We start from the raw sequence: 49957 nt of genomic DNA, 5'->3' as shown, positions 1-49957 counted from the left end.
TTCATAGTGTTTCGGTGGTTATAGCGTGAGGGAAACGCCCGGTTACATTCCGAACCCGGAAGCTAAGCCTTACAGCGCCGATGGTACTGCAGGGGGGACCCTGTGGGAGAGTAGGACGCCGCCGAACAAATTTTGAGAAAAGGCCCACACCTTACGGTGTGGGCCTTTTCGCGTTTTAGGACGGCTTCACCAGGCCTGTGTCGTACGCCAGGATTACCGCCTGAATTCGGTCCCGTGAGCCCGTCTTCGCGAGGATGCGGCCCACATGGGTCTTCACCGTCGACTCGGCCAGATGGAGGCGGGTGGCTATCTCCGTGTTGGTCCAGCCCTGGCCGATCACCGTGAGGATTTCGCGTTCGCGGTCGGTGAGGGCGGTCAGGCGGGGGTCCAGGGTTGTGGGTTCCGGGCCGCCGGACGGGTTTTGCGTCGGCAGATGGTGGGCGTATGCGTCGAGGAGGCGGCGGGTCAGGCTGGGGGCCACCACCGCGTCGCCCGTGGCCACCGCGCGGATGCCGGAGAGGAGTTCCTCCGGCTGGGCGTCCTTGACGAGGAAGCCGGAGGCGCCTGCGCGGAGGCCGGCGTAGGCGTACTCGTCGAGGTCGAACGTGGTGAGGATCAGGACCCGCGTGCGGTCGCCGGCGGTGGTGATGCGGCGGGTGGCCTCGATGCCGTCCAGGCCGGGCATGCGGACGTCCATCAGGACCACGTCGGGGGTCAGCTCCGCGGTCATGCGGACTGCCTCGCTGCCGTTGGCGGCTTCGCCCAGGACCGTCAGGTCGTCCTGGCTCTCCAGGAGCATTCGGAAGCCGAAGCGCTGGAGGGGCTGGTCGTCGGCTATGAGGACGGTGGTCACTGCTGGGTTTCCTCCGGGAGGTGCAGGTGGACGCGCCAGCCCTGTTCGGGGTGGGGGCGTGGGCCGGCCTCAAGTGTGCCGCCGTACAGGGCCGTTCGCTCGCGCATTCCGGGGAGGCCGCGGCCGCCCGTGGACTGTGCGGCGCCGGGGGCGGGGCCGCCACTGCCGGTGTCGGTGACTGTCGCGGTGACGGCGCCCCTCTCCTCGTAGAAGAGCTCTATGGCCGCCGTGGTGCCGGGGCCGGTGTGTTTGAGCGTGTTGGTGAGGGCCTCCTGGAGGACGCGGTAGACCGTGAGCTGGCGGCCCGGGGGGAGGGTGGGGGTGCCGTGGGTGGTGGTGGTGACGGGGAGGCCTGCGGCGCGTACGCCGTTGATGAGCTGGTCGAGGTCGGTGAGCGTGGGTTGGGGGGTCAGGTCGGGGTGGGGTTCGTGGGAGTGGTTCTCCTCGCGTAGGACGTCGAGCAGTCGGCGTAGTTCGCCGAGGGCCTGGCGGCTGGTGGTGCCTATGGCTTGCAGGGCCTGGGCGGCGCGTTCCGGGGACTTGGCGGCCGCGTACTGGCCGCCGTCGGCCAAGCCGGTGATGACGGAGAGGTTGTGGCCGATGATGTCGTGCATCTCTCGGGCGATGCGGGCGCGTTCGGCCGCTGCGGCGAGCTGGGCCTGCTGGTCGCGTTCGATCTCCAGGCGTCGGGCGCGGTCCTCGAGGGCCTCGGTGTGCTCGCGGCGGGTGCGGACGGTGATGCCGATGGCTGCCGCCACGGCGATGGACATCAGCACGGGCACGATGTCGCGGTCCGGGCTGCCCTGCGGGTGGCGGGCGGCCAGCACGGCGACGGGTGTGGTGATCAGGGCCGTCGCCCACCACAGATTGCGTGAGGGGCGGCGCAGGGCGATGTGGAAGACGACGAGCAGTTGGAGCAGGAACGCTTGAAGGGCGGCGCCGGTCCAGGCGTTGACGAGGGCGAAGGGGGCGATGGCGAGGAGTGCGGCGCGGGGGTGGGTGCGGCGCCGGAGGAGGGGGACGGAGAGGCCGAGGCTCAGGGTGAGGATCAGCCAACCGGGGTTGTCGCGGTCGCGGGCCACGTTGAGCCAGCCGCCGCCGGAGTAGTCGATCAGGGCCGCCGTCACCCAGAAGCCGGTGAGGTGCAGGTCCCAGACGAGCGGGTGGCGGTGGTCGAAGGCGCGTATGCGGCGGCTGATGCGCTGGACGTGCTGGGTGAGGGGTTCCGTCGTCGCTCGCTCTTCCGGCACATGGTTCACGTGGTCCATCGTGCGGGTTGTGGGATCGGCCAGGACAGGACCGTGGGCAGTATTCCGGGTGAGGGATGTCGTACCCGGGTACTACGGTGGCCGTCATGAGCACCATGAACCCTGGGGCCTACGTCATCCGGTCCATACGTGCCGACGAGTGGCCCGCCGCGAAGGAGCTGCGGCTTGCCGCGCTGCGGGATCCGGTCGCGCCGATCGCCTATCTGACGACCTATGAGGAGGCCGTGGCCCAGCCCGACTCCTTCTGGCAGGAGCGGGCCGCGGGGGCCTGCGAGGGTGCCGAGAAGGCGCAGACCATCATCGCCGAAGGGCCGGACGGGCGGTGGGTCGGGACGCTGACCGTGCTCGTCGAGGAGCCGGGGACGAACGACTGGGCGGGGCTTCCGGTGGAGCGGAAGCAGGGGCATGTCGTCGCTGTGTTCGTGCGGCCCGAGGAGCGGGGGAACGGGCTGACCGAGGTCCTGTTCGACGCCGCCCTGGAGTGGGCATGGGCGCGGGGTGCGGAGCGGGTGCGGCTCATCGTGCACGAGGAGAACGGGCGGGCGCTGCGGTTCTACAGGAAGGTGGGGTTCGTGCCGAGCGGAGTGACCGTGCCGCTCGGCGAGGATTCGGGGGAGTCCGAGTTGGAGTTCGTCCTCGAACGCGCTTAGAGGCTGTCCAGGGGCTGCCGATGGCGGCTCCCGGACAGCCTCAGGTCACTTCCTGCCCTGTGCCAGCCCCGCCTGCGCGAAGCCACTCAATGCCTGTGCGGCCTCCGTCGCGTCCGACGTGACCTGACTGATCGTCCCGAGTGCCGCCACGAAGCCGATCAACTGCGGTTCCAGCACCGCTGAGCCGGCTGCGGCGCCGCCGGCCAGTGCCGCGGTGGTCAGCGCGGCGATGCCGTAGAGACTGGCCAGGGCCAGGATGGCGACGAGGCCGGCGGCGCCGTAGGCGAAGAGGCGCATGGTGTCGTCGTCGAAGGTGCGCTCGTACTTCGTCCATACCGGGAGCAGCTCGGGGAGGAGCTGGGGGCCACGGCGTTCGGTGTACCAGCGCTGGACGATCTGTTGGGCGTCGCGAAGGAGCTCCGGGGGGACCTTGTACTGCTGCAGTTCCTCCAGGGAGATCGTGTGGATGTGGTACAGGACCAGGCCGTCCTCGCCGGTGCCGGACGGGTCGGCGAAGGTCGGTTCGAAGCAGATCCAGTCGTAGCGCAGTGGGCGGGTCACGTCGTTGCCGAAGGGCCCCTTGACCTGGTTTCCCTTCATGTCCTTGACCTTCACGCTCGGCACCGGAAGGGGGCAGACGCGGAGGGAAGGGCGGAAGGGGGAGGCGGCCACCTCGATGCCCCGGGTGGCTGCCGTGTAGCGGCCCTGGAGGGCGCGCGCCAGGATCTCCGCCATCGCGGGCGGCACGACCTGGGTGCGTAACTGGGCGATCTTCTCCTGGAGTTCCTTGCGGGTCGGGGCGAGCTGGCCCTCGGTGCTGACCTCGACCAGTTCGATGCGGGCGGGGTCGGTCGAGCCGGTGATCCCGCACATGTCGGGTTTGCGGAAGCCCTTGATGAACCCGATCGCGTTTTCCAGCATGCGCTCGGTGAGCTTGCCGCTCTCCCGGGCCTTGCGGAAGGTTTCCATCTGGCGGAGCGTCGAGGCGTTCACGAAGTCCGTCCGCATGTACTTGAGGATCGCCGCCACCTCGGGCGAGAACCGCTCGGCGTCGTACGACCAGAAGAGATAGTCCAGCTGCCAGGTGACCGCGCAGCCGAGCGCCGGCTTGTACTGCGCGGGGAACCACTGGCCGAACTGGTAGCGGATGAACAGCTCGGCGGCCGTGTACTCGAAGGCCGACTTCTTACCGGGGCGCACCGGCCACCCGCTGCACGGCAGCTGACCCAGATCGCGCCGGATGCCGGCCGGGCCGAGGAAGGGGGAGGAGGATCCCATGTCCGTCCTGCCTCACTCGGGGTCGTGCATGACGATGCCGATGTCGACGCCGCTGGTCGGCGTGTACTGGTACCACTCGTTGACCAGTACCCCGCGCAGCTTGTCGTCCGCGATGGGGCCGCCGCCCGGATTTGCCGCCGGGATCCCCGGATACGTCCGCAGCGCGTACGCCCGTAGTTCCTGGGCGATCGTCATGTACGGGTGATCGGGTGGGAGTTCGTCGCTGAAGGCGCCGTTCTCCATGAGGGCGGCGAAGGACTCCTCGTAACCGGGCCGGATGGTCAGCACCACCCGCGCCGCCCCCGACCGCAGGAACGACTGCCGGGTCGGGTCGGGGTGGTTCATGGAGCGGACGGAGTCCCAGTTCTCCTTGGGGTCCCAGAAGTACGGGTAGAGGAAGTAGAGGACGTTCTCCCACTCGATGGCCTGGTGCAGGAACTTGACGACCTCGCCGTAGTGGAGGGCGAGTTTCCACTCCTTCAGTTTGTCGGCCTCGGCGCCCGGGAGGCCGCTGGGTTCGCCGATCTCCAGGAGGTCCCCGGCGGGGGTCGGGCGGTACAGGTCGTGGACGTCCGACGGCATCAGGTCGAAGCCGGGCCCGAACAGCCAGCCCAGCACCACCCGCATGATCTCCTCGTGCTCCTCCTGGCGCAGGGTGAGCGTGTCCGTCCCCGACAGCGTCGCGTACAGCGCGGTCCGCTCCTCCTCCAGACGCCGGCGATGGGCGTTGTACATGGTCAGCGCCGCCTCGCGCAGCTTCTCCCAGCAGGCCAGCTGCCAGGCGTACTTGTGTTCGTCGGTGCGGTTGACCGTGAACCGCAGGGTCAGCGAGAGCTGGTCGATCAGCCGGGAGGTGAAGAGGAAGTTCTGTTTGCCGCGCATGCCGTTGAAGGCGGGCGCCGTCAGGTCCTCGTCCAGGAAGGCGACTCCGTCGCGGGCGAGATTGCCGGTGAAGCCGAGCAGCATGAACATCCGGCCGCTTTTGTTGAAGTTGCCGAGCTCCGCGAGGATGTGCGTCTTGCTGACCGCGTAGCCGTCGGGGATCTCGAAGTCGACCACCGCGGTGTGGACGCCGTCGTTGTCGCCGAACTCGTAGTGCTGCGGGGTGGTGCGTACCTCCTGCTGGAGGTCCGGCTCCGGCTCCAGGATGACGTGGTACTGCGTTTGGAGCTGCTTGCGCTTCTCCTCGGTGATGTTCTCCGGGTCCAGGTCGAAGACGAACGACTTGGCCAGTTCTGTGTCGATGCGGCGCAGCCGGGTGTACGTGCGCCGGAAGCCGGCGCCGACGTCAGGGAGGACCAGGTCGTATGTCATCCGCAGGCCGTAACGGTAGAGCTGTACCCGCCACTTGCGTATCAGCGAGTAGTAGTCGACGCGCATCGCCTGGGTCGCGCTCGGGTTGGTGAGCGTCCGGGTCGAGGTCTCCTCCTTGCCGACCACCGACACCGTGGAGATCGTCACCTTGTGTTCCTTCTTCGCCCGCAGGGAGGCCTTCTGGGTCAGCTCCATGCTGTGGTTGGAGCTTTCCCGGCGGGTCGTCGACTCGTTCTCCTCGTGTTTGAAGCTCGAGTCGGTGGAGAACGTGACGAAGCCGTAGCTGCCGGACACATGGGCGCTGAGGTCGAGGGCGTTGGCGACCTTGGTCTGAGACTCGGCCGACTGGCTGAGCTCGGTCTTTTCCGTGACGCCCTTCTCGCTGTAGCTCTCCAGTTCGTCCTTCACCACCGATTCGAAGGTGTCGGTGATCGTCGACCATTCCTTGTGTACGACGTTCACCGTCTCCTTGGGGGAGAGGGGAATGGTGGAGAGTAACTCGCCGCGCTCCGTGCCGGCCGGGGTCATGTCGATGCGTTCGAGGTGGAGTCGGCCGACGGGGGTGATGGCGACGCGTTTGGCGAAGTCCACGGCGGCCTGTTCGGCGAAGGCGGCTCTCGTGAGCGCCGTCGCCGCCCTGGATTCGGTCTCCGCGGGTGTTTCGGTGGGCGCCGCCGCTGTGAGGGTGGCCGCGAAGCCGGTCGGCGCGGGGGAGCGGAGTTGTTCCGCCGCGTCCTTGCGTAACTCGGCCAGGGCGGTGGCCAGTTGGACGAGGTCGGGCGTGGGGACGGGGCCCAGCCGGGCAGGGAGCGGGGTGGTGGACGGTGTGAGGGCGTCCAGTACGCCCGCGGGGGCGGTGCCGCGCTCGCGCAGCTCGTCCGCTTCCGGCTGGGCGATCTCCAGCGACCGTACGAAGGCCGCCTTCTCGGGGCCCCGCATCAGCTCCTGGCTGTCGGTGCCGCCGCCTGTGCGCTGGGGGATGGCCACGGGCGAGTAGGTCGCCTTGTACATGCCCCGTCTGGCGTGCGGGAGTTCTTCGGTGGTGGGCGGGGGTGGGTGAGGTACGGGTACCGGGAGCCCGGGCGGATTGGGCGGAGCGGGCGGTGTGGGCGGATTGGGTGGTGTGGGCATGTGGCGCTCCCCTCGATCCGGCTGAGGGCTTCGCGCAGTTGCCGGCCCCCCTTCACCGGTTCCCTGTGGTGCTGCTGTGGAATCGGGGCGCGCTAGGGCACAAGGAGCGTTCAGGGGTCGCGTGTTGTGTCATGCCCAGCGCGCTCGGCGAGGGGCGGAGGGGTGCGACTACACCGGGAGTGCGACTACACCGGGAGTTCGTCGTGCGGCCAGCGGGAGCGGGCCTGTTCGCGGGACCGGAGCAGGGCCAGGGTCGGCATGCCCCGGTCCGCTCCGGTGGCCAGCAGCTCCGGCAGCTGGGGAAGCGGAGCCACGGCGGCGACGTCGTCCAGGACGAGCGTCAGTGGTGGGTCGAGGCGACCGGAGGATGACCGTTCGGCCATGCGCCGGCCGCGCTCGACCACGCTTGCGGCGAGGGCCGTCAGGAGTGGCATGGCGCCCGGGTTGGCTCGGGGGTCCTCGATGGATTCACCCACCACATAAAGCGTGCCCGCTTCATGGACGAAGGAATCCAAGGTGAGGGCATCAGTTCGGTTTGGAGTGCAGGACTCTCGGATGTTGACCGTGGAGAGCGCGGAGAGTGCGCGGGTCGTCAACTCCTGAGCCATGTCCCGGCGTTCGGGGTGGGCTGTGAGGGCGGCTTCGAGTTCGCCTGCCGAGCCCGGGGCCGCCTTCGGGTTCGTACGGAGGGTTCGTACGGCGTCCTGGATCTGGGTGCCCTGGGACCAGCGGTGGACGTGGCGGATGGTGCGGCCGTCGATGGCCGCGGCGTGGAGGTAGCTGCGCAGTAGCGTTTCGGCGGTGTCGCTGACCGCTTGGTCCAGGCGAGAGGTGGGGCGGACCGGGGTCAGGAGTGCGGTGGCTCTTGAGGCCGCGGTTTGTTTGTCCTCGCAGCCTGTGGTGGGGGACCAGTGGATGCGGGCCGGGGTGTCGCAGAGGTGGGTGGGGTCGTAGAGGAGGACTGGGCCGAGTTTTGAGCGGGCGTCCTTTGTGTCCTGCCAGAGGGCCTCGTTCGAGGTGACTACGAGGGTGGGGCCTTCCGCGTCGAGTACTGCCTGGGTCGCGGTTGATTGGCGGCTTTCCCTCGTGGCTACGACAAGCCTTTCCCACGCACCCACCCGTTCGCCGGGCCCAGACGCGTGGAGGTCGGCCCCGGTCCCCGCCGGTTCGCTGAGTCCCCCGGGCGTGGTGACCGTCGTCGGTCGAGCGGCATCAGAATGCCCAGTTGGCTCCAGCTGCGGCTCCGTTCGGGGCGCCGGTACATCATGTGATGCCGGTACCGGTGCCGGTGCCGCCGCCTGTGCCGGTGCCGGTGTCTCCGCCGGCCCCTGCCCCTCCCCGACGCCCGTCTTCCCCACACTCCGCCCCGCCCTGACCGCCCTCCACCGGGCCACCGTCCCCATCACGAACACGGTCAGCACGATCAGGACCATCAGCTGGCCGATGAACAGCCCCCAGAACAGGCCGTACCCGGACAGCTGACCCTCCGGCGTCTGAGGCCATGCGCCCGGGATGTCGTGTGGCTGGGCGATCAGGGCGCGCATGGCCAGGGGCGTGCGGGTGAAGGTGACGCCGGAGGGCCAGGAGCCGTGGGCGAGCAGGGCCGCGAGGCCCGTGGCCGTCCAGACCAGCAGGGTCATGCCGAGGAGGAAGGCGAGTATGCCGATGAGCAGGCCGTCGGGGATGCCTCCCTGGCCGTCCCGGTGGTCCCGGTGCTCCCGGTGTGCTCGGCGGTCGTCCGGTCTCACACTGCCCCCTTAGCCCTACGCCACCGTCGATTCGGAGTCGCCGAGGTGCTGCTCCACGAAGGCCGCCGCCCGTTCCTCCGCCTCCAGCTCGGCGGCGCGCAGGGCGTCGTCGGTCAGCTCGCGGTCGGCGGACGACTCGGTCATCGCGCGGTCGGTGAAGACCAGGGGGCGTTCCGTCTCCGTGATCAGGTGTTTGACGACCTGGACGTTGCCGTTGACGTCCCACACCGCGATGCCGGGGGTGAGGCTGGGGATGATCTCCACCGCCCAGCGCGGCAGGCCCAGCACGCGGCCCGTCGCTCTCGCCTCGTCCGCCTTCTGGGCGTAGATCGTCCTGGTGGACGCCATCTTCAGGATCGCGGCCGCCTCCTTCGCCGCCGCGCCGTCCACGACGTCGGACAGGTGGTGGACCACGGCGACGAAGGACAGTCCCAGGCGTCGGCCGAACTTCAGCAGGCGCTGGAAGAGCTGGGCCACGAAGGGGCTGTTGATGATGTGCCAGGCCTCCTCGACCAGGAAGATGCGCTTCTTCCGGTCGGGGCGGATCCAGGTGTGCTCCAGCCAAACACCGACGATCGCCATCAGGATCGGCATGGCGATGGAGTTGCGGTCGATGTGGGACAAATCGAACACAATGAGCGGCGCGTCGAGGTCGATGCCGACCGTCGTCGGACCGTCGAACATGCCGCGCAGGTCACCGTCGACCAGACGGTCCAGCACCAGCGCCACGTCCAAGCCCCACGCCCGTACGTCGTCTATGGCGACGTTCATCGCCTCCGCCGACTCCGGCTCGGGGTGCCGTAGCTGCTCGACGATGTCGGTCAGGACCGGCTGGCGCTCGACGACGGTCTCGTTGACGTAGGCGTGCGCGACCTTCAGCGCGAAGCCCGAGCGCTCGTCGAGGCCGTGGCCCATCGCGACCTCGATGATGGTCCGGAGCAGGGCGAGCTGGCCCGTCGTCGTGATCGCGGGGTCGAGCGGGTTGAGGCGGATCCCCATGTCCAGGGCCGCCATCGGGTCCAGGCGGATGGGAGTTATCCCCAGCTCCTGCGCGATGAGGTTCCACTCGCCGACGCCGTCCTCGCCCTGGGCGTCGAGGACGACGACCTGGCGGTCGCGGAAGCGCAGCTGGCGTAGGACGTACGTCTTCTCCAGGGCCGACTTGCCGTTGCCGGACTCGCCGAGGACCAGCCAGTGCGGGGCGGGGAGCTGCTGGCCGTACAGCTGGAAGGGGTCGTAGATGTAGCCCTTGCCGGAATACACCTCGCGGCCGATGATCACCCCCGAGTCACCCAGACCCGGCGCGGCGGTGGGGAGGTAGACGGCCTGGGCCTGGCCCGTCGACGTGCGCACCGGCAGCCGGGTCGTCTCGACCTTCCCGAAGAGGAAGGACGTGAAGGCGTCGGTGAGGACGGACAGCGGGTCCCGCATCAGGTCCTACCTCCGAATGCCGGTGGCGAAGGGGAGCGTGTTGACGAATGCCCGGTGATGCTCGCGGTCGCACCACTCCAGCTTCAGATACGACTTTCCGGCCGACGCCCGGATGGTCCGCTTGTCGCGGGCCAGGGCCTCGGGGGAGCGGGAGGAGACGGTGATGTAGCCGACCAGGTTGACGCCGGCGGCACCGCTCGCGAGGTCTTCTCCTCGCTGGTCGAGGCGGTTGTGGGCGGCGATGTCGCGGGGGTCGACGGTCCGGTTCATCTTGGCGGCGCGGCTGGCCTCCGCCTCGTCGTTCGTCTTCTCGGTCAGCATGCGTTCGATGGCTACCTCGGTGGGTTCGAGATCCATCGTCACAGCGACCGTTCGGATGACGTCCGGGGTGTGGACCAGCAGCGGCGCCAGGAAGTTGACGCCGACCGGGGTCATCGGCCACTCCTTCACCCAGGCGGTGGCGTGGCACCAGGGCGCGCGCGTGGAGGACTCCCGGGTCTTGGCCTGCAAGAACGTCGGCTCCATGGCGTCCAGCTCGGCCGGCCAGGCGTTGCGCTTCGTCATCGCCTGGATGTGGTCGATCGGGTGGTCCGGGTCGTACATGGAGTGGATGAGAGAGGCCAGACGGCCCTGACCGAGGGGCTGCCGGACGCGGATGTCGGCCTCCTGGAGGCGCGAGCAGATGTCCGTCAGCTCGCGCGCCATGACGACCGCCAGGCCCGCGTCCCGGTCGACCTTGCCGCCGTGCGGGCGGGCCGCGCGGGCCATCGCCTGGGCCTCGGCGGCCAGTTCGCGGTTGAAGTGCATGCAGGCGACGAGATAGGCGCGGTGCTGCTCGCTGCTCGTCGACACCATCGACTGGAGTTGGTCGTACGACTGCTGCAGCCAGCCGAGGGCCCGGTCGTCGCCTCGTACGGCGACGTCCTTGGCGTGGGCGTCCGGGTCGGCGGGAAGGGTGCGGGCGAGCATCTGCAGGCGCGTCACGAAGCCGTCGCCGTTCGCCACATGCTTGAGGAGGGTGCCGAAGCGGTCGACGAGGGCTTCCTGGTCCTCGGAGTCGCGCAGGCCCACGCCGGGCCCCTCGATCTCGATCGCGGCCGTGACCGTGCGGCGGTCGGCGTGGAGCAGTACGGCGATCTCGTCCGGCCCGAAGGGGGCGGCCAGCCAGGTGATGCGGCCGATGCCGGGCGGCGGACCGATCTCGACCTCCCGCCCGTCGAGGTGGGTGCCGGCCTCGACGGCGCCGGAGCGGTAGGTCGTGCCCTGGCGGAGGGTGCGCTTGTAGCTGCGGTTGATCTCGTACCACTTGTAGAAGGTCCGGTGCTTGTACGGCACGTAGACCGCGGCCAGCGCGATCAGCGGGAAGCCCATCAGCAGGACGATGCGCAGGGACAGGACGGGGACGAGGAGTCCGCACATCATGCCGAGGAACGCGCCCCCGATGATCAGCGCGATCTCTCCGGTCTCGCGGTTGCGGCCGACGATCGCGTTCGGCCGGGCGCGGCCGATCAGATATGTACGGCGGGGCGTGACCGCGTGGGACACGTGGGACTCGGTCGTCAACGCCCGTCACCTCCTGAACGGTTGCTGCTGCTGTTACGGGTGTTGCTGGCGTGGGGGGTGTTCACCGGGCTGCTCGAACGGGGCGCAGGTGCGGCGGAGGGGACAGATCCGCCGCCTGAGTTCGAGGAGCGCGTGCTGTGCGCGGCGACGCCGCCGGAGACGGCGTTTCCGGGGCGGGCTCCGCCGGAGGACTGGCCGCCGCCGTTGTTGTCCGCGCGGGAGCTGTGCGTCTTGATGCCCTGGGCGACGAGGGTCGCCGGGGAGCTGATGACCGCGGCGGCCTTGCCCTCGGCGCCGCTCATGATGCGGTTGTTGCGGGAGCCGGCGATCTCGTCGCCGAAGCCCGGGACGAAGCGGTAGATCATCGCGCTCGCGAAGATGGCGAGCAGGATGATGGCCAGGCCGGAGACGACGGCCGAGAAGGCGTCCGGGCCGTCGTCGGCGGACAGGGCGCCGGCCAGGCCGAGCACTATGACGATGACCGGCTTGACCAGGATGACGGCGATCATGATGCCCGCCCAGCGGCGGACGTGGCCCCACAGGTTCTTGTCGACCAGGCCCGCGTAGACGACGGTGCCGAGGAGGGCGCCGACGTAGAGCAGGGCGGCGCGGATGACGAGCTCCAGCCAGAGGATGCCGGCGGCGAGGATGGAGACCAGGGACACCACGATCAGCATGATCGGGCCGCCGCCGATGTTCTCGCCCTTCTCCAGGGCGCCGGCGAACGTGCCGAAGAAGGTGTCCGTCTGGTCGCCCGTCGCCTTCGCGAGGACGTCCGAGACGCCGTCCGTGGCCGATACGACCGTGTAGAGGATCAGCGGCGTGAACGCGGACGCGAGGACGGTGAGCCAGAGGAAGCCGATCGCCTCGGAGATGGCGGTGGTGAGGGGGACGCCTCGGACGGCTCGCTTGGCCACTGCCAGGAGCCACAGGAGGAGCGTGAGGATCGTCGATGCCGCGAAGACGACCGCGTACTGCTGGAGGAACTTCTGGTTCGTGAAGTCGACGTTCGCGGTCTCCTTCACGGCCTCGCTGAGCTGCTTGACGGTCCAGCCGGCGGCGTCGGCGCAGCCCTTGGCGAGGGAGGAGAGGGGGTCGAGGGTGGCGGTGGGGTCGGTCAGGGACGGGGTTTTGCTGGTGCCGCCGGTGCCGCCGGTGTCCTTTTCGCAGTAGTCCTTGGCGGGGCCGACGATGAGGTCGCAGTTGTCGCCCGACGGGGTCGGTGACGGTGTGGGCGCGGCGACGGCACGTGTGGCCAGCAGTACGACTGTGGTCTGTACGGCAGTGAAGGCGGCGGCGACCCTGAGTACGCGGCGCGGGCTATCGGGCATACGTGAACCCTCCGTACTCCTCGACGGCCTTGGCCATCTCATCGGCGCTGGATGCCCGGTTGTCCCCGGGGACGGGTGCGGGGCCGTCCTTCTGGGAGAAGCTCTCGACCTTCCAGTCACTGTTTGCCCAGCGAAGCTGGAGCGTCATGGTGAACCAGTCGCTGCTGGCCGGATTGGTCGAGCTCTCCCCGGCCATGCCGAACACGCCGGTGCACCACACCTCGACGGTCGCGGCGGAGTCCGAGTAGCTCGTGACCTTGGTGCCGATGGGCACGGTGCGCGAGACGTAGGTGTTGCCCGCCGTCGCGTTGCCGTTCTCGTCCAGCCCGATGCTGCTCAGGAACTCCTTGGAGTACGCCTTGTCGAACTTGGCCGCGAGCTCCGCCTGCTTGTCGACGACGAAGACCTGCTGGACGATCTCGGCCCGCCGGGCCGGCTGGAGGATGTCGGCCGACACCAGCGCCACCGCATAGTTGGTCGCCGCACTCTGCACCCCCACCTCATCCTGCGCGAACCCCGCCGGAATCCCCCCGGCCTTGCCCTCCACCGGGCGTGAGCCGCTTGCTGCCGTGGTTGAGGATTTCGGCTGGTTTTCGTCCCCGCCTGCTGAATCGGAGTCGTCGCCTCCACGGTTCGCGAAGGCGATCGCGGCGATGAGGAGGACGACCACGCCGACCACGGTGACCAGGCTCCGGGACGACGAGCGGCCGCCTCGCCGCGCGCCCCCGTACAGGTCACCGCCGCTCTCGGGCAGCCGGGTCCGGGTCTGACCGGTGCCTGCGTAACCGCCGGAGGTCTCCCGTTCGTCTCCGAGAGTCATGCCGCGTACGCCCCCTCGACGTCGGACGAAAACACGTAGGAGTACGACGGTAGCCGTGCTGGTGCCCGCGTGGGCGCGGTGTGGTGACTCGACATCAGGGAAACGCAACCTCAGCCGGTGGGCACGACGGGTGGGTGGGGGACTAGGGGGACCGGGCGTGCCCGGAGCGGACGGAGGGGATGGGGACGGCTATACCGCCATGCCGTACACGATGGTGAACAGTGTGCCCAGTGAGCCGATGATGAAGACGCCCGTCAGACCGGCGATGATCAGCCCCTTGCCCTGCTCGGCGCTGAACGTGTCGCGCAGTGCCGTGGCGCCGATGCGCTGTTTGGCCGCGCCCCAGATGGCGATGCCGAGACAGAGCAGGATGGCCACCGCCATCACGACCTCGATCATCACCTTGGCCTCGTTACCCAGGCTGCCGAAGGGGCCCCAGTCCGGAGCGATCCCGCCGATGATGGTGTTGATGTCGCCCTTGTCGGCCGCAAACAGCATGTAAGTCACCGCCCCTGTTGGGTAGTTCCGCGGTCCCCTGCGGTGCGCAGAGGTCAGGCCTCATTCTCGCCGACAATGGCGCCGTCGTATGTCGACTTGGAGTCATTGATGGGCGGGATTCGTACGAATACCTCGTACGGTCACTCTGTGTATCACGGCAGGTCACCCCGGGCAATGAGGCCTGAGCGGAACCTGTCGTGTGGTTCCGTCGTTAGCCATCCTCACGCCGGTGGCCGTTTCTGACGGCCGGTCGGGTGAGGGGTCGTGCCCGTGTTCTGCGGGTGAAGGCTATCCCGGCATGGCGAACGGGCCACGGCGGGGTGCCGTGGCCCGTTGCTGTCAGGGCTGGTGACGGAGGGTCAGCCGGTGAAGGCGTCCAGGCCCTGCGGGGTGCCCCAGCCGGTGGGGCCGTCGTAGCCGGAGCGGGCGGTGCAGAAGTACGACGTGGAGCAGGTGCCGTTGTTGCCGGAGGTGACGTCGTTGAGGGCGGAGGTGCCCGCGGCGGCGTACGGGAACTGTGCCGGGTAGGAGCCGCTGGACGGGGTGCCCGCGAGGGCGTAGACGCCCGCGATGATCGGGGCGGAGGCGCTCGTGCCGCCGAAGGTGTACCAGCCGGCCGTGACGCCGTAGGAGTCGTAGACCGAGACGCCGGTCGCCGGGTCCGCGACGGCCGAGACGTCCGCGATCATGCGCTTGCCGCAGCCGCTGTCGGTCTGCCAGCTCGGCTTCGTGTCGTACGAGGAGCAGCCGGAGCCGGTCCCTTCGGTGCTGCTGGTCTTCCAGACGGACTCCGTCCAGCCGCGCGAGGTGGAGGAGCTGGACAGCTTCGTGCCGCCCACGGCGGTGACGTACCGGGACGCGGCCGGGTACTCGGCGCCGTAGGCCGAGTCGCCGGCGCTGACGGTGATGGCGACGCCCGGGTGGTTGAAGTACGCGGAGTCGTACGAGGCGTCGGAGGAGGACTCCGAGCCGCCGTAGCTGTTGGAGACGTACTTGGCACCCAGCTTGACCGCCTCGTTCACTGCGGTGCCCAGATCCTCCATGGAGGCGGAGGACGCCTCGACCAGCAGGATGTTGCAGTTCGGGCAGGTGGCGCTCGCCATGTCGACGTCGAGGGAGATCTCCTGGCCCCAGCCGCTGTCGGCGGAGGGGAGGGAGGTCGTGGAACCGGTCTGGCCGACCTTCTTGAAGCAGCCGTTGGCGGTGGTGCAGGCGGAGAGGCCGTACTGCGATCGGTACTTGGCGAGGTCGGCCTCGGCGTTCGGGTCGTCGTACGCGTCGACGATCGCGATGGTCTCGCCGTCGCCGTTGGAGGCGGCGGCGGACGTCAGGCCGTAGGCGTCCTGGAGGTCGGACGGGCCGTAGCCGGAGGGGGTGGTGGCGTCACCGGCCTTGGGGGTGGTGCCGCTCTTGGCCGCCCGCTGCTTCTCGAAGGCGGTGGTGCCGCCGGTTACGCGGACCGAGTTGCAGGCCAGGTCGCCCTTGTGCTTGGGCGTGGCGCACGGGGTGGCGGTCCAGGTGACCTTCGTGGTGGCGGAGGAGGTGGCGGGGGTCTGCGGGGTGGCGGTCGCGTGGGTCGCGGTGGCGAGCCCTGCGAGGAGCAGTGCGGCGGTGGTTGCGGCCGCAGTGGCGGCTGTGGAAGTGATGCGGCGCCATCTGCCGGGGGTGGTCGGTGAGTTGAGGGTCGTCGTACGCAACGTACAGCCTCCGGTGAGTGGGGGAAGAGGCCTGCGGGTGGGGGTCCACCGGTGTGGTTCCCGGTGGGGGCGGCGGCCCGCCGACGACTGTCGCTTGTTGAGTACGTGACAACAAGATGAGTTTCGCAATCCTGACTTCCGTATTGCTCAGGGGAGTTGGGGATTGCTGATCAATGGCGTGGGGATGGGTGGGCGATGGCCTTGGCTTGACCGGGGCCGGGGGGTGGGGTGCTGCGGGGGTCAGTTCTCGATGACGTTCGTGGTGATCAGGCGGAGCAGCTGCTTGGCCAGGGCGTCCTGTTCGGGGGTCAGGCCCATGGCGTCGCCGATGGCGAGCGGGACGGTGGCCGCGCGGTCGCGGAGTCCGGCGCCGGCCTCGGTGAGGCGGATGGCGACCGAGCGCTCGTCGTCGGGGCGGCGCTCGCGGTGCAGCAGGCCGCCCGCTTCGAGGCGCTTGAGCAGCGGGGAGAGGGTGCTGGACTCCAGCTGGAGGGCCGCGCCCAGGTCGCGTACGGAGATCGAGTCCTGCTCCCAGAGGACGAGCATGACCAGGTACTGGGGGTAGGTCAGGCCGAGTTCGTCGAGGAGGGGGCGGTAGCGCGCGGTGACGGCGCGGGAGGCGGCGTAGAGGGCGAAGCAGAGCTGGTCGTCCAGGAGGAGGGAGCCTTCGGGGGCCGCTTCGGGGGCCGCTTCGGAGGCTGGTTCGAGGGCTGGGCTCATGGCGGGCTCCTGGTGCGGGGTGCGGGGTGCGGGGTGCGGGGTGCGGGGTGGAGGGTGGAGGGTGCGGTGTTCGGGGTGCTGGATGACTGCTGGGTTGCCCCCGACTCTATCGAGAGCCAATCCATCGAGCACTAATCAGTTGCACACGACTTAATAGCGCGCTACTTTCATGGTGTGCCGCCGAACCCGGCGATCCAGCCGGCAGAGCCTGCCCGTGTGCGTGGGGCGTGCGGCACCCGATCCGAGGAGATCGCCATGACCGAGTCCAACCGCCCCGTACTGGAGCCCGCCGCACAGGCCTTCGCCGAGGCGACCGCGAACCCGCCGTACCTGTTCGACCTCGGGCCGGCGGAGGGGCGCAAGGTCGTCGACGAGGTGCAGTCCGGCGAGATCGCCAAGCCCGCCGTCGACGAGGAGTGGGTCACCGTGGCCGGCGGGCCGACCGGTGAGGTCAAGGTCCGTGTCGTGCGCCCGGCCGGGGCGACCGGGGTGCTTCCGGTGATCATCTACATCCACGGCGCCGGCTGGGTCTTCGGCAACGCCCACACCCACGACCGCCTTGTGCGCGAGCTGGCCGTCGGTACCGGTGCCGCGGTCGTCTTCCCCGAGTACGACCTCTCGCCCGAGGCGCGCTATCCGGTCGCCATCGAGCAGAACTACGCCGTCGCGCGGTGGGTCGTCAGCGAGGGGGCGGGCAACAATCTGGACGCCGGGCGGATCGCGGTGGCCGGTGACTCGGTGGGCGGCAACATGAGCGCCGCGCTCACCTTGATGGCCAAGCAGCGCGGGGATGTTCCGCTGGTTCAGCAGGTGCTCTTCTATCCGGTCACCGACGCTGCCTTCGACACCGGCTCGTACCGGCAGTTCGCCGAGGGGTACTTCCTGCGGCTGGATGCGATGCAGTGGTTCTGGGATCAGTACACGACCGATGAGGCCGAGCGGGCGCAGGTGACCGCGTCGCCGCTGCGGGCCTCCGTCGAGCAGCTTCAGGGGCTTCCGCCGGCGCTGGTCATCACGGCCGAGGCCGATGTGCTGCGGGATGAGGGGGAGGCGTATGCGAACAAGTTGCGGGAGGCGGGGGTGCCGGTGACCGCGGTGCGGTATCAGGGGGTCATTCACGACTTCGTGATGCTGAACGCGCTGCGGGAGACTCGGGGTGCGGAGGCTGCTATTGGGCAGGCGATCAGTGTTCTGCGCGGTGCGTTCGGGGTTTGAGCATCATCGCCATTGGGGCTGCGGTTGTCTGGCGGCTGCGGGTCCGTTGTGGCTGGTCGCGCAGTTCCCCGCGCCCCTGATGGCGTTGCTGCTGGCAGCGCTGAAAAGGGACTGTCAGCGGGGCTTCAGGCCGTGCAGCAAGTGGTGGACCAGGCCCTCCACACCGGGCAAGGCCGCATCCGGGGTCAGCCAGCCGGCCGCGATGAAGCCGGCCATGCCGTGGAGGGCGGCGCCCGTGACGAGGTTGAGTTCCTCGGGGTCGCCCTCGATGATCTCGCCTCGTTTCTGGGCGTCCGCGAGGACCCGTTCGAGGCTGCCGACCGTGCGCTCGACGGCGGCGGCCATCTGCTCCGAGGCGTCCGGGTCGTGCTTGCGGGCGTACATGAGCTCCAGGAGCTCGGCGTTGTCGATGGCGAAGGTGAGATAGGCCCGGGCCAGGGCGGTGAGCCGGGGTTCCAGCGGGAGCGCCGGGTCCTCGGCGGCGTCCAGGGCCTGGGCCAGCCGCTCGTACCCCGCCAGCGCCAGGGCGTTGAGCAGCGCCTGCTTGTCCTTGAAGTGCCGGCCCGGGGCGGCGTGACTGACGCCGACCTCGCGGGCCAGTTCGCGGAGCGAGAGGGAGCCGACGCCCTTTTCGCGCAGGGTGCGTTCCGCGGCGGCGAGCAGGGCGGAGCGCAGGTCTCCGTGGTGGTAGGGGCGACTCTCGGGCATGCGCACCATCGTAGCTTGATGTTGGCGGCGCCATCATTGTTGACGTCGTCACCATTGTTGTCATTGACAGCATTGTTGGCGACGCCTACATTCGAGGGCATGGCTGACAAGACGAAGAAGCAGACGTGGGACGCGAACCGCCTCCCCGACCTCGCCGGCCGCACGGCCGTCGTCACCGGTGCCAACAGCGGCATCGGCCTCACCGCGGCCGACGCGCTGGCCCGGGCCGGCGCGCACGTCGTGTTCGCCGTACGCGACCTGGAACGGGGGCGGGCAGCGGCGGCGACGGTGAACGGCAGCACGGAGGTGCGGCGCCTGGATCTGGCGGATCTGTCGTCCGTGCGGGAGTTCGCGGACGGCTGGCAGGGGCGGCCGCTGGACCTGCTGATCAACAACGCCGGCGTGATGATGCTGCCGCAGCAGCGGACGGCGGACGGCTTCGAGATGCAGTTCGGTACGAACCATCTGGGCCACTTCGCGCTGACGAACCTGTTGCTGCCCTACGTCACCGACCGGGTCGTGACGTTGTCGTCCGGTGCCCACCGCTGGTTCGGCGCGAGGATCCGCTTCGAGGACCTGAACTGGGCGTCCGGCTACGACCCGAACCGCGCGTACGCCCAGTCGAAGCTGGCGAACCTGCTCTTCACCCTGGAACTCCAGCGCCGCCTCGCGGAGTCCGGCTCCCCGGTCCGCGCCCTGGCGGCCCACCCCGGCTACGCCGCGACCAATCTCCAGAGTCACGCGGGGAGTCCGGTGATGCGTGGGTTCATGAAGATCGGCAACAGGCTCTTCGCCCAGGACGACAGGGCGGGGGCGCTGCCTACGTTGTACGCCGCCACTCAGGACCTCCCCGGTGCGAGCTACGTCGGCCCCGACGGGCTGGGCGAGATGCGGGGTGCGCCGACGCTGGTGGGGCGGACGGCGGCCGCGAGTGACGCGGGGGTGGCGCGGCGGTTGTGGACGGTGTCGGAGGAGCTGACGGGGGTTGGCTGGCCGGCGGAGCGGGTGGGGCCGGTGGCGGCCGAGCGGTAGTGCACGCGCCCGACCGCCACGCTCACTTCGCCTGACGCCACGCGCACTTCGCCCGGCGCCGCGCTTGGTTCCCCCGGGTCACGACTCCGGCTGGGTCACGGTCAGCGCCCACCGGATGTTGTCCGCCGAAGCGTCGACGGCCACCTGGAAGGAACCGGCACGCACCACGCCGGGGTCCATGCTCACCGAGCCCACGCCGGCCTCTCCGGCCGGGCAGTCGACCGAGAACGCGGCGACCTCGGTGCCCTGCGACTGCATGGTCACCCGCACATCGCCACCGCCCTCGCACGCCACGGTGAGCACGGTCGGCAGACTCTCCCAAACGCCCGCCGACACGACACCGCCGTCCCCCGTCCACTCCTGCACCCACACCAGGCCCTCCGGCCCGGGATGGGGAAGCAGCACATCGCCCGACGCGGCAGCGGGCACCGCCCCCAGGCCGGTCAGCCCGCAGGCCGCCAGTGCGGTCATGGCGAGGGCTCGACTGGTCCGTCTCGTGGTTGTTCTCATGGTTGTTCCCCCTGGTGTTGATCGGTCGTGTGCGTTGATCGGTCGTGGCGCCACAGTCTGCCGTGGCGGATGACCTTGCGCCTGAGTTTTCGTACTCAGGGGTAGGTAGGGGGCAGGGGCGTAGGGCATTCTCGGAGGTGATCGTTCTATGACTCCGCTGCCGAGCCTGCTCGCCGTCTTCGCCCACCCGGACGACGAGTCCCTGTCCTCGGGCGGAGTCCTCGCCCGGCACGCCGCCGCGGGCGCTCGCACCGCGGTCGTGACGGCGACCTGGACCCCGGACACCGGGCGCGGCGCCGAACTCGCCGAGGCGCTGCGGATCCTCGGCGCCGGTGAGCCGCGGATGCTCGGCTACGCCGACGCCAAGGTGCCGCACTCCGCCCCCGGCAGCCCGCGGTTGCTCGATGCGCCACTGGACGAGGCGGTGGGTCGGCTGGTCGCTCATATACGGCAGTTCCGCCCGCAGATCGTTGTCACCCACGACGCCTACGGCGGCGTAACCGGCCATCCCGACCATGTGCACACCCACCGCGTGACCACGCTCGCGTTCCAGGCGTCCGGCCTCGAGCGCCGCTACCCGGACGCCGGTTCCCCCTGGCAGCCCAGCGCCCTCTACCTGGCCACGCACCCGCACTCGGCCCTCGGGGCGTTGAGCGAACTGGCCCGTGCGGGCAAGGCGATGAACACGGTGCCCGACGAGCGGGTCACCGCGACCGTCGATGTGAGCGCGTGGCTGGAGCAGAAGTGGGCCGCCGTACTGGCCCATCGCAGCGAAGTGGAGCGAGGGGCGGCGCCGGGCCTGCTCGCCGGGTTTGCGCGGGACGTGCGGGAGCGGTTCCTGTCCACCGAGTGGTACATCCGGCAGGACGCGGTGCCGTCCGTGTCGGCCCAGACGGAACTGACCCCTTGAGCGCCTGCGGCGCTGAGCGCTACTCGGCCGCCAGTGTCTCCCGCATGGCCTTCGCCGTGGTGGTCGGGTCGTAGTCCGCTGCGACGCCCTCGACCAGGATGATGTCGCCCTCGATGTGCCGGGCGCGCAGGGGCGCGATCTCCTGGTAGGCGGGAGAGTCCCACCACGTCCGCGCCTCGGCGATTCCGGGGAAGCCGATCATCACGACAGCCCCGGGCCAGCTGCCCTCCTTGGTCTCGTGCGGCGTGGCGTGCACCAGGAAGCGGCCGCCGTACGGCTCGAAGGTGGCGGTGATGCGCTCGATGTACTCGGCGACCTCCGGGTGCGGGGTGGCGTTGCGGAGGTGGGCGATGGCGTAGGCGGGCATGGCGTCCTTCCGGTCGGTCGGGCTTCCTGTGCGCGCGTTGTGCTCACGTTGCTCACGAGCGTGGCACGAGGGCTCGACGGCATCGATTACCTGCCGGGTAATGCGGCGCCGACTCGTGGCGAAAAGGCCTCGGGTGCGGGGCCGGGTCTGTTGAGGGGCGGGGCGCTGTGGGTACAACCTCTGTGCGCGCTGGGCCGTCGGGCGCTTTCTCCTGCTCGAACGCGGCCCGTCCCTGGGCTGGGAGCCGTTCTCCAGTACGGGCTTGTGGCATGCGGTTGGGAGGAGGCGGTGTTGGCTGAGGAGAATGCCTCGATTGCGTGGCAGAAGAGTAGTTACAGCGCGGACGGTAGCGGCGGCAACTGCTGTGAGGTCGCCCTTCTCGAGGCTGAGGTCCGGGTACGCGACGCGAAACTCCCCGAGCGAGCGGTCCTCCGTTTCTCCTTGTCTGCCTGGCGGGTCGCGGTAGCGTACTTCGGCAGGACGCCGTCCGCCGGAGGCAGCCATGAACAGTTGTGATCCAGCCGATCGAGGCGTGCACCCTCAGTGCGGCCGGGGTGAGTTGGCGAGCTACTGCGTGGTGACGGGGCTGGTCGCCGCGGCGGCCGGTGCGGGGGCGTCGCTGCTGGGCGGGGACCTCGTCGTCCGGTTCGTGGTGTGGGCGCTGGTCCTGCTTCTGGTGGCAGCGGTCGCCGGCTGGTGGTGGGCACGGGCGCCCGTTACCGCTCATCGGTGGACGGTGGGTCTTTTGGTGCGTCCGGCAGTGAAGGCCGTACCGCCTCGAACGCCTTTGCGAAAGTCCTGACCAGTAGTACGGCCGCACTGAAACTGCCCACCACGCATGCCTCGGGCGGGATGCCCATGCGGACACCCGCGTACGCCACCAGGGTCAGGGTGGCCGAGGAGAACACGGCCAGGGCGGTCAGGTTGCGCAGCACCCGTATCAGGTCGTCCGTGTGCGCCCTTCTGCGGCGTATGGCGTCGTCCGTGTCGTCGTGACGCAGGCGCCGCAGGCGTGCGCAGGCCTCGTCGCTGGTGATGCCCTGCGCGGTGAGAGGACCGGGCACCGACAGCTCGCGGGCAGGCGCCCGTTTCACCGGCCGGGTGGTCGTGCCGGAGGAGCGGCCGACGTCCGAACGCCGGTCCTTTCGCCTCCGTTTCTCGTTCGCCATGGCCTGTGTGCCCCCGTCGGTGCCTGGTCGTCGGATTCAGGAACGGTTCAATTGGCCGAGCAGTTCGTCCAGGAGAGCGACCGACGCGTCCTGGCTCAGCGCCTTGTCGGTCAGGTCCTCGAAGCACTCCTGGTAGCGGGCGACCATCTCGCGGTTGTCCCGGTTGGTGAGGACGCCGCCGGGGCCGGCCAGGTACAGGACGTCCTCGTCGTCGCGGTAGCCGAAGAGGACGAAACTGTCCTCCAGGCTGTCGTGAGCGCCGGCGCTGAGTGGCAGGACCTGGAGCTTGATTCTCTGAGTGCCCGTCAACTGCCTGATGTGACTGAGCTGGTTGCGCATGACGCCGGGGCCTCCGACGAGCCGGCGCAGCGCGGACTCGTCGACGATCATGGTCACGGCCGGGGCCCCGTCCGCGAAGACGCGTTCCTGCCGGGCCGTCCTGAGGTCGATACGGCGCTGGACCTCGGTGGCGGCGGGCGACGCGGCGAAGAGGGCGCTCATGTAGTCCGTGGTCTGGAGCAGGCCGGACACCAGGGTGGGGTGGTATGCGCGGATGGAGTCCGCCGCGCTCTCGTAGCCCAGGAACTGCGCGAAGGGGGGCGCGATGATGTCGTTGTACTCCGACCACCATGACTGGCCCTTGCTGCCTCGCGCCGCCTGCTCCAGCTCCGCGACGAGTGCCTCGTCGGTGACCTCGTACAGACGGAGCATCGCCTGGAGGTCGGTGACGGACAGGCTCACGGTGCCCGCCTCGATTCGGATCACCTTTGACAGTGACCAGTCAAGGCGGTCGGCGGCATCGCGTTGTGTCAGGCCCGTCTTGTCGCGCGCGGCCTTCAGTGCGAGGCGCAGTTTTCGCCGGTTCAGGCTTGGGTCGGAGGCGGTGGGCATGGGACTCCTTCTGGGGCGCGCTGACCGCGCCTCAGTGCTGCCTGCCACGCGACCAGCTGTTGTCGGGCATGGTCGGGCGCAGCGGTCCGCGCCCGACCCTAACCCTATGAGCAGTCTCGGGTGGGTAGCACTTGGCCACATTCGAATGGGGTACACCCAAACGGGTACACTCCGATCGAACAGCGTCAGAGTGAAAGTTCCCGAAAAGCCATATGTCGAATCGACCGCTGGGCACTCGCCACCTGCAGTGTGATGAACGTCACATGGGCGTCGGGTTCTCGTTGATCCCCTCGACGAAGTGGTCGAACTCTCCCGCCTGTACGCCCAGTACGAAGGCGTCCCACTTGCGGCGGTTGGTGGTGACCACGTTGTCCGGGGCGCTGGTCTCGCGGATGTAGACGGGGGCGTTGCCGTCGCCGTCGTCGCCCTCGCCGAAGGCGATCTCGATCCAGGGGCCCGGGCCGGTGGCGTCGGGTGGGGCCGCGCGCTCCCAGGTGAGGTTCGGGGGGATTTCAGCCACGGGGGGATTCCTTTTAGGTTGTGGGCTCTGCCCGACGGGCTGGACGTATATGAAGTGTCCTCCTTCTGGTCGTCGATCCACGCAAGGTGGGCTAAGTCGCTTCGGCGTACGGCGTTTGACGCTTCTCTCACCTTCGTGGGCCACAGTGGCCCGCGATGAAGCGCACCTCCCGCATCTCCCGCCTGTACCTGTACGCCGCCGGCCTCCTCCTCGCCCTCACCTCCGCCTCCGTCGCGGCCGCTGACGCGGGTGCCGGTCCCTTCGGTGTGACCGCGGTCGCCGTGGCGACGGGGCAGAGTGCTCGGGTCGGTGCGCTGTTCGCGGCCGGTGATCGTGCCCACCTCCGCGGCAGCCACTTCTGCACCGCGTCCGTCGTGCGCAGTCCCCACCACGACCTCATCGTCACCGCCGCCCACTGCCTGGCCGGACGCACGGACGCACTCGTCTTCGTGCCCGGGTACCGGGACGGCGAGGCGCCGTACGGGGTGTGGCAGGTCGGGCGGCGGTTTCTGCCCGACGGGTGGGCTCAGGGGCAGGACGAGGACGAGGACAGTGATGTGGCGTTCGCGGTGGTGGGGCGCCGGGAGGAGAAGGGGGTCGAGGACGTCGTCGGCGGCAATCGGTTCGTCACCGGTACGGCCACCGGGGCCACGGCAGTGACCGTCACCGGTTACCCCAACTCACGCGAAGCACCGGTCAGTTGCAGCGACAAGCCGCGTCTGCACAGCCGTATGCAACAACGCATCGCCTGCCCCGGCTTCAGCGGGGGGACCAGTGGGAGTCCGTGGGTCAACGGAGACGGGGAGGTCGTGGGCGTGCTCGGCGGGCATGAGGGGGGCGGGGCCACGGCTGATGTGTCGTACAGCGTCGTCCTCGGGGCTCAGGCGGCCGCGCTGTACCGGCAGAGCGCCGGTTGCACCGCCGTCCACGTGGGAAGCTCCTAAACTGGCGCGGGCGGACTCCCGGCGGGCGAGGGGCGGTTGACGGTGCGTAAGGCATGGATCGTGGCGGGTGCCGCTGTCGCGGCGGGGCTCAGCTTCGTGATGCTGCTCGTCGTCGGGGTCTACATCGTCGCCGGGAACCTCGCGGGCGGGGTGGGCGGCGGGGCCAAGACCCTTGCCAAGGGGGCTGTTCCGGCCGCGTATCAGGCGCTCGTGCAGAAGTGGGGCAATATGTGCTCCGCCATCAATCCCGCGTTGCTCGCCGCCCAGCTGTACCAGGAGAGCGGGTTCAACCCGAAGGCCCAGAGCCCGGCGGCCGCGCAGGGCATCGCGCAGTTCATCCCGGGGACGTGGGCCACGCACGGCGTCGACGGCGACGGTGACGGCGACCGCGACGTATGGGATCCGAACGACGCGATTCCGTCGGCCGCGTCGTACGACTGCAAGCTCGCCTCGTATGTGAAGGACGTACCCGGCGACCAGACGAAGAACATGCTCGCGTCCTACAACGCCGGGGCCTACGCGGTCATCAAGTACGGGGGTGTGCCGCCGTACAAGGAGACCCAGAACTACGTGAAGACGATCACGACTCTGGAGGAGAGCTTCGCCGCGCCCGTCAGCCGGGTGGATCCGAGCAAGCAGGCCGCCGGCGCCATCTACTACGCCCAGAAGAAACTCGGCACGCTCTACCTCTGGGGCGGTGACGGTACCGCTGAGGACGGTGGGCGGTTCGACTGTTCGGGGTTGACCAAGGCCGCGTACGAGAGCGTGGGGATCACGTTGCCGCGGGTCGCCAATGATCAGTACAACGCTGGGCCGCATCCGGCCAGGGACGAGTTGTTGCCCGGGGATCTGGTGTTCTTCTCGGACGACCTCACCAACTCCCGGGCCATCCGGCATGTCGGGATTTATGTCGGTGGCGGATACATGATTGACGCGCCGAGAACGGGTGCTGTGATCCGGTTCGACCCGATCGACACCCCCGACTACTTCGGGGCCACGCGGGTGACCGAAGATGGCGCGAAAGCGCTGCCCACGGCGGTGTAGACGGAGCGTGAACCCACCCCCTGAGCTGCAGCGATGGGTATCTCTTCGATAACGTCTGCGTGATCATTCAGTGGAGTGTGGAACGTATCAACGGGGGCCGTGCGTTCCTGGTGTAGTAGCCGGATCACAACCACGGGGGTGGGCGGAGCGGCGTACGCAAGATGCGCCGGAGAGACGACGAAGGGGCCGCAGCATCATGGCTGGACTCGCAGAATCCGGGTCGAACCCCGACGTCGAGCTGCTCTACGACATCAATGGCCTGGCCAAGGACGCGCCGCGCTGGTTCGACCGGGTCATGGAGTACGTCGGTGAGTACGGGCTGCTGCTCGCCCTGATCCTGCTCGCGGTGTGGTGCTGGTGGTCCGTGCGGCGGCGGGGCGCGGAGGACGCCGCCTCGTCCGTGGCCGCGCTCGTGTGGGCGCCGCTGGCTGCGGCGATCGCGGTGCTCGTGAATGTGCCCATACGGGGGTTCGTCGAGCGGCCTCGGCCGTTCAACGATCACCAAGGGCTCGAAGTCCTGGTGTCCGGCAAGACCGACTACTCGTTCGTGAGTGACCACGCGACGATCGCCATGGCCCTGGGGGTCGGATTGTTCGTCGCGAACCGGAAGTTCGGGCTGGTCGGGATCGGGCTCGCGCTCCTCGAAGGGTTCTGCCGGGTCTACATGGGCGTGCACTATCCGACCGATGTCGTCGGTGGGTTCGCGCTCGGTACGGCTGTCGCGCTGTTGCTGTCGCCGCTCGCCATGGCGCTGTTGACGCCCGTGATGTCCGCGATCGAGCGGTCGCCGAGGGGTGGGTGGCTGATCAGGTCGCGGGGGTTGTCCCGGGCGGGTGGGCAGGAGGCGTTGATTCCGGGGGCTCGGAAGGAGTCGGCGGGGGCTGAGGAGCGGGACCTCGCCGCCTAGGGCCTGGGCCCGGGCCTTTCGGAGTTCCTGGTTTCTCGTTCCCTGTTCCTCGTCCTCGTTCCTCGTTCCTTGTTCCTTGCGCTTGTAGCGGCTACAGCGCCTGCGGGTACGTGAAGAAACCCTGCGGGTCGTACTGCTTCTTCAGCCTCGTCAGGCGCGTTGCCGCGTCCCCGTAGTACGCCTTGCGCCAGTCCCTCAGGGTCGGGTCGGTGTAGTTCTGGTACGCGGCGCCCGAGGCGTACGGCCGCATCGCGTCGTGGGCCGACTTCAGCCAGGCCTGGGCCGTGGTGCCCGTCGTGCCGGCGCGCCAGGAGGCGATGTACTGGGCCAGCATGCGCGAGCGGCGGTGCACGAAGGCCGTCGCCGTGGGGGAGACGCGGTTGACGGCCCCGCCGAGGGCCGTGAGGGCGATGCTGCCGGAGCCGCCGCGGACCGACTGCATCTGCTTCAGCAGGGTCTGGATGCCCGCGGAGGAGAGGGAGCGGTCGAAGAAGTCCGACTTCGCCGTGTACGTCTCGCGGCCCAGGGCGCCCTGGGGGGAGCGGCCCGGGGTGGAGCCGGGGAGGTGGCACATCGCGTCCGTCTCGAAGGACGAGCAGCCGGCGTACAGCTCCATCGACTCCTCGTACGAGCGGCGCCTGAGGGCGACGTTGCTCGCGGGGCCGGGGCCGCCGGGGCGGTCGGCCAGGCGGTCCACCGCGTTCTGGAGTTCGCGGTAGGTGCCGAGGGAGAACGCGGCGACGGAGATGGTCGGGGTGCCGCCCGCGTGGTTCGAGATGCTCAGGGCCGACCAGATCTCGTCGGGCTGGGTCGGGCCCCACTCCTGCCAGGCCTTGATCAGCGCGGTCGCCTTCGACCAGGGCCAGGTCATGTATGCCGTTACGGCCTGGGGGGCGGGGTGGGTCTTGAAGTGCAGTTCCGTCACGACGCCGAAGTTGCCGTTGCCGGCGCCGCGCAGGGCCCAGAAGAGGTCCTTGTTGGTGGTGGCGTTGGCGGTGAGCTGCTTGCCGTCGGCGGTTATCAGGGTGGCCTGGGTGAGGCTGTCGCAGGTCAGGCCGTAGGCGCGGGAGGTGACGCCGTGGCCGCCGCCGAGGGTGAGGCCGGAGACGCCGACGGTGGGGCAGGAGCCGGCGGGGATGGTGACGCCCTTTGCGGCGAGGGCTCGGTAGACGTCGATGAGCTTGGAGCCGGCGCCGACGACCGCGGTGTTGCCCGAGGCTCGGATGCGGTTGAGCTTGGAGACGTCGATGATCAGGCGGTTGTTGCCGGAGGACCAGCCGGCGTAGGAGTGGCCGCCGTTGCGGATGGCTACGTGGAGGTTGTGGGCTCGGGCGTAGGCGAGGGTGGTGCGGATGTCGTCGGGGTGGGCGACGTAGGCGACTGCGGCGGGCTTCAGGGCGTCGAAGCGGGTGTTGTAGAGCTGGTGGGCCGATTTCCAGTCGGCGTCGCCCGGGCGGATGAGGGGGCCGTCGAGGTCTTGGGCGAGGGCGGTCCAGTTGGCGGGGGCGGTGGAGGATCGAGTGGCGGTGGTTTCTGTGCGGGTGGCTGTGCCTGTGCCTGTGCCTGCGCCCGCGTCTGTGTCTGCGTTGCCCTTGCAGGCGGTTGCTGCCAGGGCGGTGAGGGCTGCCGCGCCGCTGCCGATGAAGGTACGTCGTTCCATGTCGCCTCCTGGGAGTTACGTGGAACGAGACGGGGTGGTGGGGGGCGGGGTTCCATGGTGCGGGTGGTCGTTCGTGTGCGGGGCTGGGGATTCTCGCCCCCGCCGCCCCTACCCGTCCCGTCCTTGAAGGGGCTCCGCCCCTTCGACCCCGCCAGGGGGCGTAGCCCCCTGGACCCCCATCGGCCCTGAACGGGCCTCGTCCTCAAACGCCGGACGGGCTGGATGATGCCGGCCGGCGCCGGGAAGTAGCCGCCGCCGCAGTGAGGCAGAGCCCCCCGCGGGTGGGTGGGGGCTAGGGATGGCGGAGCTCGTCCTCAAACGCCGGACGGGCTGAAATGCACGGGCCGGCGCCGGGAAGTGACCGCTGCCGCAGTGAGGCAGAGCCCTCAGCGGGTGGGTGGGGGATCGGGATGGCCGTGCTCGTCCTCGAACACCGGACGGGCTGAAATGCCGGGACCGGCACCAGGAAATGACCGCCGCCGCCGCGAGGCAGAGCCCCTAGAGGGCGGGTGGGGGATCGGGATGGCAGAGCTCGTCCTCGAACGCCGGACGGGCTGGATGAGGCCGACCGGCGCACCATGAGGCGAAGCCCCGGCGTCTACAAGAACGCCAGATGCACAACCCCGAACGCCGCCGCTGCCACCGCCGCCGCTGCCGGCATGGTGATGAACCAACCCAGGACGATGTTCTTGGCCACGCCCCACCGCACGGCGTTCACCCGCTTTGTGGCGCCGACGCCCATGATCGCGGAGGTGATGACGTGGGTCGTGGAGATGGGGGCCTTGAAAAGGAAGGCTGTGGTGAACATGATCGACGCGCCGGTCGTCTCCGCGGCGAAGCCCTGTGGGGGGTCGAGTTCGATGATCTTGCGGCCGAGGGTGCGCATGATGCGCCAGCCGCCGGCGTAGGTGCCGAGGGACAGCATCACGGCGCACACGATCTTGACCCAGACCGGGATGGGGTCGCCGTAGTCCTCGACGTCGGCGATGACCAGGGCCATGACGACGATGCCCATCGTCTTCTGGGCGTCCTGAAGGCCGTGCCCGAGTGCCATGCCGGCGGCCGAGACCGTCTGGGCTATACGGAAGCCGCGCTTGGCCTTGTGCGGATTGGCGCGGCGGAAGATCCACATGATGGCCGTCATGACCAAGTAGCCGGCGCACAGGCCGACGATCGGTGAGACGAACATCGGGATGACGATCTTCTCCAGTACGCCGTGCCAGTACACCGTTGTTCCGCCGGCCAGCGCCGCTCCCACCATGCCGCCGAACAGGGCGTGGGAGGAGGACGACGGCAGGCCGAAGTACCAGGTGACGAGGTTCCAGGTGATCGCGCCCACCAGGGCGGCGAAGAGAATGCCCATTCCCTTCGAGCCCTCGGGTGTCTGAATCAGGCCCTCACTGACCGTCTTGGCCACGCCCGAACCCAGAAAGGCACCGCCGAGATTCATCACCGCGGCCATCGCCAGCGCGGCCCGCGGTGTCAGCGCGCGCGTCGACACGGAGGTGGCGATCGCGTTCGCGGAGTCGTGGAAGCCGTTGGTGTACGTGAAGAAGAGCGCGACTCCGATGGTCGCGACCAGCGCAAAGGTGTCCATGGGTGGGTCTCAGGACTCCTTGACGGCGATGGTCTCCACCGTGTTCGCCACATGCTCGAAGGCGTCCGCCGCTTCCTCCAGGACGTCGACGATCTGCTTGAGCTTCAGGACCTCGATCGCGTCGTACTTGCCGTTGAAGAGGTGGGCCAGGAGCTTGCGGTGTATCTGGTCGGCCTGGTTCTCGAGGCGGTTGACCTCGATCCAGTACTCGGTGAGGTTGTCCATCGTGCGCAGGTTCGGCATCGCCTCGGCCGTCAGCTCGGCCGCGCGCGACAGCACCTCGATCTGCTGCTCGACGCCCTTGGGCAGTTCCTCGACGTTATAGAGGACGACCAGGTCGACGGCCTCCTCCATGAAGTCCATGATGTCGTCGAGGCACGACGCGAGGTTGTAGATGTCCTCGCGGTCGAACGGCGTGATGAACGAGGAGTTCAGCTGGTGGAAGATCGCGTGTGTGGCGTCGTCACCTGCGTGTTCTGCGGCCCGCATACGCTCTGCGATCTCGGCCCGGCCGGCGGTGTCCGCCCCGAGCAGTTCCATCAGGAGCTTCGAGCCCGTGACGATGTTGTCCGCGGATGCGGCGAACATGTCGTAGAAGCTCGTCTCCCGGGGGGTCAGACGAAATCGCACGTGGGGTCCTCAAGAAGCATCGGTTTCGGTCAGGCTGATGCTAGGCGCATCATCCGGCCACGGCTATTGGGCCGTCCCCCAGTGTCGCCCATCAGACACAGTGGTCGGGACGGGGGCTGCCCAGTGGTCCAGTCCAACGGCCGTTCGCGGCGTCGGCCACAGGCCCTATACCCAGCAAAGTTCGGTACGATATACCCAGTAGGGGTATATGAAGCGGTTTACGTCTGGAGGGCGCGATGACGACCACCGAGGCCGGCGCGGGTGCGACCTCCGAGGCGGAGGGCACAGCCGCCGCCGTCGTGACGGACCACGATCGCGGCATCCATGGCTACCACAAGCAGAAGGACGAGCACCTCAAGCGCCTGCGCCGGATCGAGGGGCAGATCCGTGGGCTGCAGCGGATGGTCGACGAGGACGTCTACTGCATCGACATACTCACGCAGGTGTCCGCCTCCACCAAGGCCCTGCAGTCCTTCGCCCTGCAACTGCTGGAGGAGCACCTCCGCCACTGCGTCGCCGACGCGGCCCTCAAGGGCGGTGCGGAGATCGACGCCAAGGTAGAAGAGGCGACGAAGGCGATCGGGCGGCTGCTGCGGACCTGAGGCCGAGGGCGGTCGGGGCCTGAGGCCGACGGTTGGGGGCCTGGGAGTGGCTGAGAATGGTCACTCGTGGGAGGCGTCCCGTTCCTCCGCGACTCTCAGCACCTCGTCGATGCTCTCCAGGCTGAGCCGGTCCTCGCGGGCGGTCGACGCCGCGATGATCAGCTCTCCGCACAGCTCGATCTCGGCGAGGGCGATGTGGTCCTGAACTGCCGTACCGCCGACCGGAGCCACGTGCATCACCTCTTCTCTGCCGTTACCGACTTCCTAGAGTAGGGAGCGGCCTACACGCCGCGCATGGCACGGACGGGCTAGTTCTTGACGTCCGTCACGCACGTATGCGCCGCCCCTCACTCCTCGGCGATCTTGCCCGCGTAGATGTCGTCGTCGTCCGGCAGCCGTACGTCGGCGGGGGTCCCGAAGTCGTACAGCAAGGTCGTCGAGGCCACGGCGACGGCGTTGTTCTGCTGTCCGTTGACGAAGCTGAACCGGTGCCTGACCTTGCGGATCCGGCCGGAGTCGTCGAGGTAGACGTCGAACGGCACCTGATCCGTGGCGAACCCTTTCGCCGCTGCCGCCAGGGGCTCCTTGTTTCCCTCGGACGCGTCCTGAGCGGCAATCCCCAGGTCAGCCGTCCCCCGGTAATGCCGTACCGGCGTACCGGCGATCTCGTCCTCGCCCACATACGTCGCCGTCCGCGCCCCACGCAGCACCTCGGCGGCGGCGAACGGGTCGGTGGCCCCGCCGGTGACGAGGTTGCCGTCGGAGAGGGACCGGGTGTCGACGCGCACCCATTTGTCGGCGGGTACGCCGGCGCCGCGGTTCTTCATGAACAGGGCGCCGGGAGCGAGGAGTTCCATGATCGGCCGGTGGTCGGGGGTGCCGGCGGGATCCTGCGGCAGCAGGACCTTCAGCTGCCCGATCTGCTTGCGGAAGTCGTACACGCCCTCGCCGCGGATGGTGACGCGGGTGCCGCCGGTGGCCATCTCCATGGAGGTGCGGGCCTTGGAGCTCCGGGCGCCGACGAGCGCGTCGGCGGCGCTCCGCACGGTTTGCACGGCCTCGCCCTCGCGCGCGTCCTCGGCGGCGGCGCCGAGCTCCGCGCACCCGCTGCCCGCCAGACAGACACACAGGACCCCAGCCGCAACGCCCGCCCCGCGCCTCCGCTTGTGCTGCTGCCGCTCCGTCATCGCCTGCCTACCCCCAGCCGGTACGTCCGTCACGGGCCCCTCGTCGTTCCGGTTAACGACGGGTAGGTGCCCTCGTCACGCACGCGGGGGCGTGGCGCTTATTTGCCTTGGGTAACGTTGTCGGTGTGGCGCAGAAGGACGGACCGACCTCTTCCCCAAATCCCGGCGACCCCTTGGCCCACCGAACGACAACGGTGGAGAAGGGCCCTTTCTGCACAGCCCAGTGCAGCTGCGGCTGGCGGGGGCCGGCGAGACGCGCGCGGAGCCTGGCGCGCACGGACGCGGAAGGGCATGTGAGGGGGTAGGGCATCTGCGGGGGTAGGGCATGTGCCCTCCGCCACGGACATGTGCCTTCCATACACAGATACGGGCCCGCCCCCCGGGAGCCAGGGGGCGGGCCCTTTATCTGCCTCGCGGTGGCACCGCCATGCAGCACCGCGAGGGGTTTGTGTCGCCGGGGGTCGGATCAGCCGAAGCGGCCGGAGATGTAGTCCTCCGTGGCCTGGACCGACGGGTTGGAGAAGATGCGCTCCGTGTCGTCGATCTCGATCAGCTTGCCGGGTTGGCCGACGGCGGCGAGGTTGAAGAAGGCCGTGCGGTCCGAGACACGCGCCGCCTGCTGCATGTTGTGCGTCACGATGACGATCGTGAAGCGTTCCTTCAGTTCGCCGATCAGGTCCTCGATGGCGAGCGTGGAGATCGGGTCCAGGGCCGAGCAGGGCTCGTCCATCAGCAGGACCTTGGGCTCCACCGCGATCGCCCGCGCGATGCACAGACGCTGCTGCTGACCGCCGGAGAGGCCCGAGCCGGGCTTGTTCAGGCGGTCCTTCACCTCGTTCCAGAGGTTCGCGCCCTTGAGGGACTTCTCGACTATCTCGTCCAGCTGCGCCTTCTTGTACTTGCCGTTGAGGCGCAGGCCGGCCGCGACGTTGTCGTAGACGGACATGGTGGGGAAGGGGTTCGGCCGCTGGAAGACCATGCCGACCTCACGCCGTACGGCCACCGGGTCGATGCCGGCGCCGTAGAGGTTCTCGTCGTCGAGCAGCACCTTGCCCTCGACGCGGCCGCCCGGGGTGACCTCGTGCATCCGGTTGAGGGTGCGCAGGAAGGTGGACTTGCCGCAGCCGGAGGGGCCGATGAAGGCGGTGACGGAACGGGGCTCGACGGTCATCGAGATGTCCTCGACGGCCAGGAAGGAACCGTAATAGGCGTTGAGGCCGCTGACATCAATGCGCTTGGCCATGTGAATCACAACTTCTTTCGAGGGGGTTTCGGGTCGCTGATTGGCCGCGTCAGCGGCCCGTCTTCGGTGCCTTCCAGCGGGCGATACCGCGAGCCACCAGGTTGAGGATCATGATGAAGGCGATCAGCACCAGTGCCGCCGCCCATGCACGGTCGTACGCCGGACCCAGACCACCACTGTTCGCGAACTGCAGGTAGATGTAAACCGGCAGCGAACCCTGCGGGTCCTTGAACGGGTTGCTGTTGATGAAGTTCGTCACCCACACCAGCAGCAGCAGCGGAGCGGTCTCACCGGTGATACGCGCGACCGCGAGCATCACGCCGGTGGTGATACCGCCGATGGAGGTCGGCAGGACCACCTTGAGGATGGTGCGCCACTTCGGCACGCCCAGCGCCAGCGAGGCCTCGCGCAGCTCGTTCGGGACGAGCTTGAGCATCTCCTCGGTGGAGCGGACGACCACCGGCAGCATCAGGATGGACAGGGCCATCGAGCCGGCGAAGCCGGAGTAGCCCATGCCCAGGATCACGATCCACAGGCTGAGGATGAACAGACCCGCGACGATCGACGGGATACCCGTCATGACGTCGACGAAGAAGGTGATGGCCCTCGAGAGCTTGCCGCGGCCGTACTCGACCAGGTAGATGGCGGTCAGCACACCGATCGGCACGGAGATCACGGTGGCGATGCCGACCTGCTCCAGGGTGCCGAGGAGGGCGTGGTAGATACCGCCGCCGGGCTCGGTGTCGGAGACGACGCCCATCGAGTGGCTGAGGAAGTAGCCGTCGAGGACCTTCACACCGCGCTTGATCGTCTCGTAGATGAGCGATGCCAGCGGGATCACGGCGAGCAGGAACGCGACCCAGATCAGGCTGGTGGCGATGCGGTCCTTGGCCTGCCGGCGTCCTTCGACGCGTGCGGAGATGCCGTAGGAGCCGATGACGAACAGCGCCGCGGCGATCAGGGCCCACTGGATGCTGCTGTCCAGCCCGGCGGCCGCGCTGATGCCGAGGCCGAGGGCGACCGAGCCCGCGGCGACGGCCCAGGCGAACCACTTGGGCAGGGTGGCGCCCTTCAGGCTGCTCGGGCGCTTGTCGGAGAGAGTTGCGTTGCTCATGCGTTGGCCCCCGAGAACTCCTTGCGCCGCTCGATGATGATGCGGGCGGTGCCGTTGACCAGCAGGGTGATGACGAAGAGCACCAGACCGGAGGCGATGAGCGCGTCACGGCCGTTCTCGGTGGCCTCGTTGAACTTGCTGGCGATGTTCTGGGCGAAGGTGCCGCCGCCCGGGTCGAGCAGGCTGGCGTTGATGTCGAAGGTCGGCGACAGGACCATGGCGACCGCCATCGTCTCGCCGAGCGCGCGGCCGAGGCCCAGCATCGACGCGGAGATGACACCGGAGCGGCCGTAGGGCAGGACCGACATCCGGATGACCTCCCAGCGCGTGGCGCCGAGGGCCAGGGCGGCCTCCTCGTGCATCTGCGGCACCTGGCGGAAGACCTCGCGGCTCACGTTGGTGATGATCGGCAGGATCATGATCGCGAGCAGGATGCCGACGGTGAGCAGCGCGCGCGGGGCGCCGCCGCTCCACTCGAAGATGCCGGTCCAGCCGAGGTACTCGTCCAGCCAGCCGTACAGTCCGACCAGGTTCGGCACCAGGACGAGGGCGCCCCACAGGCCGTAGACGATGGACGGCACGGCGGCGAGCAGGTCGATCACGTACGCGATGGGGCCGCCGAGCTTGCGTGGGGCGTAGTGCGTGATGAACAGGGCGATGCCGATGGAGACCGGGACCGCGATGGCCAGCGCGATGATCGACGACACGACGGTGCCGAAGGCCAGGACGGCAATGCCGAAGACCGGCGGTTCGCCGGTGGGGTTCCACTCGAAGGTGGTGAAGAAGTTGGCCTCGTCCTCGCTGATCGCGTTGAAGGCGCGAAGGCTGAGGAAGACGGCGATGGCCGCCATGACCACCAGCAGGAAGATGCCGGATCCACGGGAGAGCGCGAGGAAGATGCGGTCTCCGGGGCGGGTGGCGCCGCGGGCGGCGCGCTTCTGCTCGGTTGTCGGCGGCTCGGGGGTGGGGGGCGCTGGGGCCTTGGGTGTCGATATATCCATTTCGGGTTCTCCGGTCTGCGGAGCCGTCGGGGCTGACAGCTCTGAAGCGGAGCCTTCGCGGGTGAGCGGTGGCTCCTGGCGGCGGTGCACCGGACGGTGCGGCCCGCTCCGGTGGGGAGCGGGCCGCACTCAGGTCAGCTCAGGCCCGAGACGGTGCTGCGGACCTTGGTGATGATCTCGTCGGGGACCGGCGCGTAGCCGGCCTCGGACAGCAGACCCTGGCCGTCCTCGGAGGAGATGTAGGAGAGGAAGGACTTCACGGCCGGCAGGGTCTCCGCCTTGTTGCCCTTGTCGCAGACGATCTCGTACGTGACCAGGGTGATCGGGTAGGCACCCTCGGCCTTCGGCGTGTAGTTCAGCTCCAGCGCCAGGTCCTTGCCCGTGCCGACGACCTTGGCCTCGGAGATGGACTTGGTGGCGTTCTCGGTGGTGGCCTCGACCGGGTTGGCGGCACCCGTCTTGATCTGGACGGCCTTCATGCCGCCCTTCACGTACGAGAGCTCCATGTAGGAGATCGCACCCGCGGTCTGGCTCACCTGCTGGGCCACGCCGGAGGAGCCGGAGGCGGACTGGCCGCCCTTGGCCTCCCACGACTTGCTGTGCTCGTACTTCCAGTCGTTCGGGGCGGCGGCGCCCAGGTACTTGCCGAAGTTGTCCGTGGTGCCGGACTCGTCCGAGCGGTGGAAGGCCTGGATCTTGAGGTCGGGAAGCTTCGCGTCGGGGTTCAGCTTCTTGATCGCCGCGTCGTTCCAGTTGGTGATCTTGCTGTCGAAGATCTTGGCGAGCGTCGGGGCGTCCAGGACGAGCTTGTCGACACCCGGGACGTTGTAGCCGACGCCGATCGGGCCGACGACCATGGGCAGGTCGATGGCCTGGCCGCCGCCCGTGCAGGCGGTCTTCTTCGACTCGGTGATCTCCTCGGCCTCCAGCGCGGAGTCCGAACCGGCGAACGCGGTCTGGCCCTGGAGGAAGGCGGTGACGCCGGCGCCCGAACCCGTCGGGTTGTAGTTGAGCTGCACGCTCTTGCAGGCCGCGGTGTACTGCTTGACCCAGGCGTCGACCGCGTTCTTCTGCGCGGACGAGCCGGAGGCCTGCAGCTGGCCACTGGCGTCGCCACAGTCGATGTTGCCGGCCTTGGCGGTCGACGTGGAGTCGCCGCCGGTGTTCCCGGTGTCGTCGGAGCCGCACGCCGTGAGGGCCAGGGCGCCGGAGACGGCGAGAGCGCCGAGAGCGAGTGCCCGCCGGTTCTTGCGCTGAAGCTTCACTTGAGGGAGTTCCTTCCAGGAGCCGCCGTCCTGAATTCGGCGGCGTGCGAAGAATGGTTGATGCGGGCCAGGCCCCCCGTGGGCGCGGTCCGTCATCGTGCAAGGCCGAAATTAGGCAGGACAGGTGAAGCCGCCGAAGGGCGTAAATGAACGAGGGGTGAACCCCTGGGGACGGTGCGGTGAGGTCACGGAACGCTCACGTTGAGGACACGGGTGCATTCCGAGGCTTTGTGTGAAGTTGCGCCGGACTATGCCAGGCGCAGCGACTGCAGCAGGGCGTCCACGAGGTCGCGGTCCCTCGGCTGGGTCAGACGGCCCCGCGCGGCCGTGGGGGAGAGCCACAGCAGGCGGTCCACCTCGTCGCTCGGGGCGAATGTGCCGGGGCCGGCCTCGGCCGCCCAGTAGCGGACCTCCTTGGGGCGGCCGTTCGCCTGGTACCTGAGCGTCGGCAGCGCGGCGCCCGGCTCCGCGGAGTGCCCTGTCTCCTCCGCGACCTCGCGCAGGGCTCCGGCGAGGGGGTCCTCGCCGCGCTTCAGCTTGCCCTTGGGGTGGGACCAGTCGTCGTACTTCGGCCGGTGGATCAGGCATATCTCCAGCTCACCGTCTACCGGCGATCGGCGCCACAGGACGCAGCCCGCCGCGTGGACGGTGGAGGTGAGGTCGTTTGCGTGAGTCACCGGGGTATGCCTCCTTCAGGGGATGCCCACCGTCTGATCAGGCTTCAGGGGATGCCCACCGTCCGATCAGGGCGTGCCTACCGTCTGGATCTGCCAGGACTGCTGGAACGCGAACCGCGCCGCCTCCACCTCGTGCCGCTGGTCGGCGTGGAGCACGCCGAGGGCGTAGGCCGTCGCCGGGGCGATACGGGGGGTGCGGGCCGCCTGGGCCGCTGCTGCCGCCGCCTCGGAGGCGTCACGGTGCCGGTTGAGGGCCTGGCCGGCCGTGAGCAGCCGTACGTCCACCGAGGTGTCGTCGCCGTCGAGGACCTCGCGGGCGTAGCGGTGCAGGCGCAGCAGCAGGCGGACCTGGTGCCAGGGCGCGTCCTGCGGGTGCGGGGCCGGGTCCGGGGAGAGGCCGTGGATCAGGGCCTCCGCGTTGTAGGGGTGGCCGGCGGTCACCAGGGGCAGCGCTCCCACCGCGTCACTGAGGCGCTCCTCGGCGGCGGCCGCGAGGGGACGCAGGTCGCCGGTGGCCGCGGCCGGGGTGAGGGGGACCTCGCTGGCCAGTACGGCGATGTTGTCGGCGACTGCGTGAAAGCGGCTGCTTCCGAGGGCCTGGAGGGCGGTGCTGTGCGCGCGGGTCCGGGCGAGGGTGAGCTGGCGTTCGAGCAGGGCGCCTGCTTTGGCCGCGCCCACGGTGAGGTTGCCGCGCTCCGGGGCGGCCGCCGGGTGGGTCGGGGGGCCGGCGTGCGGTGGCGCCGCTTTCGGCGGGACGGGCGCCGCCCCGGCGGCACGGCTGCCCGCAGCCACGTGGGCGCGACCGGCTGCGCCTGCGGATGCGGCTGCGCCCGCACGGCCGGTGGCGGTCGCGTCGGCATGGCCGCTCGCCGCCGTGTCCGTCAGCCTGCTCGCGCCGCTCGCGCCCGCAGTGCCGGGCAGGCCGGCCGCGCCCGTCTGCGTCGGCAGCGGCGTGGCCCCGGACAGGCGGTGCAGGGCCAGCAGCAGGCGTTCCAGGCGGGCCGCGTAGGCGTGTTCCATCGCCAGCGTTCCCGAGAGCCAGGCCAGCTCGGGGCGGATGGCCTCCGACCAGTCGGCGTCCAGCAGGGGGCGGAACGTGTGCAGGCTGGCGCTGATGCGGCGGGCCGAGCGGCGCAGGGCCCGGGCCGCGTCGACGGCCACCGCCGAGCCGTTGTCCCCCAGTCTCGAATCCGCTCGACCGGGGGCGCCCCCACCGGTCTCCCGGTGCAGGCGCAGGGCTCGGAGGAACTCCGTGGCCTGGGCGCGCAGGTAGCCCGCGAGGGCGTCCCCCGCCACAGTCCCGGCCGTGGGGTCCGTCGGATCAAGGTGTTGCTGTGCCACGCCGGCGCCTCCGGGCGTCTATGAGCATCTCCTGGACGTTGCGCAGGGGCTGGCCGTCCGCGTCCATCGCGTACCGGGTCCACTCGCCGTCCGGACCGAGGTGCCAGGACGCGGTGGTGTCGGACATACCGGTCTCCATGAGCCGGTTCAGCGCGGCGCGGTGGGCCGGGTCGGTGACCCTGACCAGGGCTTCTATACGACGGTCGAGATTGCGGTGCATCATGTCGGCGCTGCCGATCCACACCTCGGGTTCGCCGCCGTTGCCGAAGGCGAAGACCCGGGAGTGCTCGAGGAAGCGGCCGAGGACCGAGCGGACGCGGATGTTCTCCGACAGTCCCGTCACGCCCGGGCGGATCGCGCAGATGCCGCGGACCCAGATGTCGACCGGCACGCCCGCCTGGGACGCGCCGTAGCAGGCGTCGATGAGTGCCTCGTCGACGATCGAGTTGACCTTGATGCGGACGTAGGCGGGACGTCCGGCACGGTGGTGCTGGACCTCCTTGTTGATCCGCGAGATCAGGCCGTCGCGCAGGGACTTGGGGGCCACGAGCAGGCGACGGTACGTCTCTCGGCGCGAGTAGCCCGAGAGGCGGTTGAACAGGTCGGACAGGTCCGCGCCGACCTGCGGGTCGGCCGTGAGCAGGCCCAGGTCCTCGTAGAGCCGGGCCGTCTTCGGGTGGTAGTTGCCGGTGCCGACGTGGCTGTAGCGCCGTAGTGTCTCGCCCTCCTGGCGGACCACCAGCGACAGCTTGCAGTGGGTCTTCAGGCCGACGAGGCCGTACACGACATGGCAGCCGGCCTCCTCCAGCTTGCGCGCCCACTTGATGTTGGCGTGCTCGTCGAAGCGGGCCTTGATCTCGACCAGCACGAGGACCTGCTTGCCGGCCTCGGCGGCGTCGATGAGCGCGTTGACTATGGGGGAGTCGCCGGAGGTGCGGTACAGGGTCTGCTTGATCGCGAGGACGTCCGGGTCGTCGGCCGCCTGCTCCAGGAACGCCTGCACCGAGGTGGAGAAGGAGTCGTACGGGTGGTGCAGGAGGACGTCCCGGTTGCGCAGGGCCGCGAAGATGTCGGGCGCGGACGCCGACTCGACCTCGGCGAGATCGCGATGGGTGCCCGCGACGAACTTCGGGTACTTCAGCTCGGGCCGGTCGACGGAGGCGATGCGGAAGAGGCCCGTGAGGTCCAGGGGGCCGGTGAGCGGGTAGACCTCGGCCTCGCTGATCTTCAGCTCGCGCACCAGCAGGTCCAGGACCTCCTGGTTGATGTTCTCCTCGACCTCCAGGCGCACCGGCGGCCCGAAGCGGCGCCGCATGAGCTCCTTCTCCAGGGCCTGGAGCAGGTTCTCGGCGTCGTCCTCCTCGACCTCCAGGTCCTCGTTGCGGGTGACCCGGAACGCGTGGTGCTCCAGCACCTCCATGCCCGGGAACAGCTCCTCCAGGTGGGCGCCGATGACGTCCTCCAGCGGGACGAACCGGCCGGGGGAGGCCTCCAGGAAGCGGGAGAGCAGCGGCGGCACCTTGACGCGGGCGAAGTGCGGGGTGCCGGTGACGGGGTTGCGGACCCGTACGGCCAGGTTCAGGGAGAGCCCGGAGATGTACGGGAAGGGGTGCGCCGGGTCGACCGCCAGCGGGGTCAGGACCGGGAAGATCTGGTGCCGGAACAGGGTGAACAGGCGGGCCTGCTCCTTCTCCTGCAGCTCGCTCCAGCGGACCAGGTGGATGCCTTCCTCCGCGAGGGAGGGGGCGACGTCCTCGTGGTAGCAGGCGGCGTGCCGGGCCATCAGCTCGCGGGAGCGGGCCCAGATCATCTCCAGGACCTCACGGGGCTGCAGGCCGGACGCGGACCGGGTGGCGACACCGGTCGCTATGCGGCGCTTCAGTCCGGCCACGCGGACCATGAAGAACTCGTCCAGGTTGCTGGCGAAGATCGCCAGGAAGTTCGCCCGTTCGAGGAGCGGTGTGTTCGGGTCCTCGGCGAGTTCGAGGACGCGCTCGTTGAACGCGAGCCAGCTGCGTTCCCGGTCCAGGAAGCGTCCCTGGGGCAGCTGGACGCCGTCCAGCTCGGTGACCTCGTACGCGTCGAGGTCGGCATCGATGTCGGGTTCCAGATCGGAGACCACCGCCGAGACCGTGTGGGGGCGGTGCGCGGCGATGGAGCCCACGGAGGGCTGTGCGTGCTGGACCGTTGCCTGGGCGTTCGTGGACTGGCTCATATGCCCATTGTTCCGCGTGGCGAGGCTTATGGGCGCGTCGGACAGCACGGGTGGGAGCGTGGCGGGGAGGCGTCGTGCGTCCCCGTTCCTCGCGCTCCCTCCCGGGGGCGGCGCAGGCTCTGGCACGGCGGGCGTCATTGGCTGAGCGTCGCAAGTCCGTCTGAACCAATGGTTACGGAGACATGGCGTGTGGGATATCGGGGGGCGGCTCGCGGGCGTCTGCGTGACGGGGCGTCGGTCCGAGCCGCACGTCCCTCCCCCCCGTGGAGGGACGTGCGGGCCGGAGGTTCGGTACGCCGTCAGGCGGTACGGCGGCGCAGCAGCCGGAAGGCGGCGAGCGTCGCCACGGCGGCCACGGCGAGAAGAATGCCGGTCTCGACGTACTGGAGCGGCCAGAAGTGGGACTGGGGGTGGTACATCGCCCGGGTCGCCCCGGTGGGGCCGGGCCAGCTCATCGCCCAGACCGAGCGCGGCAGCTCGAAGCCGCCCGCGTCGGCGCGGATGACCTTGGGCCAGAGGTCCCCGCGGTAGCGCTCCAGCACGGTGTAGAGGAGCAGCGCGGCCGCGAAGCCCAGCCCGGCGGCGGGCAGTGCCCGGCGGAGCAGCAGTCCGGCGAGCGTGCCGAGGGCGAGGCCGGCCAGAGCGTAGGCGACGGCCACCGGGCCGATGCCGGCGAACTGGTCGGGTCCGTACCAGTCCCCGACGAGGTTCGGGTTGTCGTCCGTGCGGGCCCAGAGGTTCAGCAGCAGGACGGCACCGGTTCCGGCGGTGAGCAGGGCGGCCGGGACCGCGAGCTTGGCTGCCAGCCATCGGGCCGGGGTGACCGACTGGGTCCAGGCGAGCCGGGCGGTGCCGCTCTCCAGCTCCCGGCCGATCAGCGCCCCGCCCGCCCAGGCGGCCACGGGGAAGATCACGTAGCACAGGGCCGTGGTGACCAGGGCGATGCCGTCGGAGTAGAGGTCGTCGACGGTGATCGCCTCGACCGAGGCGCAGGAGGGGAGGCCGTCGTGGGCGGGCTCGGCGCACGGGACGTTTCCCCGGCGGGCGTCGTCCGCGATCGTGTGCATCCAGATCAGGCCCGCCGTCGCGGCGGTCAGGGTGAGCCCCCAGAAGACCAGGGCCGTGCGGTGCACCCGCAGGACGGCCCAGACCAGGCCGCGCGGCCCCCGTGAGGTGAGGCCGGCCGGGGCTGTCGTGGCGGTGAGTGTGGTGGTCATGCGGCGGCTCCGGTGCGGCGGTTCAGCAGCCGGAAGGCGAGCAGGACCGCCAGTGCGGCGACGGCGAGGACGATGCCGGTCTCCACGAGTTGCAGGGGCCAGAAGTGGGAGGCCGGGTGGTAGTCGCGGTAGAAGCCCACGATGTCGTGCTCGGCGAGGCACTTGGCGTTGTCGACGCAGATGGGGTCCGGGACGCGGGCGCCGGTGGAGGTGAGCGCGCCCTCGCCGACGACCATGCCGATGAACTCGGGGTACTCGTTCTTGTCGGTGAGCGTCTCGACCGGCCACAGGTACGGGCGCAGGGCGCCGAGCGCGGCCGCGAGGATCGCGAGGCCCACGACCGCCGTGCCGAGCGCGGCCAGGGCCCGGCGCTGGAGCAGGCCCGCGAGGACGCCGACGGTGAGGCCGAGGAGGGCGTAGGCGGTGGCGAGGGTGCCGTTGGCCTCGAAGGTGGCGCCCTGGTACCAGGCCCGCGAGCCGCCCGTGAGCCGCAGCGCACCGTCCACCGAGAAGACCATGCGGTGCACCAGAGTGAGCACGAGGGTGCCGGAGACGAGCAGGGCGGCCGGGACGGCGAGTTTGGCGGCCAGCCAGCGGGCCGGTGACACGGACTGGGTCCAGGCCAACTGGGCGGTCCCGCTCTCCAGTTCGCGCCCGATGAGCGCGGCGCCCGCCCAGGCGGCGGTGAGGAAGGGCGCGAGGGCGAGGACTCCGGAGCCGAGGGCGATTGCGGCGTCGTACCGGCCGTAGGCGGCACCGGCACCCATGTCGCAGGTCAGGCCACCCGGTGACACGGCATCGCAGCCCGCCTTCCGGAACTCGGCCCACGCGGCGTCCGCCCCCGGACCGTACGCCCACAGCAGTGCTCCCGCTCCGACGGCCACCAGCATCACCCAGAACCACAGCGCCGAGCGGTGCAGTCGCAGCATCGTCCAGAGCAGGCCGCGCGGTCCGCGGGTGGGCGTGGCGGCGGTGGACGTCTCGAGGGTCACGGCGGTCATACGGCGGCCTCCTGCGGGGTGTCGAGCCGCAGGGCCGGGGCCTCGGGGGCGCGCAGGTGGGCCAGGACCAGCTCCTCCAGGGTGGGGGCGGTGGTCTGCCAGCCGTCGCCGAGGGGGCCGTCGGGGCGTACGAGTGCGGTGAGTTGGCGTCCCGTGGTGCGGGACTCGACCACGGTGTGCGGGGCGAGGGAGGCGTCGGCCCGGCCGGTGACCAGCTTGTGCGCGGCGAGCAGGTCGTCCAGCGGGCCGGCGAGGCGGACCCGGCCGGCGCCGAGCAGCAGGAGGTGGTCGCAGGCGCCGTCCAGCTCGGCGACGACGTGCGAGGACATGACAACCGTGGTGCCGTGCTCGGCCGCGTCGGCCATGAGCGTGGCCATCAGCTGGTGCCGGGCGAGCGGGTCGAGGTCGGCCATCGGCTCGTCCAGGAGCAGCAGTTCGGGGCGCTTGCCGAGGGCGAGGGCGAGCGCGACGCGGGTGCGCTGGCCGCCGGAGAGCGTGCGGATCTTGGCGTCCGGGGCGAGGTCGCCCTCGGCGACGATCCGCTCGGCGACGCGGTCGTCCCAGCGGCGGGGGTTCAGCTCGCGGCCGAGGCGCAGGGTGTCGGCGACGGTGAGCTGGGGGTGCAGGGGCTTGTCCTGGGCGACGTACGCGAGTCGCTCGCGGGCCGCCGCCGGGGTCTGGCCGAGGACGGTGATCGTGCCGTCGGTGGGGCGCAGCAGTCCGGCGGCGAGGGAGAGCAGGGTCGACTTGCCCGCGCCGTTCGGTCCGACGACGGCGCAGACGCGGCCTGCCGGGAGCCGGAAGGTGCAGCCGTCCAGCGCCGGCCCCCGGCGCCGCCCGAACCTCTTGCTCAGCGCGGCCGCCTCGATGGCGGTCTCGGTCATGACTCGTCCCCCTTGAAGTGCGTGTCCAGTACAGAAGTGAAGAGCGCGTCCACGTCGTCGCGCTCCAGGCCGGCCTCGCGGGCCCGTACGGCCCACGCGTCCAGTTCGGTGCGCAGCGGCGAGTCGGCCGGCGCGGTGTTCAGTCCGCGTCGCACGAACGTGCCGAGTCCCCGCCGTGCCTCGACCAGGCCCTCGCGTTCCAGTTCGCGGTAGGCCTTGAGGACGGTGTTGGGGTTGATGGCGGTGGCCTCGACGACCTCACGGGCCGTCGGCAGCTTGTCCCCCGGCTCCAACAGGCCCAGGCGCAGGGCCTGTTTGGTCTGCTGGACGATCTGCACGTAGGTGGCGACGCCGGAGCGCCGGTCGATGCGGTACTCGACCATCCGTTCCACCACCCTTTCACTAATTGAGTAGTGAAAGGGTGGTGCAAAAGAAGGGGCGGCGTCAAGGTCACCGCCCCTTCTGGGAGTTATATGCGGTTTGGTGTCACGTCTCCGCCCGGTACATGAGGTCCGTCTCGTACGTCACGAACCCCAGCCGCTCGTACACCGACACCGCCGCCTTGTTGTCGGCGTCGACGTAGAGCATGGCCGTGGGCAGCCCCTGCCCGGCCAGATGCCGCAGGCCGATCGTCGTCAGGGCCTTGCCCAGGCCGCCGCCCTGCGCGCCCGGTCGCACACCGAGGACGTACACCTCGCCCAGCCGTTGCTCCGCGTGGACCTTCGTCCAGTGGAAGCCGACGAGCTCGCCCTCGCGCTCGGCCAGGAAGAACCCCGCCGGGTCGAACCACGGCTCGGCCTTGCGGTCGTCGAGGTCGCGCTGGGTGAGGGAGCCCTGCTCGGGGTGGTGGGCGAAGGCGGCGGCGTTCGCGGCGAGCCAGGCCGCGTCGTCCTGGCCGGGCACGAAGGTGCGGACCGTCACGCCCTCGGGGAGCACCGGGTCCGGCAGTTTCAGGTCCGCCAAAGAGCGGCGCATTTGGCGCAGTTCGCGGAACAGGGTGAGGCCGAGCACCTGGGAGAGATGCCGGGCGGCGGCGTGGCCGCCGTGGGCCCACACCCGCAGCCGCTTGCCGGACGCGGCGAGGAGGGCCGAGCCGAGCGCGCGGCCGTGACCGTGGCCGCGGTGCGAGGGGTGGACGACCAGCTCGGCGGCCGGGGCCTCCACCGGGTCGGTGTCCTCCAGCTGGGCGTAACCGACGAGTTCGTCGGCGACGGTCAGCAGCAGATGCGACACGCCTTCGCGCTCACCGCCGCGCAGCTGCAGTCGGCCCTGCTCGGACACCGCCTGCTGCCCGTCGTTCCGGGCGGCCTCCGCGAGCAGTTCGAGTACGGCCTCGGTCTGCTCCGGGGAGAGCGCGGAGTGGGTCTCGATGGAACGGGTCGGGAGGGGGTGTGCGGCGTCGTCGCTGGTCATGCGTACGAGGGTAAGGGGCGGCTCCGGCAAAGTCCCGGCACAGAAGCAACCCAGCTGTAACCAGGAACCCCCTGTCGCGCTACGCGCGTTGACTCTAGGCTGCCGCCCGACGGGGCCATGTCACTCACGACTCACGGGTTATTCAGGACTCGTGGGTCATTCACGACTCACAGGGGGGCGCATGCCAGCCACATCCCACGACCAGCACCGCCGCAGACGCCGTACGTACGCACTCGTCGCGGCCGCCGCGTCCCTCGCCACCGCGGGCGCGCTGGCCGCGGCGCTTCCCGCGACGGCGACGACGACGGCGGGGGAGAGCTCCGCGAAGCACGGGGGCGGGTACGGCTACAGCCGCTACCAGGACGTGCAGCTGCTGTCCTTCAACGACCTGCACGGCAACCTGGAGCCGCCGGCCGGTTCCTCCGGGCGGGTCACCGAGCTCCAGGCGGACGGCACGACGAAGACCATCGACGCGGGCGGCGTGGAGTACCTCGCCACCCACCTGCGCCAGGCCCGCGAGGGCAACAAGTACTCCATCACCGCGGCCGGCGGTGACATGGTCGGCGCCTCCCCGCTGATCTCGGGCCTCTTCCACGACGAGCCCACCATCGAGGCGCTGAACAAGCTCGACCTGGACGTCACCTCGGTCGGCAACCACGAGTTCGACGAGGGCGCCAAGGAACTGGCCCGGCTGCAGAAGGGCGGCTGCCACCCGACGGCCGGCTGCTACACGGACGAGGAGTTCGCGGGCGCCGACTTCCCCTACCTCGCCGCGAACGTCCTCGACGAGAAGACCGGCAAGCCGATCCTCAAGCCCTACTGGGTGTGGAAGAAGAACGGTGTCAAGGTCGGGTTCATCGGCGTGACCCTGGAGGACACGCCGGGGGTCGTCTCCGCGGACGGCGTCAAGGGCCTGAAGTTCAAGGACGAGGTCGAGACGATCAACAAGTACGCGCGCGTGCTCCAGGCGCAGGGCGTGAAGTCGATCGTGGCGCTCATCCACGAGGGCGGCCTGCCGGCCTCCGGCGCGTACAACTACAACTGCGACTCCCCGGGCGCCGGTGACGGCATCTCCGGCCCGATCGTCGACATCGCCAAGAACATCACGCCGCAGGTGGACGCGCTGGTCACCGGCCACACGCACGCCGCGTACGTCTGCACCGTCCCCGACCCGTCGGGCAAGCCCCGCATGGTCACCTCGGCCGCGTCCTTCGGCCGCCTCTACACGGACACGACGCTGACGTACGACCGCTTCACCGGCGACATCGCCCGTACGTCGGTGAAGTCGGCGAACCACGTGGTCACCCGGACGGTCGCCAAGGCGCCCGACATGACCGAGCTGATCAGCAAGTGGAACACCCTCGCGGCGCCCATCGGCAACCGCGCGATCGGCTACATATCCGCCGACATCCCCAACACCGGCACCGAGTCCCCGATCGGCGACCTGATCGCGGACGCGCAGCTGGCGCACGGCAAGGAGCTGGACCCGGAGACGGACCTGGCGCTGATGAACCCGGGCGGCGTCCGGGCGCCGCTGACCTACGCGGCCAAGGGCAGCGAGGGCGACGGTGTGGTGACGTACGCCGAGGGCTTCACCGTGCAGCCGTTCTCCAACACCGTGAACCTCCAGGACTTCACCGGCGCGCAGCTGATCCAGGTGCTCAAGGAGCAGGTGAGCGGGACGAACGCGGCGGCGCCGAAGGTCCTCCAGGTCTCGTCGGGTCTGACGTACACGCTGGACCTGACGAAGTCGGGTGCGGACCGGGTGGTGACCGACTCGATCAAGCTGAACGGTGAGGCGATCAACCCGACGGCCACCTACCGCGTCGCCACGAACAGCTTCCTCGCGGGCGGCGGCGACGGCTTCCCGACGCTGGGCCAGGGCACGAACGACCTGGTCGGCGGGGACGACCTGACGGCGCTGGAGAAGTACCTGACGGCCAACTCCTCGGCGACCAACCCGATCGCGCCGCCGGCGGCGAAGCGGATCACGGTCGTGAGCTAGACAGCACGCGCGCGTCAAGCGCGGGCAGGCGGGGTCGGTACGCACGGTCGACCGGATCGATGCGTACCGACCCCTTGCCGATCTCCGGCCGCGTTGGTGCAATCGCAGCTCCCTCCTCCTACGGAACGCGTATCCCGGCCTGGTCACCGGGCTGTTTCGGCCGAAACACCGGCACCGACAGGCCTGTTCGGGGGCACCATGAGTGACCCGCCGACAGCGCTTGGTCAGGGCGACCCGAGGCTGAACGGCGGCTTGGGGGAGGGGGGAAACACATGCTGCTGCCCGACAATCCGATTTCGGGACCGGACGGAGATCGTTTCGGATTCAGCACTCATGCCAAGGTGCTCTGCGACGCGATCGCGACCGCGGAGGGCCTGCCGTTGACCATCGGGGTCTTCGGGCCCTGGGGGATGGGCAAGTCGAGTTTCATGAAGGTCTGCGAGGGCCTGCTGAAAGCCCGCGACATCCGGACCGTCTGGTTCAATCCCTGGAAGTACGACCAGAAGGACGAGATCTGGCACGCGCTCATCCAGACCGTACTCACCGAGATCGCCCAGGACCTCGACCACCGACGGAAGTCCGGTGAGGAGACGCCGCAGGAGCGGCTCGGCGCAGCCCTGGAGACGGTGAAGCGGCTGAGCCAGGCGGCGGCCTGGCTGCTCGCGCGCAGGACGGCGGGCCCCCTCACGGCGGGTTTCCTGGGCCCCGAGGACGTCGACGCCGTGCAGAGCGCGCTCACCGCACCGGGCGTGGAGACATATCTGCACGTCAACCGCTTTGAACAGGACTTCAAGGACGTCGTCAACGCATACTCCGACGGCGGTCGGCTCGTCCTGTTCATCGACGACCTGGACCGCTGCCACGAGGACGCGGCGATCACCGTGCTCGACTCCCTGAAACTCTTCATGGGAGAGGGCTCCTGTGTCTTCGTCCTCGCCATGGACTATCAGGTCGTCGCGGACGCGGCGGCCAAACGGTTCGACAGCGAACGTACGGACGGCGCGCGCGGCCGTCAGTACCTGGAGAAGCTGATCCACTTTCCGTTCCACCTGCCCGTGATCCCGTTCGAGTCACTGCAGCTGCACCTTCACGACGAGGTCACGGACCCGGCGCTGACGGGCTCACGCGAGCTCTGGGAGCTCATCGAGGTCGCCTTCACGGCCAACCCGCGAAGGGTGCGCCGCTTCGTCAACGGCCTGAACCACACGGCCCTGACGCTGCACGAGCACAACGACCCGCCCGGGCGGGAACGGCTGCTGCACGCGGGCACACTCCTCGCGTTCCAGATCATGCACCCCGACTTCTACTCCGCCCTGCAGCGCGATCCCGGCGTCTGGGCGCGGTTCGACGAGGCCGAGTTCGCCAAGACCGAACTCGGCGGGCAGGACGCGGAGCTCGCCAGAAGGAACCCCGGGGTACGGCGGCTGATCGCGGCGGTGTCGTCGCGGCGCACGGGCTTCGACTTCCCCCCGCCGCCGACGGCCACCGTGATCAGACTGCTGACCGAGGTGTTGACGGTGGCCGGCGGATCGGCCGCGGCCGAGGGGGCGGCCCATGGCGCATGACACCGAATCCGACATCGGGTACGCGGTCGGCCTGGACCTCGGAGACGGGGAGAGCTCCCTGTGCTGGTTGCCGACCCACGGGCGGAGCAAAGCGCGGGTCTACACCAGGGGAACCGACGGCGCCGCCATCGTGACGGCCCTGGGGCGCGAGCGCATGGACCAGGGCGGATACCGGTACGTCATCGGCGAAGCGGCCGTGATGGCGCAGAACGTCCTGCACTTCAGCGTCAACTTCAAGTCCCGGCCGGACCCGCAGGACCTGGCCGTCCCGGAAGCCGTCCAGTTCGCCCAGATCCTCCTCACCGAGTTCCTGTCCCGGCACCCCGAGGTCAGGGGGAACTGCGTGGTGTACGTCGGTCACCCCACGGGCTGGGACGACGTATCGGTGGCGACGTACGCCAGGCACTTTTCGTCGATGAACGTTCCCGTGCGGCTCGTGGCGGAGTCCCAGTCGGCGCTCGTGCACGTCAGGGACCGAAGAGGCGGACGGCGGGAGGAACGCCGGCTCGACCGGGTCCTGGTCGTCGACATCGGCTCCTCCACGACCGACTTCACGTTCGTCGAGGACCTGATCCCCAGGAACCTTCCGGTGGGCTCCGATCTGGGCTGTGCCGTGATCGACCGGGAGCTCGCCAGGATGGTGCGGGAGGCGTTCGCGGGGGACGAAAAGTTCACCACGGCTCTTGGCCGGGACGACTCGGGGGAGGAGATGCTGCTGCTCGCGTGCCGCCGGGCGAAGGAAGCGCAGTTCACCGGGACGGATGTCCGCCTCCAGGATCTCCAGGTCGGCTGTGACCCCCGGTTCACCCCCTTCCTGGGCC

General features: G+C 69.6%; 47 protein-coding genes and 1 rRNA gene (1 of these 48 cut by a window edge). 13 read left to right on the top strand and 35 right to left on the bottom strand.

The features are described 5' to 3' along the window. The first annotated feature begins 10 nt into the window (after window positions 1-10). Window positions 11-127: ribosomal RNA gene (gene rrf / locus EHO50_RS22000) — 5S ribosomal RNA — on the top strand. 48 nt (window positions 128-175) lie between these two features. Here the strand turns inward: rrf and EHO50_RS21995 are convergent. Next, window positions 176-853, bottom strand: a complete 678-nt coding sequence (locus tag EHO50_RS21995; protein ID WP_128432426.1) for a response regulator — start codon at window positions 851-853, stop codon at window positions 176-178. Then, window positions 850-2121: a sensor histidine kinase gene (locus EHO50_RS21990; protein WP_128432423.1), complete on the bottom strand. Its 1272-nt coding sequence runs from the start codon at window positions 2119-2121 to the stop codon at window positions 850-852. Before EHO50_RS21990 ends, EHO50_RS21995 begins: the two co-directional genes overlap by 4 nt. Before the next feature lie 86 nt (window positions 2122-2207). On the opposite strand from EHO50_RS21990, the gene EHO50_RS21985 reads away from it, so the two are divergent. Continuing rightward, the gene (locus tag EHO50_RS21985) at window positions 2208-2771 is read left to right on the top strand and encodes a GNAT family N-acetyltransferase (protein WP_425472243.1); all 564 of its coding nucleotides are present in this window, start codon (window positions 2208-2210) and stop codon (window positions 2769-2771) included. Window positions 2772-2816: 45 nt separating this feature from the next. Here EHO50_RS21985 and EHO50_RS21980 read toward each other — a convergent pair whose 3' ends face one another. The 10 genes from EHO50_RS21980 to EHO50_RS21935 all read right to left on the bottom strand — a co-directional run bounded on the left by EHO50_RS21980 (window position 2817) and on the right by EHO50_RS21935 (window position 16302). Beyond that, window positions 2817-4049, bottom strand: coding sequence for a hypothetical protein (locus EHO50_RS21980; protein ID WP_128432417.1), 1233 nt, complete (start codon window positions 4047-4049; stop codon window positions 2817-2819). A gap of 12 nt (window positions 4050-4061) precedes the next feature. Next, entirely contained in the window at window positions 4062-6374 is a 2313-nt protein-coding gene (locus EHO50_RS21975; RefSeq protein WP_128432415.1) for a hypothetical protein, read from the bottom strand. 305 nt (window positions 6375-6679) lie between these two features. Continuing rightward, window positions 6680-8242: a type IV secretory system conjugative DNA transfer family protein gene (locus EHO50_RS21970; protein WP_128432413.1), complete on the bottom strand. Its 1563-nt coding sequence runs from the start codon at window positions 8240-8242 to the stop codon at window positions 6680-6682. Window positions 8243-8257: 15 nt separating this feature from the next. Next, on the bottom strand, window positions 8258-9673 hold the full coding sequence (locus EHO50_RS21965; RefSeq protein WP_128432411.1) for an ATP-binding protein: 1416 nt from the start codon (window positions 9671-9673) through the stop codon (window positions 8258-8260). 6 nt (window positions 9674-9679) lie between these two features. Further along, window positions 9680-11236, bottom strand: coding sequence for an SCO6880 family protein (locus EHO50_RS21960; RefSeq protein ID WP_128432408.1), 1557 nt, complete (start codon window positions 11234-11236; stop codon window positions 9680-9682). Then, a complete protein-coding gene (locus EHO50_RS21955) occupies window positions 11233-12567 on the bottom strand; it encodes a hypothetical protein (protein WP_128432406.1) in 1335 nt (444 codons plus the stop codon). Before EHO50_RS21955 ends, EHO50_RS21960 begins: the two co-directional genes overlap by 4 nt. Next, window positions 12557-13387 (bottom strand): DUF8175 domain-containg protein, encoded by an 831-nt coding sequence (locus EHO50_RS21950; protein ID WP_128432403.1) that lies wholly within the window; start codon window positions 13385-13387, stop codon window positions 12557-12559. Before EHO50_RS21950 ends, EHO50_RS21955 begins: the two co-directional genes overlap by 11 nt. Before the next feature lie 189 nt (window positions 13388-13576). After that, window positions 13577-13885 carry a hypothetical protein gene (locus EHO50_RS21945; protein WP_003991275.1) on the bottom strand — a complete coding sequence of 103 codons (309 nt, stop codon included), beginning with the start codon at window positions 13883-13885 and terminating at the stop codon, window positions 13577-13579. Between the two features lie 359 nt (window positions 13886-14244). Next, window positions 14245-15582 (bottom strand): S53 family peptidase, encoded by a 1338-nt coding sequence (locus EHO50_RS21940; protein WP_128432400.1) that lies wholly within the window; start codon window positions 15580-15582, stop codon window positions 14245-14247. A 240-nt stretch (window positions 15583-15822) separates the two neighbouring features. Continuing rightward, window positions 15823-16302: a MarR family winged helix-turn-helix transcriptional regulator gene (locus EHO50_RS21935; RefSeq protein ID WP_128432397.1), complete on the bottom strand. Its 480-nt coding sequence runs from the start codon at window positions 16300-16302 to the stop codon at window positions 15823-15825. Window positions 16303-16557: 255 nt separating this feature from the next. On the opposite strand from EHO50_RS21935, the gene EHO50_RS21930 reads away from it, so the two are divergent. Continuing rightward, window positions 16558-17517: an alpha/beta hydrolase gene (locus tag EHO50_RS21930; RefSeq protein WP_128432395.1), complete on the top strand. Its 960-nt coding sequence runs from the start codon at window positions 16558-16560 to the stop codon at window positions 17515-17517. Window positions 17518-17631: 114 nt separating this feature from the next. On the opposite strand, the gene EHO50_RS21925 is transcribed toward EHO50_RS21930, so the two are convergent. Continuing rightward, a complete protein-coding gene (locus EHO50_RS21925) occupies window positions 17632-18234 on the bottom strand; it encodes a TetR/AcrR family transcriptional regulator (RefSeq protein ID WP_128432392.1) in 603 nt (200 codons plus the stop codon). A 90-nt stretch (window positions 18235-18324) separates the two neighbouring features. On the opposite strand from EHO50_RS21925, the gene EHO50_RS21920 reads away from it, so the two are divergent. Then, window positions 18325-19257: an oxidoreductase gene (locus tag EHO50_RS21920; RefSeq protein ID WP_128432389.1), complete on the top strand. Its 933-nt coding sequence runs from the start codon at window positions 18325-18327 to the stop codon at window positions 19255-19257. Between the two features lie 78 nt (window positions 19258-19335). On the opposite strand, the gene EHO50_RS21915 is transcribed toward EHO50_RS21920, so the two are convergent. After that, window positions 19336-19767 (bottom strand): hypothetical protein, encoded by a 432-nt coding sequence (locus EHO50_RS21915; protein WP_246101309.1) that lies wholly within the window; start codon window positions 19765-19767, stop codon window positions 19336-19338. Between the two features lie 148 nt (window positions 19768-19915). On the opposite strand from EHO50_RS21915, the gene EHO50_RS21910 reads away from it, so the two are divergent. Beyond that, window positions 19916-20677: a PIG-L family deacetylase gene (locus EHO50_RS21910; RefSeq protein WP_128432386.1), complete on the top strand. Its 762-nt coding sequence runs from the start codon at window positions 19916-19918 to the stop codon at window positions 20675-20677. 19 nt (window positions 20678-20696) lie between these two features. Here the strand turns inward: EHO50_RS21910 and EHO50_RS21905 are convergent, their stop codons facing one another. Further along, window positions 20697-21044: a DUF1330 domain-containing protein gene (locus EHO50_RS21905; protein WP_128432384.1), complete on the bottom strand. Its 348-nt coding sequence runs from the start codon at window positions 21042-21044 to the stop codon at window positions 20697-20699. Between EHO50_RS21905 and EHO50_RS45865 the strand changes: the two genes are divergently transcribed. After that, window positions 20928-21560, top strand: coding sequence for a DUF397 domain-containing protein (locus tag EHO50_RS45865; protein ID WP_342786966.1), 633 nt, complete (start codon window positions 20928-20930; stop codon window positions 21558-21560). The two genes, EHO50_RS21905 and EHO50_RS45865, sit on opposite strands and share 117 nt — an antisense overlap. Window positions 21561-21760: 200 nt before the next feature. Here EHO50_RS45865 and EHO50_RS21895 read toward each other — a convergent pair whose 3' ends face one another. The 3 genes from EHO50_RS21895 to EHO50_RS21885 form a co-directional block, all read right to left on the bottom strand. After that, on the bottom strand, window positions 21761-22213 hold the full coding sequence (locus EHO50_RS21895; protein ID WP_128432379.1) for a hypothetical protein: 453 nt from the start codon (window positions 22211-22213) through the stop codon (window positions 21761-21763). Window positions 22214-22249: 36 nt separating this feature from the next. Beyond that, entirely contained in the window at window positions 22250-23104 is an 855-nt protein-coding gene (locus EHO50_RS21890) for a helix-turn-helix domain-containing protein (protein ID WP_128432377.1), read from the bottom strand. Between the two features lie 259 nt (window positions 23105-23363). Next, on the bottom strand, window positions 23364-23624 hold the full coding sequence (locus tag EHO50_RS21885) for a DUF397 domain-containing protein (RefSeq protein WP_128432375.1): 261 nt from the start codon (window positions 23622-23624) through the stop codon (window positions 23364-23366). Between the two features lie 155 nt (window positions 23625-23779). On the opposite strand from EHO50_RS21885, the gene EHO50_RS21880 reads away from it, so the two are divergent. The 3 genes from EHO50_RS21880 to EHO50_RS21870 all read left to right on the top strand — a co-directional run bounded on the left by EHO50_RS21880 (window position 23780) and on the right by EHO50_RS21870 (window position 26519). Next, window positions 23780-24568: a trypsin-like serine peptidase gene (locus EHO50_RS21880; protein WP_128432373.1), complete on the top strand. Its 789-nt coding sequence runs from the start codon at window positions 23780-23782 to the stop codon at window positions 24566-24568. A gap of 36 nt (window positions 24569-24604) precedes the next feature. Continuing rightward, window positions 24605-25612, top strand: a complete 1008-nt coding sequence (locus tag EHO50_RS21875) for a C40 family peptidase (RefSeq protein ID WP_246101308.1) — start codon at window positions 24605-24607, stop codon at window positions 25610-25612. Between the two features lie 196 nt (window positions 25613-25808). Continuing rightward, the gene (locus tag EHO50_RS21870; protein ID WP_128432368.1) at window positions 25809-26519 is read left to right on the top strand and encodes a phosphatase PAP2 family protein; all 711 of its coding nucleotides are present in this window, start codon (window positions 25809-25811) and stop codon (window positions 26517-26519) included. 91 nt (window positions 26520-26610) lie between these two features. Here EHO50_RS21870 and EHO50_RS21865 read toward each other — a convergent pair whose 3' ends face one another. The 3 genes from EHO50_RS21865 to EHO50_RS21850 all read right to left on the bottom strand — a co-directional run bounded on the left by EHO50_RS21865 (window position 26611) and on the right by EHO50_RS21850 (window position 30406). Beyond that, window positions 26611-28179, bottom strand: coding sequence for an FAD-binding oxidoreductase (locus tag EHO50_RS21865; RefSeq protein WP_128432365.1), 1569 nt, complete (start codon window positions 28177-28179; stop codon window positions 26611-26613). A 598-nt stretch (window positions 28180-28777) separates the two neighbouring features. Then, on the bottom strand, window positions 28778-29776 hold the full coding sequence (locus EHO50_RS21855) for an inorganic phosphate transporter (protein ID WP_128432360.1): 999 nt from the start codon (window positions 29774-29776) through the stop codon (window positions 28778-28780). 9 nt (window positions 29777-29785) lie between these two features. Further along, the gene (locus EHO50_RS21850; RefSeq protein ID WP_128432358.1) at window positions 29786-30406 is read right to left on the bottom strand and encodes a DUF47 domain-containing protein; all 621 of its coding nucleotides are present in this window, start codon (window positions 30404-30406) and stop codon (window positions 29786-29788) included. Window positions 30407-30642: 236 nt separating this feature from the next. On the opposite strand from EHO50_RS21850, the gene EHO50_RS21845 reads away from it, so the two are divergent. Beyond that, window positions 30643-31008 (top strand): metal-sensitive transcriptional regulator, encoded by a 366-nt coding sequence (locus EHO50_RS21845; RefSeq protein WP_128432356.1) that lies wholly within the window; start codon window positions 30643-30645, stop codon window positions 31006-31008. Between the two features lie 60 nt (window positions 31009-31068). Here EHO50_RS21845 and EHO50_RS44075 read toward each other — a convergent pair whose 3' ends face one another. The 14 genes from EHO50_RS44075 to mshD form a co-directional block, all read right to left on the bottom strand. Further along, entirely contained in the window at window positions 31069-31245 is a 177-nt protein-coding gene (locus EHO50_RS44075) for a hypothetical protein (RefSeq protein ID WP_164904899.1), read from the bottom strand. Between the two features lie 110 nt (window positions 31246-31355). Further along, on the bottom strand, window positions 31356-32195 hold the full coding sequence (locus EHO50_RS21840; RefSeq protein ID WP_128432353.1) for an SCO4651 family lipoprotein: 840 nt from the start codon (window positions 32193-32195) through the stop codon (window positions 31356-31358). Window positions 32196-32661: 466 nt separating this feature from the next. Then, window positions 32662-33438 (bottom strand): phosphate ABC transporter ATP-binding protein PstB, encoded by a 777-nt coding sequence (gene pstB, locus EHO50_RS21830; RefSeq protein WP_128432347.1) that lies wholly within the window; start codon window positions 33436-33438, stop codon window positions 32662-32664. 49 nt (window positions 33439-33487) lie between these two features. Continuing rightward, the gene (gene pstA / locus EHO50_RS21825) at window positions 33488-34552 is read right to left on the bottom strand and encodes a phosphate ABC transporter permease PstA (RefSeq protein WP_128432344.1); all 1065 of its coding nucleotides are present in this window, start codon (window positions 34550-34552) and stop codon (window positions 33488-33490) included. Further along, window positions 34549-35553, bottom strand: a complete 1005-nt coding sequence (gene pstC / locus EHO50_RS21820; RefSeq protein WP_128432342.1) for a phosphate ABC transporter permease subunit PstC — start codon at window positions 35551-35553, stop codon at window positions 34549-34551. Before pstC ends, pstA begins: the two co-directional genes overlap by 4 nt. Window positions 35554-35687: 134 nt before the next feature. Next, window positions 35688-36818 (bottom strand): phosphate ABC transporter substrate-binding protein PstS, encoded by a 1131-nt coding sequence (gene pstS / locus EHO50_RS21815; protein ID WP_181449670.1) that lies wholly within the window; start codon window positions 36816-36818, stop codon window positions 35688-35690. Window positions 36819-37066: 248 nt separating this feature from the next. After that, complete coding sequence (locus EHO50_RS21810; protein WP_128432336.1) at window positions 37067-37495, bottom strand: NUDIX hydrolase; 429 nt, start codon at window positions 37493-37495, stop codon at window positions 37067-37069. Window positions 37496-37561: 66 nt separating this feature from the next. Next, complete coding sequence (locus EHO50_RS21805) at window positions 37562-38836, bottom strand: CHAD domain-containing protein (protein ID WP_181449669.1); 1275 nt, start codon at window positions 38834-38836, stop codon at window positions 37562-37564. Then, window positions 38817-41189: an RNA degradosome polyphosphate kinase gene (locus tag EHO50_RS21800; RefSeq protein ID WP_128432334.1), complete on the bottom strand. Its 2373-nt coding sequence runs from the start codon at window positions 41187-41189 to the stop codon at window positions 38817-38819. Before EHO50_RS21800 ends, EHO50_RS21805 begins: the two co-directional genes overlap by 20 nt. A gap of 161 nt (window positions 41190-41350) precedes the next feature. Further along, entirely contained in the window at window positions 41351-42268 is a 918-nt protein-coding gene (locus EHO50_RS21795) for a hypothetical protein (protein ID WP_128432331.1), read from the bottom strand. Beyond that, on the bottom strand, window positions 42265-43269 hold the full coding sequence (locus EHO50_RS21790) for an ABC transporter permease (protein WP_128432328.1): 1005 nt from the start codon (window positions 43267-43269) through the stop codon (window positions 42265-42267). The genes EHO50_RS21795 and EHO50_RS21790 overlap by 4 nt, the downstream gene beginning before the upstream one ends. Then, a complete protein-coding gene (locus EHO50_RS21785; protein ID WP_128432326.1) occupies window positions 43266-44153 on the bottom strand; it encodes an ABC transporter ATP-binding protein in 888 nt (295 codons plus the stop codon). The genes EHO50_RS21790 and EHO50_RS21785 overlap by 4 nt, the downstream gene beginning before the upstream one ends. After that, a complete protein-coding gene (locus tag EHO50_RS21780; RefSeq protein WP_128432324.1) occupies window positions 44150-44536 on the bottom strand; it encodes a GntR family transcriptional regulator in 387 nt (128 codons plus the stop codon). The genes EHO50_RS21785 and EHO50_RS21780 overlap by 4 nt, the downstream gene beginning before the upstream one ends. Before the next feature lie 103 nt (window positions 44537-44639). Continuing rightward, the gene (gene mshD / locus EHO50_RS21775) at window positions 44640-45566 is read right to left on the bottom strand and encodes a mycothiol synthase (protein ID WP_128432321.1); all 927 of its coding nucleotides are present in this window, start codon (window positions 45564-45566) and stop codon (window positions 44640-44642) included. 181 nt (window positions 45567-45747) lie between these two features. On the opposite strand from mshD, the gene EHO50_RS21770 reads away from it, so the two are divergent. The 3 genes from EHO50_RS21770 to EHO50_RS21760 all read left to right on the top strand — a co-directional run. Beyond that, window positions 45748-47571 carry a bifunctional metallophosphatase/5'-nucleotidase gene (locus EHO50_RS21770; protein ID WP_128432319.1) on the top strand — a complete coding sequence of 608 codons (1824 nt, stop codon included), beginning with the start codon at window positions 45748-45750 and terminating at the stop codon, window positions 47569-47571. A 272-nt stretch (window positions 47572-47843) separates the two neighbouring features. Beyond that, window positions 47844-49136 (top strand): KAP family P-loop NTPase fold protein, encoded by a 1293-nt coding sequence (locus EHO50_RS21765; protein ID WP_128432317.1) that lies wholly within the window; start codon window positions 47844-47846, stop codon window positions 49134-49136. After that, a protein-coding gene (locus tag EHO50_RS21760; RefSeq protein WP_128432314.1) for an Hsp70 family protein crosses the window boundary here: on the top strand, window positions 49126-49957 show its 5' end (the start). The gene runs 983 nt beyond the window's last position; the window shows 832 of its 1815 coding nt (coding positions 1-832); its start codon is at window positions 49126-49128; its stop codon lies off the right edge, out of view. Before EHO50_RS21765 ends, EHO50_RS21760 begins: the two co-directional genes overlap by 11 nt.

It is taken from the genome of Streptomyces cyaneus, assembly GCF_004028635.1.
In the GTDB taxonomy this organism is placed as follows: Bacteria; Actinomycetota; Actinomycetes; order Streptomycetales; family Streptomycetaceae; genus Streptomyces; species Streptomyces cyaneus.
This window is presented reverse-complemented; position numbering and strand designations above follow the sequence as displayed.

What these genes read in the sequence shown, in the direction of transcription:
- EHO50_RS21865 (WP_128432365.1), bottom strand. Translation starts at nt 28,179, where the DNA reads ATGGAACGACGTACCTTCATCGGCAGCGGCGCGGCAGCCCTCACCGCC.
- EHO50_RS44075 (WP_164904899.1), bottom strand. Translation starts at nt 31,245, where the DNA reads ATGCACGTGGCTCCGGTCGGCGGTACGGCAGTTCAGGACCACATCGCC.
- EHO50_RS21980 (WP_128432417.1), bottom strand. Translation starts at nt 4,049, where the DNA reads ATGGGATCCTCCTCCCCCTTCCTCGGCCCGGCCGGCATCCGGCGCGAT.
- EHO50_RS21770 (WP_128432319.1), top strand. Translation starts at nt 45,748, where the DNA reads ATGCCAGCCACATCCCACGACCAGCACCGCCGCAGACGCCGTACGTAC.
- EHO50_RS21950 (WP_128432403.1), bottom strand. Translation starts at nt 13,387, where the DNA reads ATGACTCTCGGAGACGAACGGGAGACCTCCGGCGGTTACGCAGGCACC.
- EHO50_RS21795 (WP_128432331.1), bottom strand. Translation starts at nt 42,268, where the DNA reads ATGACCACCACACTCACCGCCACGACAGCCCCGGCCGGCCTCACCTCA.
- EHO50_RS21840 (WP_128432353.1), bottom strand. Translation starts at nt 32,195, where the DNA reads ATGACGGAGCGGCAGCAGCACAAGCGGAGGCGCGGGGCGGGCGTTGCG.
- pstC (WP_128432342.1), bottom strand. Translation starts at nt 35,553, where the DNA reads ATGGATATATCGACACCCAAGGCCCCAGCGCCCCCCACCCCCGAGCCG.
- EHO50_RS21785 (WP_128432326.1), bottom strand. Translation starts at nt 44,153, where the DNA reads ATGACCGAGACCGCCATCGAGGCGGCCGCGCTGAGCAAGAGGTTCGGG.
- EHO50_RS21925 (WP_128432392.1), bottom strand. Translation starts at nt 18,234, where the DNA reads ATGGTGCGCATGCCCGAGAGTCGCCCCTACCACCACGGAGACCTGCGC.
- EHO50_RS21945 (WP_003991275.1), bottom strand. Translation starts at nt 13,885, where the DNA reads ATGCTGTTTGCGGCCGACAAGGGCGACATCAACACCATCATCGGCGGG.
- EHO50_RS21930 (WP_128432395.1), top strand. Translation starts at nt 16,558, where the DNA reads ATGACCGAGTCCAACCGCCCCGTACTGGAGCCCGCCGCACAGGCCTTC.
- EHO50_RS21935 (WP_128432397.1), bottom strand. Translation starts at nt 16,302, where the DNA reads ATGAGCCCAGCCCTCGAACCAGCCTCCGAAGCGGCCCCCGAAGCGGCC.
- mshD (WP_128432321.1), bottom strand. Translation starts at nt 45,566, where the DNA reads ATGACCAGCGACGACGCCGCACACCCCCTCCCGACCCGTTCCATCGAG.
- pstB (WP_128432347.1), bottom strand. Translation starts at nt 33,438, where the DNA reads ATGGCCAAGCGCATTGATGTCAGCGGCCTCAACGCCTATTACGGTTCC.
- EHO50_RS21990 (WP_128432423.1), bottom strand. Translation starts at nt 2,121, where the DNA reads ATGGACCACGTGAACCATGTGCCGGAAGAGCGAGCGACGACGGAACCC.
- EHO50_RS21780 (WP_128432324.1), bottom strand. Translation starts at nt 44,536, where the DNA reads ATGGTCGAGTACCGCATCGACCGGCGCTCCGGCGTCGCCACCTACGTG.
- EHO50_RS21880 (WP_128432373.1), top strand. Translation starts at nt 23,780, where the DNA reads ATGAAGCGCACCTCCCGCATCTCCCGCCTGTACCTGTACGCCGCCGGC.
- EHO50_RS21975 (WP_128432415.1), bottom strand. Translation starts at nt 6,374, where the DNA reads ATGTACAAGGCGACCTACTCGCCCGTGGCCATCCCCCAGCGCACAGGC.
- EHO50_RS21920 (WP_128432389.1), top strand. Translation starts at nt 18,325, where the DNA reads ATGGCTGACAAGACGAAGAAGCAGACGTGGGACGCGAACCGCCTCCCC.
- EHO50_RS21855 (WP_128432360.1), bottom strand. Translation starts at nt 29,776, where the DNA reads ATGGACACCTTTGCGCTGGTCGCGACCATCGGAGTCGCGCTCTTCTTC.
- EHO50_RS21915 (WP_246101309.1), bottom strand. Translation starts at nt 19,767, where the DNA reads ATGAGAACAACCACGAGACGGACCAGTCGAGCCCTCGCCATGACCGCA.
- EHO50_RS21955 (WP_128432406.1), bottom strand. Translation starts at nt 12,567, where the DNA reads ATGCCCGATAGCCCGCGCCGCGTACTCAGGGTCGCCGCCGCCTTCACT.
- pstA (WP_128432344.1), bottom strand. Translation starts at nt 34,552, where the DNA reads ATGAGCAACGCAACTCTCTCCGACAAGCGCCCGAGCAGCCTGAAGGGC.
- EHO50_RS21800 (WP_128432334.1), bottom strand. Translation starts at nt 41,189, where the DNA reads ATGACGCCCGCCGTGCCAGAGCCTGCGCCGCCCCCGGGAGGGAGCGCG.
- EHO50_RS21765 (WP_128432317.1), top strand. Translation starts at nt 47,844, where the DNA reads ATGCTGCTGCCCGACAATCCGATTTCGGGACCGGACGGAGATCGTTTC.
- EHO50_RS21910 (WP_128432386.1), top strand. Translation starts at nt 19,916, where the DNA reads ATGACTCCGCTGCCGAGCCTGCTCGCCGTCTTCGCCCACCCGGACGAC.
- EHO50_RS21985 (WP_425472243.1), top strand. Translation starts at nt 2,208, where the DNA reads ATGAGCACCATGAACCCTGGGGCCTACGTCATCCGGTCCATACGTGCC.
- EHO50_RS21905 (WP_128432384.1), bottom strand. Translation starts at nt 21,044, where the DNA reads ATGCCCGCCTACGCCATCGCCCACCTCCGCAACGCCACCCCGCACCCG.
- EHO50_RS21895 (WP_128432379.1), bottom strand. Translation starts at nt 22,213, where the DNA reads ATGGCGAACGAGAAACGGAGGCGAAAGGACCGGCGTTCGGACGTCGGC.
- EHO50_RS21890 (WP_128432377.1), bottom strand. Translation starts at nt 23,104, where the DNA reads ATGCCCACCGCCTCCGACCCAAGCCTGAACCGGCGAAAACTGCGCCTC.
- EHO50_RS21790 (WP_128432328.1), bottom strand. Translation starts at nt 43,269, where the DNA reads ATGACCGCCGTGACCCTCGAGACGTCCACCGCCGCCACGCCCACCCGC.
- EHO50_RS21845 (WP_128432356.1), top strand. Translation starts at nt 30,643, where the DNA reads ATGACGACCACCGAGGCCGGCGCGGGTGCGACCTCCGAGGCGGAGGGC.
- EHO50_RS21870 (WP_128432368.1), top strand. Translation starts at nt 25,809, where the DNA reads ATGGCTGGACTCGCAGAATCCGGGTCGAACCCCGACGTCGAGCTGCTC.
- EHO50_RS21965 (WP_128432411.1), bottom strand. Translation starts at nt 9,673, where the DNA reads ATGCGGGACCCGCTGTCCGTCCTCACCGACGCCTTCACGTCCTTCCTC.